This is a genomic window from Pseudomonas sp. MF09150, assembly GCF_059862355.1.
Genome location: NZ_JCBCUS010000003.1, coordinates 113238 through 170460 on the forward strand (window position 1 = coordinate 113238; position 57223 = coordinate 170460).

Below are 57223 nucleotides of genomic sequence, written 5' to 3' on the forward strand. Positions count from 1 at the left end.
AACTCGATGCTGGAAATCTTCCGCGTGGTCATGACCAACTGCGACGATCACCAGCACCTCGTGGTCGGCGGCGTCGAGCAAGTGCCCCTGGGCATCTGGCGCCATGTGCCCGAGCGTTGCGCGCACTGGCCCGAAGGCACCAGCCTCAGCTCGCTGCATAACGGCGCACCGCGCACAGGCGTGAAACGCATCGCCCACGCCGCCGACGGGCGCTTTGCGGTGACCGACAACTGGGGCGATACCCGGGAATACGCAGCGGTGCTGACCACTTGCCAGAGCTGGCTGCTGACCACCCAGATCGAATGCGACGAAACCCTGTTCTCGCAAAAGATGTGGATGGCCCTGGACCGCACGCGCTACATGCAGTCGTCGAAAACCTTCGTCATGGTCGACCGGCCATTCTGGAAGGACAAAGACCCGGAAACCGGGCGCGACCTGATGAGCATGACCCTCACCGACCGCCTGACCCGTGGCACTTATCTGTTCGATAACGGCGACGACAAGCCGGGGGTGATCTGCCTGTCCTACTCATGGATGAGCGACGCCCTGAAAATGCTCCCGCACCCGGTGGAAAAGCGCGTGAAGCTGGCCCTCGATGCCTTGAAAAAGATCTACCCGAAAGTCGACATCGCCGCGCGCATCATCGGCGATCCGATCACCGTGTCCTGGGAAGCCGACCCGCATTTCCTCGGTGCCTTCAAAGGCGCGCTGCCGGGCCACTACCGCTACAACCAACGGATGTACGCGCACTTCATGCAGGACGATATGCCCGCCGAACAACGCGGAATCTTTATCGCCGGCGACGATGTGTCCTGGACCCCGGCCTGGGTCGAAGGCGCGGTACAGACCTCCTTGAATGCGGTTTGGGGCATCATGAAGCACTTCGGCGGGCAGACCCACGCCGAAAACCCGGGCCCAGGCGATGTGTTCCACGAAATCGGCCCCATCGCCCTGGCCGAATAGTCGACACCCGCCCTCGCGGGCCGGCTTGCCAGCAGCATCGCTGCCAAGCCGGCCCCGCGGTTGATCAGGAGTAATCCCCATGCGCGTAGCGCTTTATCAGTGCCCGCCACTGCCCCTGGATGTAGCCGGCAACCTGCAACGCCTGCAAAACATCGCCATGGAAGCCAGCGACGCCGACCTGCTGGTGCTGCCCGAGATGTACCTCAGCGGCTACAACATCGGCCCCGAGGCGGTCGGCGCCCTGGCCGAAGCCCAGGACGGCCCCTCGGCCGAACATATCGCGGCCATCGCCCGGGCTGCGGGCACCGCGATTGTCTATGGCTATGCCGAGCGCGCCGAGGACGGGCAGATCTACAACGCCATCCAACTGATCGATGCCCAGGGCCAGCGCCTGTGCAACTACCGCAAGACCCACCTGTTCGGCGACCTCGACCGCTCGATGTTCAGCGCCGGGGCCGACCAGTTCCCGCTGGTGGAATTGAACGGCTGGAAACTCGGGTTCCTGATCTGCTACGACATCGAGTTCCCGGAAAACGCCCGGCGTCTGGCACTGGCCGGCGCCGAGCTGATCCTGGTGCCGACAGCGAACATGCGTCCCTACGAGTTCGTTGCCGAGGTGACCGTGCGTTCCCGGGCCTTTGAAAACCAGTGCTACGTGGCCTACGCCAACTACTGCGGCAGCGAGGACGAGATCCACTACTGCGGCCTGAGCAGCATCGCCGCTCCCGATGGCACCCTCTGCGCCAGGGCCGGGCTCGACGAAGCGTTGATCAGCGGCGTGCTGGACCGGCGATTGATGCTCGACTCCCGGGCGATCAATCGCTATTTCGTCGACCGCCGCCCCGAGCTTTACGACGACCTGAACAAGCGCTGATCCCGGGTTATCCGCTAGCATGAGCGCTTCTCTGTTCTGGAAGTGCTCATGCCCGCGCTGAACCACCCCCACCTGCCCCACACTGAAACCCTGGCCAACGGCCTGCGGGTTTCATTGCGCCATGCCCCCCATTTGAAACGCTGCGCGGCGAGCGTGCGGGTCAATGCCGGCAGCCACGATGTGCCTCCGGCCTGGCCTGGCCTGGCGCACTTTCTGGAACACCTGATGTTTCTCGGCACTGAGCGCTTTGCCGCGCAGCAGGGCCTGATGGCCTATGTCCAAGGCCATGGCGGACAGGTCAACGCCCAGACCCGCGAGCGCAGCACCGAGTACTTTTTCGAGTTGCCACCCGCCGCCTTTGCCGGCGGGCTGGAGCGTCTGTGCGACATGCTGGCCCACCCGCGCCTGGCCGAAGAAGATCAACTGCGCGAGCGCGAAGTGCTGCACGCGGAATTTATCGCCTGGTCCCGGGATGCCACGGCACAACGGCAGTTTTCGCTGTTCGACCGCCTGTCCCCGACCCACCCCTTACGCGCCTTCCATGCCGGCAATCGCTACAGCCTGCCGGTGCCACGCCCGGCCTTTCGCCAGGCCCTGGGCGAGTTCTACCAGACCTTCTACCAGGCCGGGCAAATGACCCTGAGCCTGGCCGGCCCGCAACCGCTGCAAGAGCTGCGGGCCCTGGCCGAACGTTGCGGCGGCGAGTTCGCCAAAGGCGCGCCCGTGCCCCAGGAGCTGCCGCCCGATTTGCAGGCCGACGGCCCCGGGCTTTATGCCCGGCAAGACGGCCGTCACCTGGACCTGCTGCTGTGCGCTGAGCAATTGCCCGAGGGTGCCGCAGACGCTCTGGAGGTGCTCTGTATCTGGCTGGCGTCGAGCAAGCCCGGGGGCCTGGTCGCCGAGTTGACAACACGCGGCCTGATCGATGGCCTCAAAGCCGCGCCGCTGTATCAATTTGCCGGGCAGGCCGTGGTGCATGTCGACATCGGCTTGACTCCCCAGGGCCTGGAACACGTGACGCTGATCCGCCAACAGGTGCAGGACTGGCTGGGCTTTTTTGCGACGCAGACCGACTGGCCGCCACTGAGCGCGGAATACGCGCGCCTGCAACAACGCCGGCAACAGGTCGCGGGCGCGCTGGAACTGGCACGGTTCGACAGCGAGCAGCGCCAGGGCGCATTGACCGGGCCAGGGCTGGCGGCTCTCCAAACACTGCTCCAGCAACTGCAACCCAAGGCGGGCGAGCCCCTGGCGATTGCCTGGCAACTGCCGCCTGCCAATCCGTTTCTGGCTACCGAAGTCGAGCCGCCACGCGCCGGCCTGATTCGCGGACAAACCAGCAAGCACCGCGGGCTGCGCACCTTTGCCCAGGACCGCAGTCGTGGCCGGCTCGAGCTGCCGGCGCTGAACTTCAGCCAGGCCCTGCCCGAAGATACCGGCGAGGCCGCGCTGTACCTGCGCTGGCGTCTGCACCAGGCGGCCCCGGCCGGGCTGCTGCCGGTGCTGGTGCGCAGCCTGCACAAGCTGCAAGTGGATGCGCGCCAGGCCGGGGTGGAGGTGACGCTGAACCCCAATGGCCAGAACTGGCTGCTGAAAATGACCGGCCACCCGCAACCGCTGCCGGCGATTCTGGCCCAGGTGCTCAAACAGCTGAGCCAGCCCGCTGCCGCCACGTGGCTGAGCAGCGAACCCGCCGCCGCGCCCCTGATCCCGATCCGTCAGTTGCTCAAGGCCCTGGCCGAGCCGCAGTGGGAATCCGCCGCGACCAATGATGCCGCGGCCCTGCAGTTACTGTGGGACGGCGCCCGCTGGGACGGGCTGGGCCTGGGCCTGCCCGAAGCGACGCAACACGCGTTGAAAAGAGCCCTGGGCAAGATGCCCGGTAGCCCCGACAGCGCCCTGGCAGACGTCACCCCCAGCGCGGCCGGCTACCTCTGGCAAACCGTCGACTGCGGCTCCAGCGAACACGCGCTGCTGCTATTTTGCCCAGCGCCGTCGACCCGCGTGGAAGACGAGGCCGCCTGGCGCCTGCTCGGCCAACTGTCCCAAGCGCCCTTCTATCAGCGCCTGCGGGTCGAGCTGCAACTGGGTTATGCGGTGTTCAGCGGCGTACGCCAGATCAACGGACACACCGGGTTGCTGTTTGGCGTGCAGTCGCCCGGAGCCCCGGTGCCTGAGATCCTCGAACACATTCGGCAGTTTCTGCAGCAACTGCCAACGCTGCTGGCTCAGCTTGACCCCGTGGAACTGGCCTCCCAACGCCAGAGTCTGGCGGCGCAATTCGACCCCGCCAGCCTCGGGCTGGCCCAAGCCGCCGAGCTGCTATGGCACAGCGCCCAGGCCGGCCATCCGTCGGATTATCTGCAGCAATTGCCGCCAGCCATCGAGGGGCTGTCGGCGGCCACTCTGCAGGACGCGGCCCTGCGTCTGAATCACGCCGAAGGCGGCTGGAGGTGCCTGGCCACCGGGGTTTGCCCGGGCGCACCGTGGCAGGGGCAGCGCTGATCATTACCGTGGCAGTAAAGGGCTTTCTTGCACAGGGGCAGGTCAGGACCGGGGACCATTGAGTAAGATAGCTCCCTAAGCATCTGAACATCTCCGGCCGGAGGTGGACTATATGTAATGCAGTCACCCGTCCCATCCACTTGAAGGAGCGCCTCCATGTCCTGGTCCAAACCTGCCTACACCGACCTGCGTATCGGCTTCGAAGTCACCATGTACTTCGCCAACCGCTGATTACTGTCCCCGGGCAACTGCCTCGCAGGAACCCCGGAAACAGAACCCGCAGTGCAACGCCTCGGCTCGCCGGGGCGTTTTTTTGTTGTGTCTTGCCCTGATGGAGCCACCATGTTTGTCCAGATTCTAGGTTCGGCCGCCGGTGGCGGTTTCCCGCAGTGGAACTGCAACTGCGTGAACTGCGCAGGCTTTCGCGATGGCAGCCTGCGGGCACAGGCGCGTACCCAATCGTCGATCGCGATTTCCGATGACGGCGTGAACTGGGTGCTGTGCAACGCCTCGCCGGATATCCGCGCTCAGCTCCAGGGCTTTGCCGCGATGCAGCCGGGCCGGGCCCTGCGCGATACCGGGGTCAGCGCGATCATCCTGATGGACAGCCAGATCGACCACACCACCGGCCTGCTCAGCCTGCGCGAAGGATGCCCGCACTCGGTCTGGTGCACCGACATGGTCCACGAAGACCTGAGCACCGGTTTCCCGCTGTTCACCATGCTCAAGCACTGGAACGGTGGGCTGGACTGGCACCCCATCGAACTCGGCCAGAGCTTCGGCATCCCGGCCTGCCCCCACCTGCGCTTCAGCCCGCTGCCGCTGCGCAGCGCCGCCCCGCCCTACTCGCCGCACCGCTTCGACCCGCACCCCGGCGACAACATCGGCCTGCTGGTCGAAGACCTGCGCACCGGCGGCACCTTGTTTTACGCACCGGGGCTGGGCCAGGTCGATGGCTCCCTGCTCAAGATCATGGCCAGCAGCGATTGCCTGCTGGTGGACGGCACCCTGTGGGACGACGATGAAATGCAGCGCCGTGGCGTCGGTACTCGCACCGGGCGGGAAATGGGCCACCTGGCGCAAAACGGCCCGGGCGGCATGCTCGAGGTGCTGGAGCAGTTGCCGAACCAGCGCAAGGTGCTGATCCACATTAACAACACCAACCCGATCCTCGACGAAGACTCCGCCGAACGTGCCGAATTGGTACGCCGAAAGGTGGAAGTGGCTTACGACGGAATGAGTATTGAGCTGTAGGGCGAATCGCGAGCAAGCTCGCTGTACGGGCTCTGCATCCACTGTGCAGGAGCGGGCCTGCGCGACCTTGCACCCGCAGCCCCCGGAGAACCGCAATGACTGACACCGCACTGTCCCCCGCCGAGTTCGAACAGGCCCTGCGGGCCAAGGGCGCCTATTACCACATCCACCACCCCTATCACGTGGCGATGTATGAAGGCCGGGCTACCCGCGAACAGATCCAGGGCTGGGTCGCCAACCGTTTCTATTACCAGGTCAATATCCCGCTCAAGGATGCCGCGATCCTGGCCAACTGTCCGGACCGGGAAATCCGCCGCGAGTGGATCCAGCGCCTGCTGGATCACGACGGTGCCCCCGGTGAAGACGGCGGCATCGAGGCCTGGCTGCGCCTGGGCCAGGCCGTGGGCCTTGACCCGGATCAACTGCGCTCCCAGGAACTGGTACTGCCCGGCGTGCGCTTCGCGGTGGATGCCTACGTCAACTTCGCCCGGCGCGCCAGTTGGCAGGAGGCGGCCAGCAGCTCGCTCACCGAACTGTTCGCGCCGCAGATCCACCAGTCGCGCCTGGACAGCTGGCCACAGCATTACCCATGGATCGACCCGGCCGGCTACCAGTACTTCCGCACCCGCCTGGGCCAGGCCCGGCGTGATGTCGAGCACGGCCTGGCCATCACCCTGCAGCACTACACCACCCTGCAGGGCCAGCAGCGCATGCTGGAAATTCTCCAGTTCAAACTGGACATCCTTTGGAGCATGCTCGACGCCATGAGCATGGCGTACGAGCTGCACCGCCCGCCTTATCACAGCGTCACCGAACAACGGGTCTGGCATAAGGGGATCACCCTATGAGTTTTGATCGCAGCAAGGTTCCGCACTGGCGACCCGGCTACCGCTTCCAGTACGAACCGGCGCAGAAAGGCCATGTGTTGCTGTACCCGGAAGGCATGATCAAGCTCAACGACAGTGCCGCGCTGATCGGTGGCCTGATCGACGCTGAGCGTGATGTGGCGGCGATCATTGCCGAACTCGACGCGCAGTTCCCCGGCGTGCCTGAGCTGGCGGACGATATCGAGCAATTCATGGAGGTCGCCCGTGCTCAGCACTGGATCGAACTTGCCTGATACCGCGCGCCTGCCGCCCAAACCCGAGGTCGGCCTGCCCTTGTGGCTGCTGGCCGAACTGACCTATCGCTGCCCACTGCAATGCCCCTATTGCTCCAACCCGCTGGATTTCGCCGAGCAGGGCAAGGAGCTGAGTACCGAGCAATGGCTCAAGGTCTTTCGTGAAGCCCGGGAAATGGGCGCCGCGCAGCTGGGGTTTTCCGGGGGCGAACCCCTGGTGCGCCAGGACCTGGCCGAGCTGATTGCCGAAGCGCGCAAACTGGGGTTTTACACCAACCTGATCACCTCCGGCATCGGCCTCACCGAGCAAAAAATCAGCGACTTCAAACAGGCCGGGCTCGACCACATCCAGATCAGCTTCCAGGCCAGCGACGAACAGGTGAACAACCTGCTGGCCGGCTCGAAAAAGGCCTTCGCACAAAAGCTGGAAATGGCTCGCGCGGTCAAGGCCCACGGCTACCCGATGGTGCTGAACTTCGTGACCCACCGGCACAACATCGACAAGATCGACCGCATCATCGAGCTGTGCATCGCCCTCGAAGCCGACTTCGTCGAGCTCGCGACCTGCCAGTTCTACGGTTGGGCGCAGTTGAACCGCGTCGGCCTGCTGCCCACCAAGGAGCAGCTGGTGCGCGCCGAACGGGTGACCAACGAGTACCGCGCCAGGCTCGAAGCCGAGGGGCATCCGTGCAAGCTGATTTTCGTCACCCCGGATTACTACGAAGAGCGCCCCAAGGCCTGCATGAACGGCTGGGGCAATATTTTCCTGACCGTCACCCCGGATGGCACCGCCCTGCCCTGCCATGGCGCGCGGCAGATGCCGGTGCAGTTCCCCAATGTGCGCGAGCACAGCATGCAGCACATCTGGTACGACTCGTTCGGCTTCAACCGTTTTCGCGGCTACGAGTGGATGCCCGAGCCTTGCCGCTCCTGCGACGAGAAGGAAAAAGACTTCGGTGGCTGCCGCTGCCAGGCGTTCATGCTCACCGGTGATGCCAGCAATGCAGATCCGGTGTGCAGTAAGTCGGCGCATCATGGGATGATCCTCCAGGCTCGCGAAGACGCCGAGCACGCCACCCAAACCATTGAACAACTGGCCTTCCGTAATGAACGAAACTCACGCCTCATCGCCAAGGGCTGAGCCCTTCAGCGCCGCCCAGGCAGTTGCCGCCGGGGTCGACTTCAGCGAATTGCGCCTCGGTGCCCAGGGCCTGTTCTGGAACGAATATCGCCCGGCCGACGCGGCCTGCCGAATCTGGCACTGGCAACACAACCAGGCCCGGTGCCTGACGCCCAAGGGTTTCAGCGTCAGCAGCCGGGTCTATGAATATGGCGGCGGTGCCTTCTGCCTGAGCGACGACGGGCTGGTGTTCGTCAATGACGCAGACCAGCAGCTGTACCGCCAGTCCGTTCAGGGAGAAATGCCCACTGCGCTGACCGCCGGGGAATGCCGCTACGGCGACCTGCAATTCGCCGCGGGCCAGGTCCTGGCGGTCGAGGAGCATCAGGACCGGCACCGGTTGGTGGCCATTGCCCTGGCAGATGGCAGTCGCCAGCTGCTGGCCGAAGGCGCGGACTTCTACGCCGCGCCCACCTTGAGCACCGACGGCCAGCGTCTGGCCTGGATCGAGTGGGATCGCCCCCATCAACCCTGGACCGCGACCCGGCTGATGGTCGCCGAGCGCCTGGCCAATGGCCTCTGGAGCGCACCGCGCTGCCTGGCGGGTAACGACACGCAAGAGGCCCTGCAACAACCACGCTTCGATGCCAGCGGTCGCCTGTATGCCCTGACCGATCGCGGCGGCTTCTGGCAACCCTGGGGCGAATCGGCGGATGGCTTGCAGCCGCTGCCCAGCGCCGCTGCCGATCATGCCCCGGCGCCCTGGCAACTGGGCGGTTGCAGCTGGCTGCCTCTGGGTGGCGAGGCATGGCTGGCGAGCTGGACCGAGGCCGGTTTCGGCCGCCTCGGCCTGCGCCGGCAGGACGGCACGCAACAGGACTTGAGCGGCAACTACAGCCGCTTTCGCAGCCTGGCGATGGACCAGCAGTTCATCTATTGCATCGCCGCCTCGCCGGTCAGCCCGTCGGCGGTGATCGCCATCGACCGTCACAGCCAGCAGGTGCAGGTGCTGGCTGGTGGCGTGTCGCCGCTGCCCGCAGAGCAGATCAGCCTGCCGCAGACCCTGAACTACCCGAGCGGCCAGGATCAGGCCCACGGGTTCTTCTACCCGGCCATGGACAACGCCGCCTCACCGCCGTTGGTGGTGTTCATTCACGGCGGCCCGACCTCGGCCTGCTACCCGATACTCGATCCACGCATCCAGTACTGGACCCAACGCGGGTTCGCCGTGGCCGACCTCAACTACCGAGGCAGTACCGGTTACGGCCGGGCCTATCGCCAGGCCCTGCACCTGCGTTGGGGTGAGGTGGATGTGCAGGATGCCTGCGCCGTGGTCGAGCATCTGGCCGAGCAAGGGCTGATCGACCGCAGCCGCGCCTTTATTCGCGGCGGCAGCGCGGGGGGCTATACCACCTTGTGCGCGCTGGCGTTCGCCGATGTGTTTCGCGCCGGCGCCAGCCTGTATGGCGTCAGCGATCCCCTGGGCCTGACCCGCACCACGCACAAGTTCGAGGGCGACTACCTTGACTGGCTGATTGGCGACCCGGAGCAGGACGCCGAGCGTTATCGCGCCCGCACACCGCTGCTGCACGCGGGCAATATCCGGGTGCCGGTAATTTTCTTCCAAGGCGAACTGGACGCAGTCGTGGTGCCCGAACAGACCCGCGACATGCTCAAGGCCCTGACGGACAACGGCATTGCGGCCCAGGCCCACTACTACCCGGACGAGCGCCACGGCTTTCGCAAGGCGAGCAACCAGGCTCATGCGTTGGAGCAGGAGTGGTTGTTTTATCGGAAGGTCATGCAAGGGTTGGACTGAATCAACCGCTCAGCCCGGCCGCCGCAACGCGGCAAGCCCGCCCCTGCCATCAGGGGCGGGCTGCGGCTTCAGCGCTTGGCGATGATGTACACCGCATGCACGATGCCCGGGATATAACCGCACAGGGTCAGCAGAATATTCAGCCAGAACGCGCCGCCGAAACCCACTTGCAGGAACACCCCCAGTGGCGGCAACAGAATGGCGATGATGATGCGGATAAAGTCCATGGGCAGCTCCATAAAGGCAATTGGCTCACACGAGCCTTACAGCTAATCGACCCGCGCCGCTCGACAGGGTTCAGTCGATTTGCCCTGGCCGCTCAGGCTGACGATCAGCCACAGGCCCTGCTCCACCTTGCCGCTTCAAGTTCCACAAAGGGTTTTGCAAAAGCCCGAGACAAAAAAACGCCCCGTGCGAAAAATCGGACACGGGGCGACGCGTTATTACCGCGAGACGGTTCAGGAATTCTGTCAACGCAAGGTCGGGTGCGGCCCTGAGAGGTAGTCCAGCAAACGGAACAGGGTTGGCGCCAAGCCACTGCAATGGGGAATGCCGGCGCGGATCGCCTGGTCATCCTCGACGGTATCCGGCCGGGCCTGGTGCTCGGCATTCAGCCAGGCCTTGGGCCGGGCCTGGAGCAGCGCCTCGATACTGTGCCAATCGCTCTGCATCAGGCACTGCAGGGCAATGGCCCGTTCCTGCCAGATAAACCCCTGGTTGGCGCAGGCCGCCGAGCGATACAGCGGCAACGCGCCCTTGGGCAGCTCGAAGCTCTCACCGTGCCAATGAAAGGCCATCAGCCGTTCCGGCAATGCCAGGCCCAGGGGCGAACCCTGGGCATGGGGGTATTTTTCCACCGGCCACCAGCCGATCTCCCGCGATGCGCTGGTGCGCACTTCAGCACCCAGCGCCTGGGCCAGCAGCTGGCCACCCAGGCCAATCCCTAACACCCGCTTGCCCGCGGACAGCGCCTTTCTGATCAAGCGTTTTTCGGCGCCCAGCCAGGGAATCTGTGGATCATCGTGAACGCTCATCGGCCCGCCCAGGGCGATCAGCAAATCGAAACTGTCGAGCCGCGGGATTCGCGCCTGGGCATAGAGATGGCAGATGTGCACGGCACTGGCACGTTCCAGCAGCCACTGGCTGATACGGCCCGGGCCGGCGGCCGGGGAATGTTGCAGAATCAGCACCCGCATCAGACAGCCACTCCCTTGCGGCACTGCAATTGCGCCGTGCGCACCCGAGAAAACGCACGCGCGAGGCGCAGCAGCATTTCATCGATGTTGGCTTTGCTCACCGTCAGCGCCGGGGTAAAGCGCAGGCAGTCAGGCTGGGGCGCGCTGAGCAGCAAGCCTTCGTGACGCGCGGCCTTGACCAGTGCCTGGGCCGAGTCGTCGGACAGGCTCAAGCCCCAGAACAGCCCGTGGCCATGCAGCGCGCCCTGGCCGTGACGATGGGCCAGGCGCGCCAGGCCTTCGCGCAGGTATTGGCCGGTGTCGCGAACCTGTTCGAGAAAACCGTGCTCCAGCACCGTGTCGAGGACCGCCAGCCCGGCAGCACTCATCAACGCGTTACCGTGATGGGTGCCGTCCAGTTCGCCCACCTCGAAACAGCAGGCCTTGCCCCGCGCCAGCAACGCCGCCAACGGCACGCCACCCCCCAGGCCCTTGCCGAGCACGGTGATGTCGGCGCGGACACCGTAGACCTGCTCCGCCAGCAGGGCTCCGCAGCGCCCGATGCCGGTCTGTACTTCATCGAGAATCAGCAGGATGCCCAGCTCGCGACACAGCCGCTCGACGCCCTTGAGGTAATGCTCGGTGGCGGGAATCACCCCGGCCTCGCCCTGAATCGGTTCCAGCATGATCGCCACGGTGTGTGCGTCCACCGCGGCATGCAGCGCCGGTAGATCATTAAACGGCACATGGCTGAAGCCTGGCAGCCGGGGTTCGAAGCGATTGCCCTGGTTCGGGCTGGCCGAGGCCGACATCGCCGCAAACCCGCGACCGTGACAACTGTTGCTGGCGGTGATGATTTGCGCCGCGCCGCCCCGATGCAGTTGGCCCCACTTGCGCGCCAGCTTGATCGCCGCCTCACAGGCCTCGCTGCCACTGCCCAAGAGGTACGCCTGGTCGCTACCGGTGCTCAGGCACAGGCGTTCGGCGAGCTTGAGCATGCTGCGGTTGTAAAACCCCGAGCCGGGGTTGATCAGCGATTGCGCCTGGGCGGCCAGCGCCGTGACCAGAGCAGATGGGCTGTGGCCCAGGCTGTTGGCGGCCGCGCCCTGGGTGAAGTCCAGGTAGGCGCGGTCTTCGTTGTCCCAGAGCCAGGAACCCTGCCCCCGTACAAACACCGGTTGAGGCCGCTGCACGCTGGGCATCAGGCGCTCGCTGCTGCGCTCGTCAGCGCTGGCCGGCAGGCAGAAATCAGTGGCCAGGTCGTCGAGGCTGGCGGGCTTGCGCCGCAGATTGAACAGATTCATGCACGCAGCCCTTCCAGCGGCAGGCCGAGCAACCGTGAAGACCAGTCTTCGACGCGGCCGGTGCGCATGCGCTTGATTGCGATATCGCGCCAGCGCGAAGCGAGCGCCGGGCAGTCCACCAGTTTTTTCAAGCCGGCATGCTCCAGAGGCTCCTGATAAAAACAACGCAGGGCCCAGGCCACGGTCAGGCCGGGATAGCTGCGCTGGATCAGCTCGAACGGCTGGTCGGCGCTGACGAACCCCGGCTTGAGCACCCGGTAGAACCAGCCGCAGCGACCATTGTCCTGGGCCTGTTGCGGCAGGCTCGGGATGCCCCAGCGGTGGCTCAGGCGATAGCAGGGGGAACGGGGCTGGCTGATCTGCAGCAAGGCGCCGCCCCAGCGAAACATGTCGCCCAGGCACACATGCTCTTCCGTCAGGCCGTGGGTGGAGAGGTTTTCGCCAAAGGCCGGGGCGCACCAGTCGATCTGTGGATAACGCTTGCGCCAATAGGCGTAGTGCTCGGCCGGGTAGTGATGCAGGGCACGCTCGGGGCCGGTATGAAAGCGCGGATCACCGTGCTCATCGCTGCCCAGGCCTTGCGGCCACAACCAGAGTCGATTTGCAACCGGGTGTTTATCCGTGTCGCTGATCAAACCCTGGCCGAGGTTTTTTGCCTTGCCTATGTAAACGCCCTCCACATAAACCGTATTCATCGCGCTCTCTGGCCCTGTAAGCCTTGTGAATAGGGGTTAGACTAGGCTTCTTGGCGGCACTCGGCCATTTCGATTTTCCAGCATTTTTGATAAGTAAAACTTATGGATTTCAAGCAACTGCGTTATTTCGTCGCGGTCTATGAAGAAGGCCATGTGGGCCGGGCCGCAGAACGCCTTTCCATCTCCCAGCCGGCGCTCTCGCAGCAGATCCGGCAGCTGGAACAGAACCTCGATGTCAGCCTGTTCGAGCGCAGCAGCAAGCGCCTGTTGCCGACCCTCGCTGCGCACACGTTGTATAACCATGCCCTGCCGCTGCTCGATGGCATGCAACGGGCACGCGAGGCCCTGGGCAACTTCCGCGGCCAGGCCTTGCGGACCCTGGCCATCGGCGTGTTGCAGACCGTGCACACCAGCCTGGTGCCGCAAATGCTTGAGCGGGTGCGCAAGGCACAGCCCCATCTGGTGGTGCAGATCTATGAATTGACCGGCCTGGAAATCGAACGCCGGCTGCTCAATGGTGCGCTGGACATCGGCATCAGCTACCTGCCGCCGCGCCAGGCCGGATTGCACGGCGTGTCACTGTACGAAGATGAGCTGACCCTGGTCATCCCCGCCGACCACCCGCTGCGCGAATTCAAGAAAGTGTCCATCAGCCAGGCGGCCGAGTTGCCGATGCTGCTGCTCGGCGAGGAATTTCAGGTGCGGCAGATCTGGCAGGCGCAACTGGCCAGCCTCGGGCGCCGCCCGCAAGTGCAGGCCGAGTTGAACAATATGGCGGGGATTCTCGATAGCCTGCCCCATACCCGCCTGGCAACGGTGTTGCCGGGGCGCTCACGCCAGGAACATGGCAATAAGGATTTGCTCTGGAAACCGCTGAGTGAACCCAGGGTGCCGTTGAAAGTGGGGCTGGTCTGTCGCGACGTGCAGCGTCAGCAAGGCACATTGGAGCTGCTGCGCAGCTTGCTGGAAGACGTGATGAATGGCCCGCAAGGACGATTGCCCGGGACCGCCCCCCTGGATGGGCTGGGCTGAAGAGCCCGGAACAAAAACCCGGGCAAAAGAAAACCCCGCCGAAGCGGGGTTTTGCAGACTGTTTCCCTGACATCCTTTTCACTCCGCCATCCTGGCAGAATCCTACGTGTCCATGTTTTGCTTTTGCGCTTCCTGCGCGACGTCCATGTGAAGTAGATTAGCTCTGGATCCAATCTGTCGATAGACGTAATCAGCAGCACGCAATGTAAGAGAATGCTTACATTGCGTCCTCAGCCTCAGAACTGCGCAGCGTCCAGCAGGAACAGCGATTCACTGCCCGCCTTGACCGACGCGCTCAACGAGTGAATCCGCGGCAACAGGCGAGCGAAGTAGAAGCGCGCGGTGCCCAGTTTGCTGGCGTAGAAGTCTTCCTGCCCTTCCTTGCCCAGTGCGGCCTTGGCCATCAACGCCCACATGTAGGCGTAGGCTGTGTAACCAAACGCTTGCAAATACTCGACCGAGGCCGCGCCGATTTCGTTGGGGTTGCTCTTCGCCCGATCCAGCAGCCAGGCCGTCAGGTCGTCGAGCACAGCCACGGCGTCATTCAACGGCTTAGTGAATTCCCCCAGGTCGCTGCTGGCGGTCGCAGTGAAATGGCGGATCTCGTCGGCAAACAACTGATAGAACGCACCGCCGTTGCCGACAATCTTGCGCCCTACCAAGTCCAGCGCCTGAATGCCGTTGGTACCTTCGTAAATCTGGGTGATGCGCACATCACGCACCAGCTGCTCCTGGCCCCACTCGCGAATGTAGCCGTGACCACCGAAAATCTGCTGCCCGTGCACCGTGGTTTCCAGGCCCAGATCGGTCAGAAACGCCTTGGCCACCGGGGTCAGCAAGGCCACCAGGTCTTCGGCGCGTTTGCGCGTGGCGGGCTCTTCGCTGAACTTGGCGGTGTCGAGTTGCATCGCCACATAGGTCGAGAACGCCCGGCCGCCTTCGTTCGAGGCTTTCATGGTCAACAGCATGCGGCGCACGTCCGGGTGGACGATGATCGGGTCGGCCACTTTGTCCTTGGCTTGCGGGCCGGTTGGCGAGCGGCTTTGCAGGCGATCGCGGGCGTACTCGACGGCGTTCTGGTAGGAGCGCTCACCCGAGGCCAGACCCTGGATACCAACCCCCAGGCGCTCGTAGTTCATCATGGTGAACATCGCCGCCAGGCCTTTGTTCGGCTCGCCCACGATGTAGCCGACCGCCTCGTCGAAGTTCATCACGCAGGTGGCCGAGGCCTGGATGCCCATCTTGTGTTCGATAGAACCGCAAGTCACCGGGTTGCGCGCACCCAGGCTGCCGTCGGCATTGACCATGAACTTGGGCACCAGGAACAACGAGATCCCCTTGGGCCCGGCCGGTGCGTCCGGCAGCTTGGCCAGCACCAGGTGGATGATGTTTTCGGTCAGGTCGTGCTCACCGCCGGTGATAAAGATCTTGGTCCCGCTGACCCTGTAGGAACCGTCCGCCTGAGGCTCGGCCTTGGTGCGGATAATGCCCAGGTCGGTGCCGGCATGGGGTTCGGTCAGGCACATGGACCCGGCCCAGACTCCGGCGTACATGTTCGGCAGGTAGGTCTCTTTCAGTTCTTCGCTGGCGTGGGCGTTGATCGACAGGCAAGCCCCGGCGGTCAGCATCGGGTACAAGCCAAACGACAGGCTGGCGGAGTTGACCATTTCCTCGACCTGGGCCGACACCGCCTTGGGCATGCCCATGCCGCCATAGGCCGGGTCGCCGCCGACGCCAACCCAGCCGCCCTCGGCATAGGTCTGGTAGGCCTGGGTGAACCCCTGGGGCGTGGTCACCGCGCCATTGCTCCAGTGGCAACCTTCTTCGTCAGCGCTGCGGCTCAGCGGGGCGATGCTCTTGCCAGTGACTTTGCCGGCTTCCTCAAGAATGGCCTCGACGGTTTGCGCATCGACCGTTTCGGCCAGCGCAGGCAGCTCGGCCCAGAGTTTGGCGACCTCGAAAACTTCATTGAGGACGAAGCGCATATCGCGCAGGGGCGCTTTGTAGTCAGCCATGGCAAACCTCGCAAGATCTAAACAAGAGGGCCGAAACAGGCCCCAATAACGAAAACCGAAGTGTAACCTAACAACTTTTGTGACACATAGGGTCAACTAGTGACCTTTTTGTTAATTTTAGTCACACAGGATTCCGGACATGATAAAGCCCGCACCAGGCGGGCTTTCAACGGCTTGATCGAACAGGTTAAAGCGCGAACAACTCCGCTGGCAGCTGCATCAGGCAGTCGCTGCCGGCTTCCACCGCCGCCCGATGAGTTGCAGTACGCGGCAGCAGACGCTTGAAGTAAAACTCACAGGTCGCGAGCTTGGCCGTGCAGTAATCCCGGTCACCCTCGCCGGCATCGAGCTGCGCCTGAGCCACCAGTGCCATGCGCAACCAGAGGTAGCCGAGAATGATGTAGCCGCTGTACATCAGGTAATCCAGGGCAGCGGCCCCCACTTCATCGGGATTCTTCAGCGCCGCCATGCCGACCTGGGTGGTCAGTGTGCCCCACTCCTGATTCAGGCCATTGAGCTGCGCGACATAGGCCTTGAGCTGCGGGTGCTCACCCTGGGCCTGGCAGAACTTGTGGACGATCCGGGTGAACCCCTGCAGCAGCTTGCCCTGGCTGCCAAGGACCTTGCGCCCCAGCAGGTCCAGGGCCTGGATGCCGTTGGTGCCTTCATAAATAGGGGCGATGCGGCAATCGCGCACCAGTTGCTCCATGCCCCATTCGCGGATAAACCCGTGGCCGCCAAACACCTGCATGCCGTGGTTGGTCACTTCCAGCCCGGTCTCGGTCATGAACGCCTTGCAGATCGGGGTGAGGAAGGCCAGGAGGTTTTCGGCATCCTGGCGCTGCTCCGGGTCCGCGCCGAGGTGGGCCACGTCCAGCAGTTGCGCGGTGAAATAGGTCAGCGCCCGGTTGCCTTCGTTGAAGGCCTTCATCGTCAGCAACATGCGCCGCACGTCCGGGTGGACGATGATCGGGTCCGCCGCCTTGTCCGGGGCCTTGGGCCCGGTCAGCGAGCGCATCTGCAGGCGGTCGTTGGCGTACTTGATCGCGCCCTGGAAGCTCGCCTCGCCCAGACACAAGCCCTGCATCCCGGTGCCCAGGCGCGCATGGTTCATCATGGTGAACATGCAGTTCAGGCCCTTGTTGGCCTCGCCGATCAGATAACCCCTGGCCCCATCGAAGTTGAGCACACAGGTGGCCGATGCCTTGATGCCCATCTTGTGCTCGATGGAGCCACAGCTGACCCCATTGCGCTCGCCCGCCTCGCCTTGGGCGTCAGGCACGAACTTGGGCACGATGAACAGCGAAATGCCCTTGGTCCCCGCCGGCGCATCCGGCAGCTTGGCTAGCACCAGGTGGATGATGTTGTCACTCAGGTCATGTTCGCCGGCGGAGATGAAAATCTTGCTCCCGGAGACCGCATAGCTGCCATCGGCCTGAGGCACGGCGCGGGTCTTGATGATGCCCAGGTCGGTGCCGCAATGGGCTTCGGTCAGGCACATGGTGCCGGTCCACTGACCGCTGGTGAGTTTGCTCAGGTAGGTGACTTTCTGCTCGCTGGAGCCATGGGCGTGGATCGCCGACATCGCACCGTGGGTCAGCCCCGGGTACATGCCCCAGGACGTATTGCTGGAACCGACCATCTCGCTGATGACCAGCCCCAGGGACTGCGGCAAGCCCTGGCCGCCGTAACTCGGATCCGCTGCCAGGCCGTGCCAGCCGCCTTCGACGTACTGCGCGAAGGCCTGCTTGAAGCCCTTGGGGGTGGTGACCACGCCATTTTCGAAGTGACAGCCCTCCTCGTCCCCGGAGCGGTTCAGCGGCGCGAGTACGTTCTCGCAGAACCTCGCCCCCTCTTCGAGGATCGCGTCGACCATGTCCGGGCTGGCGTCGGTCGCGCCCAGGGCCGCGTAGTTGGCGTGGAAGTCGAACACATGGTCGATCAGAAAGCGCATGTCGCGCAGCGGGGCTTTGTACTCAGGCATGGTCGTGTCTCCGGCAGCAGATAGCCCACGCTACTGCTGCCCACCAGGCCTGCCAATCACAGTCCAGACGCTGAATGCGCCATCATCACTCAACCCGCAGCGCTGTCCATGCGCACCGCGCCACGGCGGTTCTGGCCGAAGGCGATAACACAGTTACGACCGGCGCCCTTGGCGTTGTACAGGGCCTGGTCGGCGGACTTGAGCACCTCTTCCGGGGAGCGATGCTCCACCAGGCGTTCGGCCACACCAATGCTGACCGTCACCGACACACTGGAGGCTCCGGCGCCCGCTCGGCGCTGGCGGCCTTGGTGATCGTCCTGGGGCCGGCTGTCCTGGTTGCGCAACTGGATGTTGTAGCTGGCAATCGACTCACGGATCACCTCCAGGTGCGGCATGCATTCTTCCAGGGTCTTGCCGGCGAATACCAGAGCGAACTCCTCACCGCCATAGCGGTAGGCGCGCCCGCCGCCACTGATTTTCGACAGCTTGCTGGCCACCAGGCGCAGCACCTGGTCGCCGACATCGTGGCCGTGGGTGTCGTTGAATTTCTTGAAGTGGTCGACGTCACTCATCGCCAGCACATAGTTGCGACCCAGACGCTGCATGCGCTCGTTCAAGGCACGGCGCCCCGGCAGGCCAGTCAGCTCATCGCGGAACGCCATCTGGTACGCCTCATGGGCCACCGCGGCGGCGATCATCAACATCACCTGGCTGCACATGATGTTCAGGGTGAACGGCAGGATGAAAGTCTTGGGCAGCATCCAGAACAGCCCGAGCAAGCCCACCAGTTGCGCCGCGTGCAAGGGCCGTGGATTGCGCCAGTACTGCACCGCCAGCAACAGGAACGCTGCCAGGAACACGGGGTAGGACAGCTGGATCAGGCTCATCCAGGCGCCATGCAGCGCCGGCCAGCGGATTTCCGCCAGCCAGTTCAACAGCGCCTGTGGGTAACTTTGCTCAAAGCCCAGGGCCACGCTGCCAAACGCCAGCAGCACGGCAAACCGCGCCACCATGTCCTGGAACAGGTGGGTTCGTTCCTGCCAGGCGGCAAACAGCCCGAACAGCAGCGGCAGCAACAGGCACACCAAGTGAAAGACCACCGCAGCGTCCTCACGGACCTTGCCGTTGTCGCGGTAGTAGTCGGTCTGAGTATCGAGCAGAAAGTAGGCGATGTACACCGTGACCATCAGGAACAGCTCGCGCTGGCGCCGATAGACCGCGCAATAGGCGCCGCCGAGCAGCAGCACCAAGGTCGGCAGGACGTTGAACAGCGAGGTGAAGAAGACGTTGAGATCCTTGACGTAGGCAGCCGCGAGCCCCGCAAGCAACAGCAGCAAAGACGGTAAAAAGTGACTGAAACGTACAGCAGAAGAACGCGGCAAGGGTAAAGCTCCGACGCGGCTAATCAGTAGATGGCATTGTGCCTGCATTGCATGCAGTTAAGCACAATCAATGTGACAGACATCACATTGCCATCTCTTTAACGGCAGGCAAGACATTCTTCTTAGCGTTTTAGTCAGGAATTTTATTGGCAGATCGCCAGGCATAAAAAAGCCGCTTTCCCCGAAGGAAAAGCGGCCTTTGCATCGACGCCGGTAAGGCTTAGTAGCCCAGGCCGAAGTCTTCTTCTTTCATGTCCATCAGGTTGTTGGCGCCCGACAGCATGGTGGCCACGTGAGTGCGAGTACGCGGCAGGATGCGCTGGAAGTAGAAGCGCGCAGTCTGCAGCTTGGCGGTGTAGAACGCCTCTTCGCTGGTGCCGGCAGCCAGTTTCTCGGCAGCCAGGCGCGCCATGTCGGCCCAGAAGTAAGCCAGGCAGGCGTAACCGGAGTACATCAGGTAGTCCACCGAGGCGGCGCCCACTTCTTCACGGTCTTTCATCGCTGCCATACCGACCTTCATGGTCAGCTCGCCCCACTCTTTGTTCAGCGCAGCCAATGGTGCGACGAACTCTTTGACAGCTTCGTTGCCTTCGTTGGTCTGGCAGAACTTGTGGACGATCTTGGTGAAGCCCTTCAGCGCTTCGCCTTGAGTCATCAGCACTTTACGGCCCAGCAGGTCGAGGGCCTGGATGCCGGTGGTGCCTTCGTACAGCATGGAAATACGGCTGTCGCGAACGTTCTGCTCCATGCCCCACTCGGCGATGAAGCCGTGACCGCCATAGATCTGTACGCCGTGGTTGGCGGACTCGAAGCCGACTTCAGTCATGAAGGCTTTGGCGATGGGCGTCATGAACGCCAGCAGCGCGTCGGCTTTCTTCTTCTCTTCTTCGTCCACACCGTATTTGACGATATCGACCTGTTTGGCGGTGAAGTAGACCATCGCCCGGTTGCCTTCGGCGAACGCCTTCATGGTCAACAGCATACGGCGTACGTCAGGGTGCACGATGATCGGGTCAGCGGCCTTGTCCGGCGCTTTCGGGCCAGTCAGGGAGCGCATTTGCAGGCGATCGCGAGCGTATTTCAGGCCGCCCTGGAAACCGATCTCGGCATGGGCCAAGCCTTGCAGGGCGGTGCCCAGGCGCGCGGTGTTCATAAAGGTGAACATGCAGTTCAGGCCTTTGTTCGCCGGGCCGATCAGGAAACCGGTGGCCGCGTCGAAGTTCATCACGCAGGTGGCGTTACCGTGGATGCCCATCTTGTGTTCAAGGGAACCACAGCTCACGGCGTTGCGCGCACCAATCGAACCGTCGGCGTTCGGCAGGAACTTGGGAACGATAAACAGCGAGATGCCTTTGGTGCCCGCAGGGGCATCCGGCAGGCGGGCCAGGACGATATGGACGATGTTGTCGGCCATGTCGTGTTCACCGGCCGAGATGAAAATCTTGGTGCCGGAGACTTTGTAGGAACCGTCGGCCTGAGGTTCGGCCTTGGTGCGCAGCATGCCCAGGTCGGTGCCGCAGTGCGGTTCGGTCAGGCACATGGTGCCGGTCCATTCGCCGGAGACCAGCTTGGTCAGGTAAGCGTCTTGCTGCTCGGGCGTACCGTGCTCGGAGATGGTGTTCATCGCACCATGGGACAGGCCTGGGTACATGCCCCACGACCAGTTGGACTCGCCAACCATTTCACTCACGGCCAGACCCAGGGACTCCGGCAGGCCTTGGCCACCGTGCTCTACGTCATGCGCCAGACTTGGCCAGCCGCCTTCGACAAATTGTTTGTAGGCTTCTTTGAAGCCAGTCGGGGTTTTAACGCCGGACTCGCTCCAGGTGCAGCCTTCAATGTCACCCACGCGGTTCAGCGGAGCCAGCACCTGCTCACAAAACTTGGCGCCTTCTTCGAGAATGGCGTCAACCATGTCCGGAGTTGCGTCTGCGCACGCCGGAAGGCTCTGATAGTGCGCTTCGTAGCCGAGCAGTTCGTCACGAACGAAGCGAATATCACGCAAGGGGGCCTTGTAGTCAGGCATAGCGATAAACCTCTGCTGATGTAACCGGGAATGAACAACCGCGTGGATTTATTATGGCGGTCAAACAGTTGTTTGAAACATACGTTTACGCCTAATTCTTGTCAAGCACCGCGCAACCGCCATTCGTCATCACGCCGCTGAACGCCGCGCAGGCAAAGGCCCGCGGCGAATGCCACGAAAAATGTCAGGCCACGAATGAAGTAGCGACGCTGGCAGGCAGCGCTTGAGAAACAGGAAGGGAGAAGCGGCGCAGTCTGGCCCGCCCCTTCTGAAGGAGCAGGCCGGCGCGGGAATCAGGCGTAGGTATCGATCAACGTACCGAGCATTTCATCGCTGGCCTTGGCGATTTTCACACCCAGTTCGGCCTGCACCTTGCCCATGGACATCTCGACCATGCTCGATTCCAGATCCGACTGCTGGCTGCGGTCCACTGAACGCAAGCGATCAACCTGGACGTCGGAAGACTGGCTGGTGACGGAGCGCTCGATGGTGGTATTGGCAATCTGGCTGGCGGCCTGATCGACACGGTTCTGCCCGGTCTGAATGCTGCTCAGACCCGCGTAGAAAGCGGTATTCCCTGAAATTTCCATGGGAGGACTCGACCTGATTAAGGATGAACGACGCTCATTGAAGCAGACCCGTCAAAAAAACACCCGTCAAAAACACTAATGGCAATCTGCCTTGTCATAGGCAAAATCTAGTCCAGCAGGTCCAACTGCAAGTGTTCGGCCACCGCCTGGGCGCTGAGAGGCTTGAGCTTGGGCACTCGACCCAGGCACGGGGCCGGCAGGCGTTCAGCCAGGGTGGCGAGGTTTTCCTCCAGGCGGGAGGTCTTGGGATCGATGATATTGGCCACCCAGCCGGCCAGCTGCAGCCCGTCCCGGGCGATGGCTTCGGCGGTCAGCAGCGCATGACTGATGCAACCCAGCCGCACCCCCACCACCAGGATCACCGGCAGGTCCAGGGCCATGGCCAGGTCCGACAGATTGTCCTGGTCAGCCAGGGGCACACGCCAGCCGCCCGCGCCTTCGATCAGGGTAAAATCGGCGCCCCGGGCCAGGATCTGGCGCATGGGCAGCAGCAACGATTGCACCGTCAAGGCCACCCCCGCCTCGCGCGCCGCCAGATGGGGGGCGATGGCCGGTTCGAACGCCACCGGATTGACCTCGGCATAGTCCAGGGCCAGGGAGCACTCCGCCATCAGCGCCAGGGCGTCCGAATTGCGCAGGCCCTTGGCCGTCACTTCACAGCCGGACGCCACCGGCTTGCCGGCCGCCGTACTCAACCCCGCCAGACGCGCAGCATGCAGCAGCCCGGCGGCGATGGTGGTCTTGCCGACATCAGTATCGGTTCCGGTGATGAAATAGGCAGGGCTCATTGCGGCTTCTCCAACACGGCGTACACCGCCTGATAGGTCGCGGGCAGACCCTGAGGCTGACGAAAGCCCTCATAAGCGTCGATCAGGCCCATGATCCGGGCGCGTCCGGTCAAGCCGCCGGGGCGTCCGGGGTTCAGATTATGCGCGCCCAGGGCTTTCAACTCATGGGTCAGGCTGCGCACATCCGGATAATGCAGCACATGGGGCCGGGATTGCAGGCTCAAAATTCGCAGGCCACTGGCCGCGCACAGCTGTTGATAAGTGCCGAGCTCGCGGAACCGATTGACGTGCACCATGCCATCGACCTGCCGCCAGCTGTCACGCAGCTCCTGCAAGGTCCCGACACACAGACTGGCAAACGCCAGCACACCACCGGGGCGCAGCACCCGGTGCGCCTCTCGCAGTACCGAGGCGAAATCCGCACACCACTGCACCGCCAGGCTGGAGAACAGCAGATCGCAGCTGTCTGAACGCAACGGCAGGCGTTCGGCATCCCCGGCAATAAAATACTGCGCGCCCCCCAGGGGCCGTGCGTGATCGAGCATGCCTTCGGCGATATCCAGCGCCAGCCCCTGGGCCCCAGGGAAACGCTCGGCCAGGGCCCGAGTGAAATACCCGGTACCGCAGCCTATATCCAGCCAGCGGGCGAACGACCGCTCAGGCGGCAGGCGCCGCAGCAGCTCATGACCCACCGCCCGTTGCAGATCGGCGACGCTGTCGTAACTGGCTGCGGCACGGGAAAAGGACGCCGCGACCTGGCGCTTGTCCGGCAAGCCGCCGGGTAATGGAGGAAGGGACAGATCAGTCATCACCGGACTCATGCAAAAAGGCCTGGATCGCCCCCGCCACACCGTGGGGGTCTTCCAGAAGAAACGCGTGGCTGGCCTGTTCAATCAGGCCAATCTCGACATCGGGCAATAACGCCAGCAACTCGCTCGCAGCTTCTGCCGGCACCAGCGCGTCGAGCCCGGCAAACAGATGCAACTGCGGGCCACGAAACGCCTGTAACGCGTCCCGTGTATCCAGCTGCGCCAGCAACTCCAGCCCGGCCATCAACACCGCCGGCGGGGTATTCGGCGCACCACCCAGCAGCAGGCGCGACAGGCCGCGCGGGTCCTCGGCGCCCTGGGCACAGAGCAGGCCGAAACGCTTGAGGGTCAGTCGCGAGTCGGCGTTGCAGCCGGCCAGAAAGGCATCGAAGGTTTCCCCGGCCATGGCGCTCGTCCACTCGCCATGGGCCACAAAGCTCGGGTTGCTGGCCAAGGTCAGCAACCCGCAACAGCGATCGCCACGGCGCGCCGCCAGCTCACTGGCCAGCATCCCGCCCAGCGACCAGCCGCCGAGCCAGGCGTTGTCCGGCAAATCCGCGTCGAGTTCATCGAGCCAGTCCCCGAGGTCGCTGGACTCCAGCTCCGGCAAAGGCTCGATCTCGACCTTCAGGTGCTGGTCCAGGCCCTGCAACGCCGCCGCCAGCGGCTCCAGCGGGGAAATGCCCAGGCCCCAACCCGGCAGCAGAATCAGTCGATCACGCATGGCTTGGCTCCGGTCCCAGTTCGCTAAAACAATCAGCCAGTGCGTTTAACAATAGCTGGACCTGGGCTTCGCTGTGGGCTGCGGACAAGGTCACACGCAAGCGCGCACTGCCCGCAGGCACGGTTGGCGGGCGGATGGCCGTGACCATCAGGCCGCGTTCGCGGAGCATCTGCGACAGGCGAATGGCGCGCCCGCTGTCGCCAATCATGATCGGCTGGATCGGGGTAAAACTGTCCATCAACGCCAGGCCGATCTGCTCGGCGCCACGGCGGAACTGGCGGATCAGGCCATTGAGGTGCTCGCGCCGCCAATGCTCGCTGCGCAGCAGTTCCAGGCTTTTCAAGGTCGCGCAGGCCAGCGCCGGGGGTTGGCTGGTGGTGTAGATGTAGGGCCGGGCAAACTGGATCAGGCTTTCGATCAACTCTTCGCTGCCGGCGACAAAGGCCCCGGCCGTACCGAACGCCTTGCCCAGGGTGCCGACCAGCACCGGCACGTCGTCCTGGCTCAGGCCGAAGTGCTCGACAATCCCGCCGCCATTGGCCCCCAGCGGGCCGAAACCATGGGCGTCATCGACCATCAGCCAGGCGCCCTTGGCCCGGGTTTCACGGGCCAGCGCCGGCAGGTCGGCCAGGTCGCCGTCCATGCTAAACACGCCGTCGGTGACCACCAGGGTATTGCCGGTGGCTTTTTCCAGGCGCTTGGCCAGGCTGACCGCATCGTTGTGCAGATACCGATTGAAACGCGCCCCGGACAACAGGCCGGCATCCAGCAGGGACGCGTGGTTGAGACGGTCTTCCAGCACCGTGTCGCCCTGCCCCACCAGGGCCGTGACCGCCCCCAGGTTGGCCATGTAGCCGGTGGTGAATAACAGCGCTCGCGGGCGTCCGGTCAGGTCGGCCAGGGCTTCTTCCAGTGCGTGGTGCGGGCCGCTGTGGCCGATCACCAGGTGCGAGGCGCCACCGCCCACGCCCCAACGCGAAGCGCCGGCGCGCCAGGCTTCGATGACTTGCGGGTGGTTGGCCAGGCCCAGGTAGTCGTTGTTGCAGAACGCCAGCAACGGCTGGCCATCGACCACCACTTCAGGCCCCTGGGGGCTTTCCAGCAGGGGGCGTTGGCGATAGAGGTTTTCGGCACGGCGGGCAGCGAGGCGCGCGGCGAGATCAAAAGACATGCAGGCCTCGGTGATCAAAAGAGTGGCTGGAGCCGCTGCCCCGGGCTGCGACAGGTGAGCGGGACCTCGACGCATGCAAGGTCCTCACGCCCCGGTCCAAGGCCGCGGCTACAGACTGGGGGCAGTCAGAGCGCGGCGTTGTAGAACTGCTCGCTGCTCTTTTGCTCCACCAGCGCCTGCTCGATTGCCGCCTGGTGCACTTCATCGGCGTGCTCTTCACGGGCTTCGGGCAGGATCCCCAGGCGCGAGAACAGTTGCATGTCCTTGTCGGCCTGCGGGTTGGCGGTGGTCAGCAACTTGTCGCCATAGAAAATCGAGTTGGCGCCGGCGAAAAACGCCAGGGCCTGCATCTGCTCGTTCATCGCTTCACGTCCCGCAGACAAGCGCACGTGGGATTGCGGCATCAGGATGCGGGCCACGGCGAGCATGCGGATAAAGTCGAACGGGTCGATGTCCTCGGCGTTTTCCAGCGGCGTGCCGGCGACTTTCACCAGCATGTTGATCGGCACCGACTCCGGGTGCTCGGGCAGGTTGGCCAGTTGGATCAGCAGGTTGGCGCGGTCATCGAGGGACTCGCCCATGCCGAGGATGCCACCGGAGCAGATCTTCATCCCCGAATCACGCACGTAGGCCAGGGTTTGCAGGCGCTCGCTGTAGGTGCGGGTGGTGATGATGCTGCCGTAGAACTCCGGCGAGGTGTCGAGGTTGTGGTTGTAGTAGTCCAGGCCAGCCTTGGCCAGGGCTTCGGTCTGCTCCTGATCGAGGCGCCCCAGGGTCATGCAGGTCTCCAGCCCCATGGCCTTGACGCCCTGCACCATCTGCAGCACGTAGGGCATGTCTTTGGCCGAGGGGTGCTTCCAGGCCGCGCCCATGCAGAATCGGGTCGAACCAATGGCCTTGGCGCGAGCGGCCTCTTCAAGGACCTTCTGCACTTCCATCAGCTTTTCTTTTTCCAGCCCGGTGTTGTAGTGGCCGGACTGCGGACAATATTTGCAATCTTCCGGGCAGGCCCCGGTTTTGATCGACAGCAAGGTCGACACCTGGACCCGGTTGGCATCGAAATGCGCGCGGTGCACGGTCTGCGCCTGGAACAACAAGTCGTTGAACGGCTGAACGAACAGGGCTTTGACTTCAGCCAAAGACCAGTCATGACGCAAGGTGGCGGTGGTGCTGGCGCTCATGGGCGATTCCTTGATTATGCTTGGGGCAGACGACGGGGTAATCGGATACCCACAGCCGCGACACGGATGTTCGGCATATTTAAGGAAGCGCCATGCACTGTCAACCAGAATACGAAGGACCGGTTTACATCTGGTTAAATAACAACCAAACCTGTTTGCTCTGCGATGAACCCTGCGATAACCCGCAGCCCATTTGCGTCGAGTGCGAAGCCGAGCTGCCCTGGTTAGGCCCGCAATGCCGGATCTGCGCCCTGCCCTTGCCCCAGGCGGGCCTGACCTGCGGCGAGTGTCTGAGGCGGGTGCCGGCGTTTTCCCAGGTGGTAGCGCCCTGGAGCTACGGCTTCCCGGTCGACAGTTTGATCACCCGCTTCAAGCACGGGGCAAAGTGGCCGTTTGGCCGCCTGCTCGGCGAACTTCTCAGCCAATCCCTGCATCATCGTTTCAATGACGGCCTCCCGCGTCCGGAGCTGCTGTTACCGGTGCCCCTGGCCAGCCGGCGCCTGCGCGAACGCGGTTTCAACCAGGCGGCGCTGCTTGCCCAATGGCTGGGCCAGGGCCTGGGGATTGCCGTGGATGAAGGCATGCTGCTGCGGATGCAGGACACCCCGGCGCAGCAAGGCCTGGACGCCTACGCCCGGCGGCGCAACTTGCGTCGGGCCTTCAGCCTGGCGGACAAGACCCGGGTTGGCGGCCGTCACCTGGCCCTGGTGGATGACGTGCTCACCACCGGCGCCACTGCCGAAACCCTGGCCAGACTGCTGCTGGATGCCGGTGCGCACCGGGTCGACGTGTATTGCCTGGCCCGCACACCCAAACCCGGGGAGCCGGCCTGACTTGACTCTCGCCCCTCAAGCCGCACACTCAGCCTCCACCTCCAGCGTTCACAGTGCCCTGCCATGTCCTTGCCCACGTTGTTGACCCAGCACATCGTCCGCCGCCCGCAACGCATCGCCCTGTTGCAGCACATCGCCGAGCAAGGCTCGATCACCCGCGCGGCCAAAAGCGCCGGGCTCAGCTACAAGGCGGCCTGGGACGCCATCGATGAGTTGAATAACCTGGCACAAAAGCCCCTGGTGGAACGCAGCGTCGGCGGCAAGGGCGGGGGTGGCGCCAAGCTCTCGGCTGAAGGTGAACGGGTGTTGCGCCTGTACCTGCGCCTGCAAGCCTTGCAGGCCCAGGTGTTGGAAGCCGCCGAGGACGCCAGCGACCTCGACCTGCTGGGCCGCCTGATGCTGCGCACCAGCGCGCGCAACCAGCTGCACGGCAAGGTGGTGGCGATCGAGGGGCTCGGTCGCAATGACCTGATCAGCCTGGAACTGGCCCCAGGCCTGGTGATCCAGGCGCAGATCACCCACGACAGCACCCAGCGCCTGGAACTGCTGCCCGACACCGAAGTGGTGGCGCTGATCAAGGCCGGCTGGCTGGAGCTGCAAGCACTCGGCCAGCCCATTACCGCCGGGCACAACGGCCTGACCGGCAGCATCGAGCAGATCCTCGACGCCGAAGACGGCCCCTGGGAGGTTCGGATCAGCCTGCCCAACGGCCCGACCCTGTGCGCCCTGGTCGAGTCCTCGCAACTCAAGGCCCAAGGCCTCGCGGTGAACCAACCGGTCCAGGTTCAGTTTTCCCCCTCCAACGTCCTCCTCGGCACCCCGCTGTAGCCACTGCCGCCAGGCTGCGCTGGCCCTTGAAAACAACGCATTTCAACCGCAATGCCCCGGCGCCCGGACCGGCCAGCGCAGCCTGGCGGCAGTGGCTACGGGCGGGACATATGGCTGCAACATTTTTGTCATCAGGGCTGATTAAGGTGTCTGCAAAAATCGCAGGAAGCCTGACATGAGCCTATTAGAAGAAGACCAACCCACGGACCTGGAGCAAATCGTCGGCCTCAGCCGCCGTGGTTTCATCGGCGCCGGTGCGCTGTGCGGCGCGGCAGTGTTCCTGGGGGGCAGCCTGCTGAGCCGCAGTGCGCTGGCCGCCAGCATCAACGCCGGTTTCAGCCCGCTGCTGGGTTTTACCGGCATCGCCGCGGCCACCGCTGACAGCCTCAGCCTGCCACCGGGCTACACGGCGTCGGTGCTGATCAGCTGGGGTCAGCCGCTGCACAACAACGGCCCGGCCTTCGACCCCACAGGCAACGGCAGCGCCCAGGCCCAGGAGCTGCAATTCGGCGACAACAACGACGGCATGAGCCTGTTCGCCTTCCCCGGCGACGATCAGCGCGCGCTGATGGCGATCAACAACGAATACACCAACTACCGCTACCTCTATGCCCACGGCGGCATGCCGCAATCGGCCGAAGAAGTGCGCAAGGCCCAGGCCAGCGAAGGCGTGTCGGTGATCGAAGTGCAACGCAAGAACGGCCAATGGCAGTTCGTCCAGAGCTCGCGCTACAACCGACGCATCCACGGCAACACGCCGATCCGCCTGAGCGGTCCCGCCGCCGGTCATGCGCTGTTGAAGACCGCCGCCGATGCCCAGGGCAAGCACGTGCTCGGCACCTTCCAGAACTGTGCCAACGGCAAAACCCCGTGGGGCACCTACCTGACCTGTGAAGAGAACTTCACTGACTGCTTTGGCAGCAGCAACGCCGAACAGACGTTCGATGCCGCACAAAAACGCTACGGCGCGGTGGCCGCCAGCAAAGAGATCAACTGGCACCCCCACGATCCGCGCTTCGACCTGGCGCACAACCCCAATGAACTCAACCGCCATGGCTGGGTCGTGGAAATCGACCCGTTCGATCCGCAGTCGACCCCGGTCAAACGCACCGCCCTGGGCCGTTTCAAGCACGAGAACGCGGCCCTGGCCGAAACCGCTGATGGCCGCGCCGTGGTCTACATGGGCGACGACGAACGCGGCGAGTTCATCTACAAATTCATCAGCCGCGACAAGATCGACCACCGCAACCCCAAGGCCAACCGCGACCTGCTGGACCACGGCACGCTGTACGTGGCGCGCTTCGATGGCGGCGACAGCAATCCCGACCTTCCCAAGGGCCAGGGCCAATGGATCGAGCTGAGCCACGGCAAGAACGGGCTCGATGCCGCCAGCGGCTTTGCCGACCAGGGCCAGGTGCTGATCCATGCCCGCCTGGCCGCCAGCGTGGTCAAAGCCACGCGCATGGACCGGCCGGAATGGATAGTGGTCAGCCCCAAGGATGGCCAGGTCTATTGCACCCTGACCAACAACGTCAAACGCGGCGAAGACGGCCAGCCGGTGGGCGGCCCCAACCCGCGGGAGAAAAACGTCTATGGGCAGATCCTGCGCTGGCGCACCGACCGCGATGACCATGGCGCCATGAGCTTTGCCTGGGACTTGTTCGTGGTCGCCGGCAACCCTTCGGTGCACGGGGGGCAAGCCAAGGGCGGCTCATCGAACATCACCCCACAGAACATGTTCAACAGCCCCGACGGCCTGGGGTTCGACCAGGCCGGGCGCCTGTGGATCCTGACCGATGGCGATGTCAGCAACAGCGGCGACTTCGCCGGCATGGGCAACAATCAGATGCTCTGCGCGGACCCGGCCAGCGGCGAGATCCGCCGGTTCATGGTCGGCCCGGTAGGCTGCGAAGTCACCGGCATCAGCTTCTCACCCGACCAGAAAACCCTGTTTGTCGGGATCCAGCACCCGGGCGAAAACGGCGGCTCGACGTTCCCCGAGCACCTGCCCAACGGCAAGCCGCGTTCTTCGGTCATGGCCATCCGCCGTGAAGACGGCGGGATCGTCGGCACCTGACCCGCTCAGGCCGGGATGTCATCCACCGAGACATCCCGACCAAGCCTAAAGCCGCCACCTATCCGGGCCGGTGTGCGCTACCATGCGTGGCCTTACGCGGCAGCCTGCTGCGCGCAGGAGTGAGCATGTCGCACCCGTTTGAAACACTGACCCCGGATCTGGTCCTCGACGCCGTAGAAAGCATCGGTTTTCTCAGCGACGCCCGCGTTTTGGCGCTCAACAGCTATGAAAATCGCGTGTACCAGGTCGGCATCGAAGACGGCGAACCACTGATCGCCAAGTTCTACCGTCCCCAGCGCTGGACCAACGAAGCCATCCTCGAAGAACACCGCTTCACCTTCGAACTCGCCGAGTGCGACGTACCGGTAGTGGCGCCGATGATCCACAACGGCGCCAGCCTGTTCGAGCACGCGGGCTTTCGCTTTACCCTGTTCCCGCGCCGTGGCGGCCGGGCACCGGAGCCGGGCAACCTCGACCAGCTCTATCGACTGGGCCAGTTGCTCGGCCGTTTGCACGCGGTCGGCGCCACCAAGCCGTTCGAGCACCGTGAGGCGCTGGGGGTGAAAAACTTCGGCCACGACTCCCTGGCCACCCTGCTTGAAGGCAATTTCATACCCAAGGGCCTGCTGCCCGCCTACGAGTCAGTGGCGCGGGATCTGCTCAAGCGCGTGGAAGAGGTGTACAAGGCCACGCCGCACACCAACATCCGCATGCACGGCGATTGCCACCCCGGCAACATGATGTGCCGTGACGAGATGTTCCATATCGTCGACCTCGACGACTGCCGCATGGGGCCGGCCGTGCAAGACCTGTGGATGATGCTCGCGGGTGATCGTCAGGAATGTCTCGGGCAGTTGTCGGAATTGATGGATGGCTACAGCGAATTCCACGATTTCGACCCACGGGAACTGGCCCTGATCGAAGCCCTGCGCGCCCTGCGTCTGATGCACTACAGCGCCTGGCTCGCACGGCGCTGGGACGATCCGGCATTCCCCCACAGCTTTCCGTGGTTCGGCACCGAACGCTATTGGGGCGACCAGGTCCTGGCCCTGCGCGAGCAGCTGTCGGCACTCAATGAAGAGCCGCTGAAACTGTTCTGAGCCGCCGTTGCACGCCCGGCCCTGGCCCAGGGCCGGGACTGCTCGTCGCCGCTGCCGCAGGCTCGGGCCGCGTTCGGACGCAGTCCTTCACGAACACCGCCCATGCACCTGGCCCCCAGCGCACGACTGTTAACAAAGTCTCACGACAGTTTCAGACAAATCTCCTTACAATCGTCGCTTTGTTAGCTGCCTAAGCAAGGATTCTGCATGCAAGCCGCCAACCCGCGTCACGGGTACATTCTGGGCCTGAGTGCCTACATCATCTGGGGCCTGTTCCCCCTCTACTTCAAAGCCATTGCCAGCGTGCCCGCGGTTGAAATCATCATTCACCGGGTCCTGTGGTCGGCGTTGTTCGGCGCTTTGTTGCTGATGGTCTGGAAACACCCCGGCTGGTGGCGCGAGCTGCGGGAGAATCCTAAACGCCTGGCGATCCTGGCCTTGAGCGGCACCTTGATCGCCGCCAACTGGCTGACGTACGTCTGGTCGGTGAACAACGGCCGGATGCTGGAGGCCAGCCTGGGCTACTACATCAACCCCCTGGTGAATGTGCTGCTGGGCATGTTGATTCTTGGCGAGCGTCTGCGACGTCTGCAGTGGCTGGCCGTGGTGCTGGCGGCGGTGGGTGTGGCGCAACAGGTGTGGCAGGTGGGCAGCCTGCCCTGGGTGTCGCTGGTGCTGGCGCTGACCTTCGGTTTCTACGGGCTGATCCGTAAGCAGGCACCGGTCAAGGCATTGCCCGGGCTGGTGGTGGAAACCTGGATGCTGGTGCCGATTGCGGTGGCCTGGCTGCTGTTCAACCCGACGGCGAGCAGCGCCCAGCTCGAGTTCTGGGGCAGCTCCGAAGCCTGGTGGCTGGTGGCCGCAGGCCCGGTCACCCTGGTGCCGCTGGTGTGTTTCAACGCGGCTGCGCGGCATTTGCCTTACACCACCCTGGGCTTCTTGCAGTACCTGGCACCGACCCTGGTGCTGTTGCAGGCGGTGCTGCTGTTTGATGAACACCTGTCCTCCAGCACGCTGGTGGCGTTCATGTTCATCTGGGCGGGCCTGGCGGTGTACAGCGTGGATGCCTGGTTGAGTTTGCGGCGCCGCAGCTGATCAAAAAACGAACAACAGCTTGCAGGTCACGGCTCACGTGGCCTGCAAGCATCCTTCCCAAGGTTATCCACAGCATGATCCCCGGCGTTTGTGCACAAGCCCTTGAAAACTGATGATTTTTTGATCAAACCCTGGAGAGCCCCGGCCCCTTTGGGCTGGAGACCTGTCTCTACAGGTTATCCACAGGCGCATGCACCTTAAACTTGGATAACCGGCAGTGCCGGGCTCAGGTCTCGCTGCGCAGCACCAATTCGACCATCAGGTCATCGGCCAGGGTTTCCAGGCGCGCCTGCAGCACATCCAGGGACAAGGTCAGGGGCACCGCAAGGACTGCCTCGGCATGAAACAACGGCTCGCTGCTCATAGGCGCGGGGCGCACTTCAGTCACCAACCGTTCCAGGTTGACCCCCTGCTCGCTGAGCAGCCGGGTGATGTCGCGCACGATACCCGGCCGGTCGTTGCCCACCAACTCCATGGCGATCGGCTTCCAGGTGCAGGACTGCTCGATACCACTTTCAGCGATCAGCACGCGAATCCCGTGGCTCGACAAGCCCTGGAGTGCGTCCACCAGTTCGTCATAAGCTTCGGCCGGCACCCCGACGCGCAGGATCCCGGCGAACTGCCCCGCCATACGCGACATGCGGCTCTCCAGCCAGTTACCCCCGTGCTCGGCAATGCACTGGGCAATGCGCTCGACCTGTCCGGGCTTGTCCGGGGCGAATACGGTGAGTACGAGATGGTCCATGGCGCAGTCCTCTGATCATGACTTTTGTTATAGAAGCGCAAGTATAGGCAAGCCTCGCCGGCCCACCTGCGGCCAGTGAATCCCGCGACAGACCGCTCGGAAGGGGCACTGGCAGCCGAGGGCCAGGCGCAAAGACACAAATCGTGTACAACTATTTGAATTTATATGGAACAATCCGTGCGCTTTTTGAGAACATGACCGCCACTTGCGTGACCAAAGGAGCAACTTTAGTCGCGGAACGACGTATTTAGTCTAATTTTCACAAGCGCAATTGATCATGTAGTATGCCGCAGCGCGCACTACATAACGTTGGACCGATGTCTGCCAAGGCCCAGTCGCAACCCTCAAAAGCCCCGTCAGCAAGGCTCCGCCGTTGATTGGAAGCAGCCAGCCGCCCGCGATGGCATGTACTGGTAGAGGGGTTTGTGGTTTAAATGCCAGGGCTTCATTGTCAATTTGAAGAGCTGAAAAGCGAAATAGCTGAGCAGAGTGAGGCAAGCAATGACTGAACACGTTCAAGTGGGTGGCCTGCAGGTCGCCAAAGTCCTGTTCGACTTCGTGAACAACGAAGCCATTCCCGGTACCGGCCTCACCGCCGATTCGTTCTGGGCCGGCGCCGACAAGGTCATCCATGACCTGGCCCCGAAAAACCAAGCCCTACTCGCCAAACGCGACGATTTCCAAGCGCGTATCGATGCCTGGCACCAATCCCGTGCCGGTCAATCCCACGACGCTGTGGCCTACAAGGCCTTCCTGCAAGACATCGGTTACCTGCTGCCAGAAGCAGCGGACTTCCAGGCCACGACGCAAAACGTCGATGACGAGATCGCCCGCATGGCCGGTCCGCAGCTGGTGGTTCCGGTCATGAACGCCCGCTTCGCCCTCAACGCTTCCAACGCCCGCTGGGGCTCGTTGTACGACGCGCTGTACGGCACCGACGCCATCAGCGAAGCCGACGGCGCGGAAAAGGGCAAAGGCTACAACAAGGTTCGTGGCGACAAGGTCATCGCCTTCGCCCGCGCCTTCCTCGATGAATCAGCACCGCTGAGCGCGGGTTCCCATGTCGACGCCACGAGCTACAAGATCGTTGGCGGCAAGCTGGTGGTCGGCCTCAAGGGCGGCAGCAACAGTGGCCTGCGCGATGATGCCCAGTTGATCGGCTACCACGGCGACGCTGCGGCACCGACCGCGATCCTGCTCAAACACAACGGCCTGCACTTCGAAATCCAGATCGACGCCACCAGTCCCGTCGGCCAGACCGACGCCGCCGGCGTCAAAGACGTGCTGATGGAAGCCGCACTGACCACCATCATGGACTGCGAAGACTCGGTAGCTGCCGTCGACGCCGACGATAAGGTGGTGATCTACCGCAACTGGCTCGGCCTGATGAAAGGCGACCTGGCGGAAGAAGTGGCCAAGGGCGGCAAGTCCTTCACCCGCACCATGAACGCCGACCGCGAGTACACCGCCGTCGACGGCTCGACCCTGAAGCTGCACGGTCGCTCCCTGCTGTTCGTACGCAACGTGGGTCACTTGATGACCATCGACGCGATCCTCGACAAGCACGGCAACGAAGTGCCGGAAGGCATCCTCGACGGCCTGCTCACCAGCCTGGCGGCGGTGCACAACCTGAACGGCAACACCTCGCGCAGCAACAGCCGCACCGGCTCGGTCTACATCGTCAAACCGAAGATGCACGGTCCGGAAGAAGCGGCGTTCACCAACGAGCTGTTCGGCCGCATCGAAGACGTGCTGGCGTTGCCACGCAACACCCTGAAAGTCGGGATCATGGACGAGGAGCGCCGCACCACGGTCAACCTCAAGGCCTGCATCCAGGCGGCCAGCGAGCGCGTGGTGTTCATCAACACCGGCTTCCTCGACCGTACCGGCGACGAAATCCACACCTCCATGGAAGCCGGCGCCGTGGTGCGCAAGGCTGAGATGAAGGCCGCAAAATGGATCGGCGCCTACGAAAACTGGAACGTCGATATCGGCCTGAGCACCGGCCTGCAAGGTCGCGCGCAGATCGGCAAAGGCATGTGGGCCATGCCCGACCTGATGGCCGCGATGCTCGAACAGAAAATCGCCCACCCGCTGGCCGGCGCCAACACCGCCTGGGTTCCATCGCCCACCGCGGCGGCGCTGCATGCCCTGCACTACCACAAGGTCGACGTATTCGCCCGCCAGGCCGAGCTGGCCAAGCGCCCTCGCGCTTCGGTGGACGACATACTGACCATCCCCCTGGCCAGCAACACCAACTGGTCGGAGCAGGAAATCCGCAACGAACTTGACAACAACGCCCAGGGCATCCTCGGTTACGTGGTGCGCTGGATCGACCAGGGCGTGGGCTGCTCCAAAGTGCCGGACATCAACGACGTAGGCCTGATGGAAGACCGCGCGACCCTGCGCATTTCCAGCCAGCACATCGCCAACTGGCTGCGCCACGGCGTTGTCACCGAGGCCCAGGTGCTGGAAAGCCTCAAGCGCATGGCTCCGGTGGTTGACCGGCAGAACGCCGGCGACGCGCTGTACCGTCCTCTGGCGCCAGACTTCGACAGCAACATCGCCTTCCAGGCGGCGGTCGAACTGGTGATCGAAGGCACCAAGCAGCCAAACGGCTATACCGAGCCGGTGCTGCACCGTCGTCGTCGCGAGTTCAAGGCCAAGAACGGCCTGTAACAATGCGGCGCTAGCCCAATGAAAAAGCCCCGATCACTGATCGGGGCTTTTTTTTGCAACATGGGTGACGGCGTCTAGGGCCTGTACGAAAACTCGCCGAGCAAAGATCAGGCAAGACAAAAACAGACGAGGAACGGCCGGGGTCGCGTTCGACTGTAGGGACCTACATGAGCATTCCGATCGGACTCGCGCCCGAGCCTGTTTTTCAACGCAGCATGATCGAAGCGCAGGTAGTTTTCGTACAGAGCCTAGGGGACCACGCCCAGTTCGTGCTTGACCAGGCTCAGCAGCTTGTCGGTGTCGATGGGTTTGAGCAGGAAGTCGACCACGCTCAAATGCATGGCCGCAATGGCGTCGCGCACGTCGGCGTCGCCGGAAATGATGATGATCGGCAACGCCGCCCGTTCCGATTCGCGCACCTGGCGGATCAGCTCCAGGCCATTGCAAGGCGCCATGCGCAGGTCGGTGATCAGCAGTCCGATGGATTTATTCGAGTTCAACAGCTCCAGTGCCGCTTTGCCGCTGGCAGCGGTTACGCAACGGATGCCATCCAGTCCGAGGATTTCCGAAAGCAACTCGCGCGCATCTTTGTCGTCATCGGCAATCAATACACGCTGTGGCGGCAGGTCGGGCTCCAGCATGACTGCGCTTAGCGCCTCGCGCTCGGCGTCACTCAAAATATCGTGGTCGGACATAGGTTTCCTACATGTTCAAGTCAATCCCCTAGCACAGTGGTCAGACATCGCTAAGCAGGCCTTCAATGTGCACTTCGTCGGAAACTTTTCCAAGAGGTCTGTTGAGCACTTTTTTTGCGCTAACGACCCCGGGCTTAGACGAAATCCCCACGATTGAAGCCCTACCTAGACTTACGTCCAATGGGCACCCCGGGCACAGGGGCCGACCATGGCTGTTGATCCGACCACAACAAATCCAAAAAGACTGCGGTAATAGTTATGAGTAAAGCGGATGCCTTCACCCAGGCAGGGAAAACCGCGGTGTTGCAGAACATCCACGGCACCATGCAGTTCCTGCAACGGTTCCCGCCGTTCAACCAGATGGAAAACGCCCACCTGGCCTACCTGGTAGAACAATGCCAACTGCGCTTCTACGGGCCTGACGAGAGCATCATCAAGCCCGCCGACGGGCCGGTGGAACACTTCTACATCGTCAAACAGGGCCGAGTGGTCGGCGAACGTCCGCACACGGCCAAGGGCGGCACCGAGACCACCTTCGAGATCACCACCGGCGAATGCTTCCCGCTGGCCGCCCTGCTGGGCGAACGGGCCACGCGTACCGAACACCTGGCGGCCGAGGACACCTTCTGCCTGCAACTGAACAAGCCGTCCTTTATCAAGTTGTTTGCCCTGTCCTCGGTGTTTCGCGACTTCGCCTTGCGCGGGGTCAGCAGCCTGCTGGACCAGGTCAACCAGCAGGTCCAGCAAAAAGCCGTGGAAACCCTCGGCACCCAATACTCGCTCAACACCCGCCTGGGCGAGCTGGCCATGCGTCATCCCGTGACCTGCAGCACCGTCACCCCCCTGCGCGAAGCCGTGACCCTGATGCACGAGCAACAGGTCGGCAGCATCGTGGTGGTGGATGAGCACAAGGCGCCGATCGGTATTTTCACCCTGCGCGACCTGCGCCAGGTGGTAGCCGACGGCACCGATGATTTCACTCAGCCGATCGAACGGCACATGACCCACGGCCCGTTCTACCTGACGCCGGACCACAGCGCGTTCGACGCGGCCATCGCCATGACCGAGCGCCATATCGCCCACGTCTGCCTGGTCAAGGACCAGCGCCTGTGCGGCGTGGTCTCAGAGCGTGACCTGTTTTCCCTGCAACGGGTCGATCTGGTGCACCTGGCGCGTACCATCCGCAATGCCCCACGGGTCGAGAACCTGGTGGCGCTGCGCGGCGAGATCGGGCAACTGGTGGAACGCATGCTGGCCCACGGCGCGTCCTCGACCCAGATCACCCACATCATCACCCTGCTCAACGACCACACCGTGTGCCGGGTGATCGAACTGACCCTGGCCGACCGCGGCGATCCCGGCGTGCCCTTCAGTTGGCTGTGTTTCGGCAGCGAAGGCCGCCGTGAGCAGACCCTGCACACCGACCAGGACAACGGCATTCTGTTCGACGCCCGCGACGCGGCCCACGCTGCCGAGATCCGCGGCAAGCTGCTGCCCCTGGCCCAGCAGATCAATCAAAGCCTGGCGCAGTGCGGCTTTACCCTGTGCAAGGGCAATATCATGGCCGGCAACCCCGAGCTGTGCCTGTCCCGCGCCGAATGGGCCCGACGTTTTTCCGCCTTTATCCGCGAAGCCACCCCGGAAAACCTGCTGGCCTCCAGCATCTACTTCGACCTGCGGGTGGTCTGGGGCGATGAACAAGGCTGCGAGCAACTGCGACGCGGCATCCTCGACCAGGTGGCCGACAACCGGCTGTTCCAGCGCATGCTGGCGGAGAACGCCTTGCGTCAGCGGCCGCCGGTGGGGCGCTTCCGCGAATTTGTGCTGGCGAAAAAGAACGGCGAAAAGGCCACCCTCGACCTCAAGGTCCAGGGCCTGACCCCCTTCGTCGACGGCGCCCGCCTGCTGGCGCTGGCCAACGGCATCAGCGCCAACAACACCCTGGAGCGCCTGCGCCAACTGGTGGCCAGGGAAGTGATCGAGCCCCTGGACGGCGCGGCCTATGAAGAGGCCTACCACTTTATCCAGCAGACCCGCATGCAACAGCACCAGCGGCAAACCCGCGAGAACCTGCCCTACTCCAACCGCGTCGACCCGGACCGCCTCAACCACCTGGACCGGCGCATCCTGCGTGAATCCCTGCGCCAGGCCCAGCGCCTGCAAAGCAGCCTGGCCCTGCGGTATCAGCTATGAGCCTGTTCGCCTGGCTGCGCCCCGCCAGTGCCAGCCTCACCCCCGAACAACAGCAGCGCCGCGACCGCCTGCCGGCCCCGGCGCCATTGGGCGAATGCAGCCTGCGGCAACAGCGCTGGGTGGTGCTGGACCTGGAAACCAGCGGCCTGAACCTCAATCGCGACCAGGTGCTGTCGATCGGTGCGGTGGTGATCGAGGACGGCGCTATCGACTTCAGCCAGCAATTCGAGCGCACCTTACTGCGGGTCGACCACAAGCTCAGCCCCAGCGTGCTGATCCATGGCCTGGGGCCGAGCGCGATTGCCGCCGGTTGTGACCCGGCCCAGGCGTTGCTGGACTTTATGGAGTTTGTCGGCGACAGCCCGGTGCTGGCCTTCCACGCACCCTTCGACCAGCACATGCTCGGTCGGGCGCTGAAAGACAGCCTGGGTTATCGCCTGCAACACAGCTTTATGGATATCGCCGATCTGGCACCGCTGCTGTGCCCTCAAGCCAATATCCGCGAAGCCGGGCTGGATGACTGGATCGACTGGTTCAAGCTGCAAGTGGGCGAACGCCACCATGCCGCCGCCGACGCTCTGGCCACCGCAGAACTGGCGCTGATCCTGTTCAGCCGTGCCCGCCAGCAGCAGATCCACAGCCCGCTGAACCTGCAACAGCGCCTCAACCAGTGGAAGCGCCGTCAGCAGGCGCCTTCTTTCTAACCGGCGGATCTTCGGTGCCGGTCAGGGCAGCGCAGCCTCGCAGGCTCGGCAGCGGCTCCACACCTGGCGGCACCAAGCAACGCCCGCACTCGGCTAAACCCGGCGTCCCTGATGGCCATAACCACAGGTTCCACCCGACAGGCGCCCATTGCGCGGCCGTTGCGCCCCTGCGACAATCGCGAATAATTCTCGTTAGTTTAAACTTCTCGATTGGTGATGCCCGTTGTCGTCAGCCCAAAGCCCCCACAATGAGCTCGTTGGCGCGTTATATCGCGATCATCGCGGCTGGCTGCTGGCTTGGCTGCGACGCAACGTGGCCTGTCCGCAACGGGCCGAAGACCTGAGCCAGGACACCTTCGTCCGCCTGCTGGGCCGCGACGAACTGAACACGCCGCGCGAGCCACGGGCCTTTCTCGTCGCCATCGCCAAGGGCCTGCTGTTCGACTATTTTCGCCGTGCCGCCCTGGAGCAGGCGTACCTCACCGAACTGATGCTGATCCCGGAAGCCGAGCACCCCTCGCCGGAAGAACAGCAGATGATCCTCGAAGACCTCAAGGCCATCGACCGCCTGCTCGGCAAGCTGTCGAGCAAGGCCCGCGCCGCGTTCCTCTATAACCGCCTGGATGGCCTGAGCCACGCCCAGATTGCCGAGCGCCTCGGAGTCTCGGTGCCGCGCGTGCGCCAGTACCTGGCCCAGGGCATCCGTCAGTGCTACGTCGCGCTGTACGGTGAGCCGGTATGAACCCCATCAGCTCCAAGCCGGTTTCGTCCCAGGTGCTGGACGCGGCGATTGCCTGGCAGTTGTCGCTCGATTCCGGCAACGCCGTGGAGCGCGAGGAGTTCGCCAAATGGCACGCCGCCCATGAAGAACATGCCCGGGCCTGGCGCCAGCTGGGCATGCTCGACCAGCGCTTCAGCGTGGCCTCGGGCCCGGCCCGGGTGGCCCTGCTGCAATCGCGCGAAGGGATCCGCCGGCGGGTGCGCAAGCTCGGCAGCGGCCTGGCCAGCGTTGCGCTGATGATCGGCCTGGCGCTGTTCGCCGGGGAACGCTACCTGCCGCTCAACTATTGGCTGGCCGACCAGCGCACGGCCACCGGCGAGCAGCGCACCCTGCACCTGAGCGACGGCACCGTGATCAACCTCAATACCCACAGTGCGCTGGATGTGCGCTTTGACGACAAGCAACGGCGCATCGTGTTGCAGGAAGGCGAGATCCTGATCGAAACCGGCCACGGCGACGCCCGCCCGTTCATTGTCGAAACCGATGACGGACACATGCGCGCCCTCGGCACGCGGTTCCTGGTCAAGCGCGAGGACCAGGGCACCCGCCTGAGCGTGCTGCAGTCCGCCGTCGCCGCTCGTCCGCAGGCGAGCCCCAACGAACAGATCCTCAAGGAAGGCCAGCAGGTACTGATGCGCCGTGACGGGCTCGGCCCGCTCCAGGCCTTGAACGCCGGCGCCGACGCCTGGACCCGCGGCATGCTGGTGGTGGACAACGCACGGCTCGAAGACCTGATCGGCGAACTCGGTCGCTACCGCCGCGGCCACCTGGGCGTGGCCCCGGAAGTCGCCGACCTGCGTATTACCGGCAGCTTCCCGCTGCACAACACCGACCTGGCGCTGACCGCGCTACTGCCGACCCTGCCGGTGCAGATCGAACGGCATACGGCGTGGTGGGTAACGGTGGCTGCCAAGGCCGACGCCAAGCCCTGAAACCCAGCGGTCGGCATTGCCGCCGTGGCCGGCAGGCCTGCGCTGCCCCTCTGCCACACAGGCGCTGGCCAGGTGCAACGGGCGCGATCGAAGCTCGCCTTTATCTAAATCAAAATTATTTTCAGTCAGCCCTATCACTTTTTGCATCTCGTCCGGCACATAGGCAATTGCGAACTATTTCCATTCAGGAGCCGCCGTATGTACCGCTCGCTAGACACCTTGTTGCGCCCCAGCCTGTTGGCCGTGGCCATTGCCCTCTGCACCCCGCTGGCCAGCACTGCGTTGTTGGCCGCCGAGCAGGCGTCCAGCGTGCGTACCTACAACCTGCCGGCCGCGCCCCTGGCCAGCACCCTGAACCAGATCGCCAGCCAGGCTGGCCTGGCCCTGAGCCTGAACCCATCCCTGGCCGCCGGCAAAACCTCGGCCCCGGTCAAGGGCCCGTTCGACGCCCCCGGCGCCCTGCGCGAAGCCCTGCGCGGCACCGGCCTGCAACTGGAGCAAAGCGGCGCCGGCACCTACAGCCTGGCGCCGATCCCGGAGGGCGTGGTGGCGTTGCCGGAAACCAGTATTACCGGTCAGGAAGGTTACGAGAGCGCTTGGGGCCCAGCCGCCGGATATGTCGCCACTCGCACGGCATCCGGGACCAAGACCGATACCCCCATCGTCGAAGCACCGCGCTCGATGTCGGTCGTCACCCGTGAACAATTGGACGAGCGCCAAGTGCTCAACCTCAACGATGCCCTGCGCTACACCGCCGGTGTTCAGAGCAGCGGCTATGGCTCTGACTCGCGTGCCGACTGGTTGCGGATACGCGGTTTCGACCCCACTCAGTTCCTTGATGGCCTGCCACTTCCCAAGGGTTCGTTCTCCAACCCCAAGGTCGAACCCTGGAACCTTGAGCGCATCACCGTGCTGCGCGGCCCGGCTTCATCGGTTTACGGTCAGACGCCACCCGGCGGCATGCTCGACATGATCAGCCGCCGCCCACAGGCTGAAAGCGCCCATCAGCTCGAAGCTCAGGTCGGCAGCAACGAACACAAACAGATCAACTTCGACAGCACCGGCAAGATTGATGACGAAGGCCGCTTCCTGTATCGCGTCAGCGGTGTCGTGCGAGACAGCAACGCGCCGGTCGACCATATCCCGGACAAGCGCTACAACATCGCTCCCAGCCTGACCTGGAACATCGATGAAGACACCAGTCTGACCTTTATCTCCCAGTACACCCGCGACGACACCGGTATCACCGGGCAATTTTTGCCGCTGCAGGGCACCAAACTCGCTTCACCCGCCGGCGCCAGCATTTCCCACCACAAAAACCTCGGCGAACCGGGTTGGGACTTTTACGACCGCACTTACTACGCCCTGGGGTATGCCTTCGAACATCGCCTGGATGATGTGTGGCAGTTCCGGCAGAACCTGCGCTACACCAAGAGCGACCTGTCGTTCCAGGCGGTGAACGTTGCGACCTTCAATACCGTCGACGCCGATGGCAACGTCAACCGTGAGTCCGGCATCGTCAACGAAGACATCAGCCAGTTCGCCGTCGACAACAATTTCCAGGCAGACTTCAACACCGGTGAAATCAGCCACACCCTGTTGCTGGGCCTGGATCACCAGCGCTCGAACACCAACTACCAGTGGCTTTATGGCGGCTCGTACCTCTATGACGCCAGCGGCAACGTGATTGGCAACAATGTGCCACCGATCAATGTGATCAACCCGGTGCATGGCCAAGACATGTCCAATGTCAGCTACTTCGCGCTTCAGGATTTCAGCCAGAAAACCTACCAAACCGGCCTGTACGTCCAGGACCAGATGGCCCTGGACAAATGGCGCCTGACCCTCGGCGGTCGTGAAGACTGGGTACACACCGGCACCACCTTCCATAACAAGGACGATGCAACGAGCACCCAGCGCGACAAGGCCTTTACCGGCAATGCCGGGCTCAGCTATGTCTTCGACAATGGCGTGACCCCTTACATCTCCTACACCGAGTCGTTCCAGCCAAGCACGGGCGCGGCCGTCGATGCCGTCCAATCGTTCAAGCCGACGGTAGGTCGCCAGTACGAGGTGGGGGTGAAGTACCAGCCCGTGGGTAGCAAGAGCCTGCTGACCGCCGCGGTTTACGACCTGCGCCAGGAAAACTCCAAGGTCACCCAGGGCAGCCTGACCCGCCAGGTCGGCGAAGTGCAGGTGCGCGGCCTGGAGCTGGAAGCCACGACCGAAGTCACCGACAACCTCAAACTGATCGGTTCCTACAGCTACACCGACACCAAGATCCTCAAGGGCTTGCCGACCGAAGAAGGTAATCGCATGGCCCTGATTCCGCGCAACCAGGCCACCCTGTGGAGCGACTACACCTGGCATGCAGGCGCGCTCGACGGCTTTGGTGTCGGCGCTGGCGTGCGCTATGTGGGCGATACCTATGGCAACACCACCAATACCCCGGTTGCCCATGTCGGTTCCTATACCGTTTATGACGCGGCCGTGCATTACGACATGGGGCGCCTGGACAACAGCATGAAAGGGCTCACGGTTGCCGTAGAAGCCAAGAACCTGCTCAACAAGGATTACTTGTCCAACTGCGATGGTTACTGGTGCTACTACGGCGACGAACGCAACGTTGTCGCCAGCGTGAATTACAAATTCTAAAAACGGGAAAACCGTGACTAAAGGGCCGCCTCAACCGCGGCCCTTTTGCCTTTGGAGCCGTGATGAAAAGCCAAACCATCCGCCGCTGGTCCTTTATCCACACCTGGACCAGCCTGATCTGTACTGTATTTCTGCTGATGCTGGCCCTGACCGGCCTGCCGCTGATTTTCCACCACGAGATCGATCATCTGCTGGGTGACTCGCCGCAGTTGCGGGAAATGCCCGCCGAGACCCCGCACCTGGACCTGCAGCAACTGGTGCGCGCCGCCGAGGCCCATCGGCCAGGCGAGGTGATGCAGTACTTCGGCTGGGATGAAGACGATCCCAACGGCGTGGTGACGATCATGGCCAAGACCGCCGGCACCGAGCCGAACTCGTCCCACACCTTCATGCTCGACGCCCGCACCGGCGAGGCCGTGGCAATGCCCTCGGCCAATGGCGGGCTGATGATGGTCATGCTGCGCCTGCACGTGGACCTGTTCGCCGGCCTGCCGGGCAAGCTGCTGCTGGCGTTCATGGGCCTGCTGTTCGTGCTGGCGATCATTTCCGGCACCGTGCTGTACCTGCCCTTCATGCGCCGGCTGAAGTTCGCCAGCGTACGCCACGACAAATCCACCCGCCTGCGCTGGCTCGACCTGCATAACCTGATCGGCGTGGTGACCCTGACCTGGGCCCTGGTGGTGGGCGTGACCGGAGTGATCAGCGCCTGCGCCGACCTGATCATCGCCGCCTGGCGCAACGACAGCCTGAGCGCGATGATCGCCCCTTACCGCGACGCGCCACCGCTGACGCAACTGGCCCCGGCCAGCCGTCTGCTGGATATTGCCGCGCAGGCCGCGCCGGGCATGCGCCCGGACTTTATCGCCTTCCCCGGCACGCGCTTTTCCAGCGAGCACCATTACGCGGTGTTCATGAAGGGCAGCAGCCACCTGACCTCGCACCTGCTGACCCCGGTGCTGATCGACGCCGCGACCCTGCAGGTCACTGCCGTGGCCGAACGGCCGTGGTACATGGACGCCATGGGCATGTCCCAGCCGCTGCACTTTGGCGACTATGGCGGCATGCCGATGAAGGTCCTGTGGGCGGTGCTGGATGGGCTGACCATTATCGTCCTGGGCAGCGGCGTGTACCTGTGGCTCGTGCGCCGGCGCAACAGCCGCGTCTTGAACAGCACGCAAAAGGTGGCGCCATGAAGCCCCGGCAGAGCAATTTCTGGAAGGTCTTCAGTGCCCCGCTGCTGATCGGCCTGCTCAGTGCCGTCGGACTCTTCGCCGCCCTGCTGGGCGATGGCGCCTGGGACAGCCTGAGCTGGCTCGGCCTTGGGCTGCCGGCCCTGATCGCCCTGCGCGGATTGCTCGTACCCCGCTAAATCCCCCTCCACGATCCCGCTCTATACCCAGGCGCCCTGCAGTGGCGCCCGGGCCAATTGCGGCCTTCGTTGTACGACGACAGTCCCGCCACAACCCACTGCATCTCGTCAGCCCAGAATAAAAACCCCATTGACAGCCCGTTAAAGGGCTCTTATAACGGAATCCAGTTGTACGACGACACACAACGTAACAATTTGTCGACCCATAAAAATAATTCAAAGAGTGTCCAGCCAATCATGACCCGACTCCGTCTTTCGCCCGCACCGCCCGCCTGTTTCCTGCTGCACGCCGCCCATTCGCCACCGTGATGCCCCTGCGCGCGCCCTTTGGCGCCGCCAACCGGCAACACCCATAAATCCAAGGAAATGATGGTGAAGCGATGAAAATCAAAGGCATCCGCTGGTGGATGGTCGGCCTGGTCACGGCTGGCCTGATGGTCAATTACCTGGCCCGCAATACCCTGTCGGTGGCCGCACCGACCCTGATGAGCGAGATGAACATCTCCACCGAGCAGTACTCGCACATCGTCGTTGCCTGGCAGGTCTGCTACGCCCTGATGCAACCGGTGGCCGGCTACATCATCGATGCCATCGGCACCAAACTGGGCTTCGCGATATTTGCCGTGGCCTGGTCCGTGGCCTGCGCGGCGGCGGCGCTGGCCTCGGGCTGGCAAGGCCTGGCGGTGGTTCGTGGCCTGCTCGGCCTGACCGAAGCGGCCGGGCTGCCGGCAGCGGTCAAGGCTTCCACCGAATGGTTTCCAGCCAAGGAGCGCTCGGTGGCCATCGGCTGGTTCAACATCGGCTCGTCGATCGGCGCGCTGCTGGCCCCTCCTTTGGTGGTCTGGGCGATTCTCAACAGTGGCTGGGAGCTGGCGTTCCTGATCGTCGGCGCCATGGGCATCATCTGGAGCTTCCTGTGGCTGGTGCTGTACAAACACCCACGGGACCAGAAGCTGCTGAGCGAGCGTGAGCGCGACTACATCCTCAGTGGCCAGGAAGAGCACTTCAAGGATCCAAATCCGAAAAAAGGCAGCTGGAAAAAGATCATCGGCAACCGCAACTTCTACGCCATCGCCGGCGCGCGCATGTTGTCGGAACCGGCCTGGCAGACCTTCAACGCCTGGATCCCGCTGTACCTGATGACCGAGCGCCACATGAACATCAAGGAAATCGCGATGTTCGCCTGGCTGCCGTTCCTCGCCGCAGACCTGGGTTGCGTGCTGGGGGGATACCTGAGCCCGTTCTTCCACCGCTACTGCAAGGTGTCGCTGTTCACCTCGCGCAAGATGGTGCTGTTCTTTGGCGCCTCGTGCATGATCGGCCCGGCCTGCATCGGCCTCGTGGCAAGCCCCTACACCGCGATTGCCCTGCTGTGCGTCGGCGGCTTCGCCCACCAGACCCTGTCCGGGGCGTTGTATGCCATTACCTCGGATTCGTTCGGCAAGAATGAAGTGGCCACCGCCACCGGCATGGGCGGGATGTTCGGTTACCTGGGCGCTGCGGCATTCACCCTGGTGTTTGGCGTGATGGTGACCAAGATCGGCTACAGCCCGCTGTTCGTGGTGCTGGCGATTTTCGACATCATCGCCGCCCTGGTCGTGTGGAACGTCGCTCGCGAACTCAAGCCCACCCCGGCCTCACCCGCCAACAGCAACACCCCGGGCGCCCAATTGAAACCCGCGCTCTGAGTGACCCCCTATAGCCGCTGCCGAGCCTCGCGAGGCTGGGCAGCGGCTACAGGGCCGGGTTGGCGGAGGTGGTGGAGGTGACGGGATGGTATTTGGGGAAGCGGCGCAGGACATAGGCGATGCGGGCCAGGTCGATCAGGATCACCGGCACAAACCACAGGTTCTCCGACACTGCGCCAGAGGCCACCAGCAACGTGAAACCGCTCAGCAACAACAACGGCAGATGACACAGGGCCAGCGCCCGATGCAGCCTGGCACTCACGCCCTTGCGTGCCCTGAGGCAAAACACGCCAAAGCCTGCCACCAGCCATAAGGCCGCCGGAAGCACCAGCATCCAGCCAATGTAGGCAAACATCACCACGAACTCCGGTTCTCCCTCACCCTTGCGCCGAAACTCGCTGTCGAGTGCGATAACCACCGCCAGCCCGTACAGCGCCAGCAAGGCCAACGTCAGCACCGTGTGCTTGAAATACAACCTGCGCATCCTGCATTCCCTGGTTTGAAAGAGTGTCCGGCCGGCACGATACAGATCAATCGCCCGGCCCTGTAGCGCTGTTTACCGATGGCGGCCGGCGCCTTCGCTCAAGCCTTCGGCCCCGGTGCCGATTGCCCCGGCGGTGCAGGCCACGCCGCAGCGACCGGAGCGTCCAGCAACACCCACTGGCGGCGGCTACCCGCCGGCCGTCGCAGAGGCGGTAATTGCTCCAAAGGGAACAACCCGGCAATGCGCTGTGCCAACGCCTCTCCCTCTGCCTGATCTTCACGCAACCCCAATGATCTACACATGAACCGTCTCCAGATCGAACTCCAGTGGCTTGGCTGCACGGGTCTGGGCAATGCCATACCAGTCCAGCTTGCGGGTCAGCACCATGAACACACCCAGCAGCCCGAACAGCAGCAGCGAGCCCATCAACAGTGCGTAGTCTTCAGCGCTCAGCAAGCCAAAGAGCAGGCCGTACAGGGCCGCCAGGCCGACCGCGAACGCTGAACCGTGACGCCAGCTGTGCAAAACGTGGCTGACGTAAAAGCCGATCAGCAACACGCAGGCGCCGGCCGACAGCAGGTACGCCAGGGTGAACCCGAGGTGCTCCGACAGCGACAGCAGCAACAGGTAGAAGAAGGCCAGCGCCACCCCCACCAGGGCGTATTGGATCGGGTGCACCGCCAGGCTCTTGAGCACTTCGAACAGGAAGAACCCGGCAAAGGTCAGGCCGATGAACAGCAACGCGTATTTGATCGCCCGGTCGCTCTTGAGGTACTGGTCCACCGGGTCGATAAAGCTCACGCCGAAGTTGCGGCTGTTGAAATCACCGCACTGCTCGCTCATGGCCACGCAGCGATCCATGGCCTGCTGCAGGTTGGTGGAGAAGAACGAGGTCTGCCAGGTGGCGGAAAAACCCTGCTCGGTGATTTCACGCTGGGCCGGCAGGTAGTTGCCGATAAAGCTCGGATGCGGCCAGTTGGCCATCAACTGCACCTTGCTGGTCTTGCCCACCGGCACCACCGACAACTGCCCGGTGCCTTGCAGGCGCAGTTCGAAACCGAAATCCAGCTGGGTGGGTTTCTTCACGTCCAGCGGCGGCAACATCACGTGCACGCCCTCGTCCAGCCAGCTGACATAGGTGCCTGGGGCAAAGTCCAGGGTCTGGCCGTTGAGTTCCAGTTTCAGGGCATTTTCAATACCGCGGATGTCGCTGATGCCCACCGCCAGGAAGGCCCGGTCGAACTGATAGTCGGCAAAGTCTTCGCTGATGCCGTACTGCGCGGGAATGGCAAATTGGCCGCTGAGGTGGGTGTTGGCGTGAAACAGCCGGGCCTCGTAGATCCCCCGGGCGCGCAGTTCGGTCTGCGCCTGGCCATTGAGCTCGAAGTGCTCGGGCAGGAAAAACAACCGGCCCTGTTTCTCGACAATGTATTCAGAGCGCTTTTTGGTTTTTTCATCGACCCGCCAGGTACGGACCTTCTTGCGGTAGTCGACCACCATCACCGGGCCGGTCACCCGTTGGCTACCACTGGAGCTGCGGGCGATCTCGTCGAGCACGCCGTCGCGCAATTGCTGACGGTCGTCGATCAGGCCGTTGATCATCAGCAAGGGGATCAGCAGTAGCAGGATCAACAGGGCAATCGCCCCCAGTTTTACGGTCAAGCTGCGGTTCATGGATTCTCTCCCGATTCGTATGAGAGAGAGTCTGGGCCGCCCATATGGGGGCTTTATGAGGGCAATGTGGAGACTGTGTGGAGATTTTCGTACCCCTGTGCCGCTGCCGAGCCCGCGAGGCTGCGACTACAGGGCACGGTAGTTATCGAGGGAGGTGGAGGGTGACTTGCACGCCGCCGGGAACGTTGCCGATGGTCATGCGGCCACCGTGCAGTTGCACCACTTCTTCGACGAAGTTCAGCCCCAGGCCAGTGCTTTTGCGCCCACTGTCCGGGCGTGGCAGGGAGTAGAAGCGCTCGCAGAGGCGGGCCAGGGCATACTCCGGAATCGCCTCGGCCTGGTTGAACAGGCTGAACTCGACCTGCGCACCCAGTTGCTTGGCAAAGAACCGCAGCACGCCCTGGGCCGGGGTGAAGTCCAGGGCGTTTTCCAGCAGATTGCCAATGGCCTGGCGCAACAGGAACGGCTCACCGATCAGGGTCAGATTCGGGTCGATGCGCTGTTCGATCTGCAATTGCTTGCGCTCGATCCGCGCGCTCTGGCTTTGCAGCAACTCATCGATCAGGGTCGCCAACGGCACCTCGACTCGCTCTTCCAGCCCCTGGCGCTGTTCGACCTGGGCCAGGTCCAGCAGGCGTTCGATCAACTGCTGCATGCGTGCGCTTTCACTGCCGATGTTGCCGACAAAGCGCTGCTGCTGCTCCACCGGCATCTCGCCCTGCAGCAACTCCGCGGCGCCACGAATCGCCGCCAGCGGGCTTTTCAATTCGTGGGTCAGGGTATGCACATAACGTTCGACGTAGGCCTTGCCCTCAAGCTGGGTGCGCATGTGCTCCACCGCCGTGGCCAGTTGCTCCAGCTCACCACCACGGTAATGCGGCAACGCGGCGCGCCGGCCTTCGCTGACCGCCTGGGCATAGGCGGTCAGGCGGCGCAACGCCGCGCTGAGCCACCAGGACAGCAACGCGCCGAACAGCAGGCCCAGGGCAATCAGGCCGATGCCGTACCACACCAGACGGCGTTCGGTGCGGTCGACATAAGGCTGCAACGAGCTGTTGGGTTTGGCCACGGTGACCACGCCGATGATCTTGCCCTTGTCACGGATCGGCGCGCCCACGTGCATGACCGACGAGTTCGGATCATCGGCCACCGCCCGCGACGAACGCGCACCGTACTGGCCGCGCAAGGTCAGGTACACGTCGTTCCAGCGCGAATAATCCTGGCCCACCGCGACTCCGCTGGAGTCCAGCACCACCTTGCCCTGGTCGTCGGTGACATAGATGCGGTGGTTGACCTGGTTCTTCGGCAGGCCCCAGATACTGGCCGCCGGCTGCCGCTCGCCGTAGGCCTCGAGCAGTTGCGGCCAGCGGTTTTCATTGAGGGTGCCGGCCTTGAAGTCATCGCGCAGGATCTCGGCCATCAGGTTGGCGGTGTCCACCAGGGTTTCTTCGGTGGATTGGCGCACCCCGGGACGGATTTCCTCCATCACGGTGCTGAGCACAAAGTAGCTGGTCAGGCCGATAAACAGCGCATAGACCAGAAAGATCCGGATGCCGAGGGACATCAGCTATGACTCGGGCTGTAGCTGTAACCCAGGCCGCGGTGGGTCTGGATCGGCTCGGCGGTGGCGGCCACCAGGCGCAATTTGGCGCGCACACTCTTGATATGACTGTCGATGCTGCGCTCGTAACCGGCGTCCGCCGCCACCCCCAGGGCATCGAGCAACTGTTCGCGACTGAAGACCCGCTCCGGCTGCTCCAGCAGGCACTGCAACAGGCGAAACTCGTGACGGGTCAGGCTCAGGGGCTGGTTGCGGTAGCTGATCTGCACCCGCTCGGCGTCCACCACAAACAGCGCCGAAGCCGGTTCAGCAATGGCCCGCGGCCCCATGCGCTTGAGAATTGCCTTGACCCGCGCCGCCACCTCGCGCGGGCTGAACGGCTTGACCACGTAATCGTCAGCGCCGATTTCCAGGCCCACCACCCGGTCGATTTCACCGTCGCGGGCGCTGAGAAACATCACCGGCACCTCGCTGAAGCGCCGCAGTTGCTTGCAGGTTTCAAAGCCGCTGATATCGGGCAGGCCGATGTCGAGAATGATCAGGTCCGCCGGCGTCGCCCGCTGATGTTCCAGCGCCGCCTGCCCCAGGCTCAGCCAGGTGGTGCTGAAACCTTCGCCTTGCAGGGCGAAAATCAGCGTATCGGCTATCGCCGCTTCGTCTTCGACAATCAGGATATGGGGCATGGCGTCCGGGCACAGGAGTTGAATGCCCGAACGGTGCCGGATGCCTCAGGCCGCGTCAATCAGATGCAGCAGCCATCAGCAGTCAGGTTTGTCTGCGGTGTAGCGCCGGGCCGGGTTCACCGCCGCGCCAAATTCACGCAGGGCCTTGGCGCCGATCAGCAACGGGTAGTTGAAGCTGCTGCGGTCGGTCAGGTTGACCTCCACCGTGCGCTTGACGTTGCCCAGGCACATTTCCAGGTCGACCACCGGACGCTTGGCGGACTGCGGCTCGTCCTTCTCGTCATCTTCGTCGGAGCGACTCTTGATCTTGCTGATCCGCGCCACCTTGTGTTCGTAGACCTTGTTATCGGCGTCCTTGGTGGCCAGGCGAAAGCGCACCCAGTCCTCGCCGTCACGGGTGAAGGTCTCGATGTCCTTGGCCGACAGCGAGGCGGTCAGGGCCCCGGTGTCCATCTTGGCCTTGAGGGTTTCACCGATTTCCGGCAAGCGAATGTTTTCGTAGCGCCCGTAGAGGGTCGGCTCGGCGGCCATGACCGGCAGGGCCAGGAGGGACAAAAGAGCAAGGACGGCTTTCACGTGGTGGGGTTCCTTGAAGAGTGGGCAGCGGGATTTTAGACCCTTGCCGCTGAATTCGTTCGCCAGCGCCACCGTGTTAGCGGCGCAGCGAATGAAAAGCATACCCGGCCTTGGGTGAAACATTCGTCAGCACACTGGGATTTGGCCTGTTCGCCGAAGCTGCTTATCATGGCGCGCCAAAATGATTTCAAGAGTGCCTTATGCGCCGCCTGCTCACCGGCTGTTTCGTCACCCTGCTGCTGTTGCTCAACACCCTGGTCCTGTTCGGCCCGCTGATGGTGTTTGCCCTGCTCAAGCTGGTCCTGCCGGGGCGCCTGCGCGATTACGCATCCTGGGCGGTGATGTGGATCGCCGAAACCTGGGCCGAGATCGACAAGATGATTTTCGCCCTGTGCATCCCCACCCGGTGGGATATTCGCGGCGGCGAGGGGCTGCGGGTCGACACCTCCTACCTGGTGATCAGCAATCACCAGTCCTGGGTCGATATTCCGGCGCTGATCCAGACCCTCAACCGGCGTACGCCGTTCTTCAAGTTCTTCCTCAAGAAGGAACTGATCTGGGTCCCGTTCCTGGGCCTGGCCTGGTGGGCGCTGGACTACCCCTTCATGAAGCGCTACAGCAAGGCCTTCCTGGCCAAACACCCGCAGTTGCAAGGCAAGGACCTGGACATCACCCGCGCCGCCTGCGAGCTGTTCAAGCGCCAGCCGGTGACCGTGGTCAACTACCTGGAAGGCACCCGTTTCACCCCGGCCAAGCGCGCGCAGCAACAGTCACCTTTCACCCATTTGCTCAAGCCCAAGGCCGGCGGCGTGGCCTTTGTGCTGGCGGCGATGGGTGAACAGCTGGATGCGATTCTGGATGTGACCGTGGTCTATCCACAGCCGACGATTCCGGGCTTCTGGGACCTGATCAGCGGCGCGGTGCCCAAGGTCATCATCGACATCCGCACCCGCGAGCTGGACCCGGCGTTGTGGCAGGGCGACTACGAAAACGATCCGGCCTTCCGCCAGCAGATCCAGAACTGGGTCAACCAGCTCTGGACCGAGAAGGATCAGCGCATCGCCCAATTGCGCGCCGAGGGCAACTGATCAGCTGCCAGTGCCCCAGATGCCGCTCAGGCTTTGCAGCAACGAACCACCGACGCCCTGCTGCCCCAGGTATTGCAGGATCAACGGCGCAAACTGGCCGATCATGCCGCTGTCCATGCCCAGGGCGCCGAAGGTGTTGTTCAGGTCGTTGGTGTTTTTCACATTGCCCAGCAGCCCGTACAGGGCCGGGGATTTGGCCGAATCACCGAGCAAGCCACCCAAACCGCCAAGCCCGCCGAGGGCATTGTTGCCAGTCAGTTGATCAAGGCCGGGCACGCTTTTCGCCAATTGCGCGTAATCGGTGGAGCTGAGCCGGTTTTTTGCCAGGCCGAGCATGGCTCCGGCGCCGCCCACTGCCTGCTCCGGCGACACGTTCAATTGCGAACCCAGGGTATCGAGCAAGCCGGCCGCTTGCGGGGTGGTGGCCGCCTCGCCGGCCTTGTTGCCCTGGGCGCCGGCAATGGCTCCGGCCACATCACCCAGGTTGAACCCCGCAAACACCGGGCTCGCAGCCAGGGTCATCAGCGAAGCCAGTAGCAAACCGCGTGAAATCTTCATCGAGCCAACCTCAGTGAACGCTGCGCCATCCTCAAGAGTGGGATGGAAAACAGTTTTTTGACTGAATTCCCGAAGTAATGTTCCGAACGCTGGTCGGCGCGAGACGGGAACAGCGCTCCTGAAAAAAAACCAACGGGGTGCATCCGCCAGCTGCTTGCCCACGTATATCCAAGGGCCTGGAGGACACCCTGATGAATGGAACAACCGCCCACCCTGGACTAACCTCAAGCCACCTTCGCGGCCCGTCGCCTTGGGCTCACCCCTGGACTGCCTGGAGAACGGTTATTTCCACTGTCGATACCGATCAGCTCAGACAGCTGCTGGCCCAGTGTTCACTGGGTGACCGGCACGCCTTCGAAACCCTGTACCGCAGCGTCGCGCCGCGACTGCACGGGGTAGCCCTGCGCTTCATGGGCCGCCGCGACCTGGCGGAAGAGGTGTTGCAGGAAAGCTTCGTGCGCATCTGGAACAACGCCTCGCGCTACCAGGCGCACCTGTCCGCGCCGCTGACCTGGATGATCAACATCACTCGCAATCAGGCCATCGACCAGTTGCGCAAACACCGCGAACGCCCCCTGGGCGCACTGGAAGAACAACAGCTGGAGGATCAAAGCCTATCGGCCCACGAGCAACTGGACCGCGCCCGCGATGCCAGCGCCTTGAACCGCTGCCTGGCGACCCTGGAAAGCATGCAGCGCCAGTCCATCAGCGTGGCCTACTTCCAGGGCCTGTCGTGCTCGGAATTGGCCGAACACCTGGCCGCGCCCCTGGGCTCGGTCAAGTCGTGGATTCGTCGCGGCATGGAGCGCCTGCGCAGGTGCCTTGAATCATGAATTACCAGACCCCCGCCCTGCGCCGCGCCCTCGCCGCCGACTACAGCATCGGCCTGATGCAGGGCGCGGCCCGACGCCGCTTCGAGCAATGGCTGCTGGATGACGCGGCCTTGCGCGCCGAAGTGGCGCAATGGCAGGAACACCTCGCCAGCCTGACCCACACACTCCCGGAGCAGGAAGTGCCGGAGCGAGTGTGGCAGGCGATCCAGGCCCGCATCGAACCGCAACGCCTGCACGTGCCGCCCAAGCAATCCCTGTGGATGCGCCTGCGCCTGGCAGTCGCTGCCTGTGCGGTGCTGGCCTCGCTGTATATCGGTTTCATCTACCAGAGCGACAGCGTGCGCTACAGCGCCACCCTGCTCAGCGCCAGCCAGCAACCGGCGTTGCAGATCCAGGCCCATGGCCAATACCTGCAGGTCGACCCCCTGGCCCTGGCCACCGTCGGCCTGGATCGCAGCCTGGAGCTGTGGGCCATACCGGCCGACGGCAAACCCATCTCCCTGGGCGTGGTGCCGGTGGGTGGCAAGGGCCGGATCAACCTGAGCCAGGCCCAACGCGATCTGCTGGGCACCCCCATCGCCCTGGCCGTCAGCCTCGAACCCCACGGCGGCTCGCCCACCGGGCAACCGACCGGGCCGGTGTTGTATCAGGGGCCATTGGTGGCGTTGTGAGCCTCAGTGGTGGGCATGAAAAATCAGTCCCGAGATGGCGTTCGAACCCAAGCTGATTGAAAATGCCGCGCAAACCCCTTGGCCTCAGACCGGCCAAGGGGTGCTGGTGTGAAGGACTCACCCTTTTTCGGCGTTATAAGCGAAGCACAATGAAACGTTTTCTGTATGTTTGCGGCCTGCTGGGCCTGGCAACACTGGTTGGCATCTGGAGAATGGGCACTCCGGTCGATGAGGCGGTCTGCAGCGCCGAATCAACCACCTCCGGCCCCTTGGGCACGGTTATCAGCCAATACGCCGACGCCACGGGTGGGGCCGATTGGAGAGACAACGGCAGCCCCTTCACCGTTCTCGAACTACCCGCCGCCCACGCCCTCGCACGCGAACCCCGGCAGCACTACTGCGAAGCCCTGAGCCTTCTGCAAAACCCCCAGCGCACGCCCACCGAAAAGGTGCACACCGTGATGGTGATGCTTGGCCTGCCTATCGATTATTACCTCGGCTTTATGGATCGCAGTCATGAGCTGTATCAGCGTGGGCTTATCGATGCCTCGGTGCTGGGCTTCGTCATGACCCCGAGGGGTACCGCACTCAACTACTGGTGGCTGCCGCAATGGCGATCGCGCTATCAACGCGATGCCCTCGGGTTATATAGCCAGGCGCAGATTGAAGACGTGCTATCCGGTTCGCATTGGTTTGACTACCCGGGGCGGGGGTTTTGAGCGGTTCAGATTGAAGCTGTTTTTCCACCCATCAGCCGCTCGACAGGCGCTGGGGCTGCAAAATGACATCCATACACCTGACACGCCACGGCACCCGATGGGTGCCAGCGCAGGCTACCGGTCGGCTGGGGGGCGGAGAAAAAAAAGGGCGACCCGTGGGTCGCCCTGTTTGTTGCGGCTGGAATTAAGCAGCGCTGAAGAGTTTGTGCGGGTCGATGACGAATTTCTTCGGTACGCCGGCATCGAATTCGCCGTAGCCGCGAGGGGCGTCGTCGAGGCTGATGACTTCGACCCCGACAATGTCGGCGATTTTGATCCGGTCCCACATGATGGCTTGCATCAATTGGCGGTTGTACTTCATCACCGGGGTCTGACCGGTGTGGAAGCTGTGGGATTTGGCCCAGCCCAGGCCGAAGCGAATGCTCAGGCTGCCCATTTTGGCTGCGGCGTCCACCGCACCCGGGTCTTCGGTCACGTACAGGCCGGGAATCCCGATCTTGCCCGCCACCCGCACCACGCCCATCAACGAGTTGAGCACGGTGGCCGGGGCCTCGTGCTTGACCCCGTCATGCCCATGACCACGGGCTTCGAAGCCCACGGCGTCCACCGCGCAATCGACTTCCGGCTCGCCGAGCAAGGCCGCGATCTGTTCGTGCAGCGGGGTGTCCTTGGACAGGTCGGCGATTTCAAAACCCTGGGCCTTGGCGTGGGCCAGGCGGATCGGGTTCACGTCACCAATGATCACCACCGCCGCCCCCAGCAAGCGGGCAGACGCCGCAGCCGCCAGGCCGACCGGGCCGGCACCGGCCACATACACCGTACTGCCAGGCCCTACGCCCGCCGTCACGGCACCGTGGTAACCGGTGGGCAGAATGTCGGAGAGGCAGGTCAGGTCGCGGATTTTCTCCATGGCCTTGTCGCGGTCCGGCAGCTTCAGCAGGTTGAAGTCGGCGTAAGGCACCAGCACATATTCAGCCTGGCCGCCGGTCCAGTCGCCCATGTCGACATAGCCATAGGCACCGCCAGGGCGGGCCGGGTTGACGCTCAAGCAAACCCCGGTGTGCTGCTCCTTGCAGGAACGGCAGCGACCGCATGCCACGTTGAACGGCACCGACACCAGATCGCCGAGCTTCAGGTTCTCGACGTCGCTGCCCTTCTCGATCACTTCGCCGGTAATTTCATGCCCCAGAACCAGGCCGGTCTGGGCGGTGGTACGGCCGCGCACCATGTGTTGGTCGGAGCCGCAGATGTTGGTGGAAACCACGCGCAGGATGACGCCGTGCTCAATCTTCCTGCCACGGGGGTCCTGCATTTTGGGATAGTCGATTTTCTGTACTTCGACCTTGCCGTTGCCGAGATACACGACGCCACGATTACCAGACATGCAAGTCACCTCTGTAGTTGTTGTTGTGAAGAGATTTGAAGCAGCTTCAAGCGGCAAGCTACAAGCCGCAAGAAGTGTGCATACCGC

At 63.4% G+C, this 57223-nt stretch carries 50 protein-coding genes and 1 pseudogene (1 of these 51 running past the window's edge); 28 read left to right on the plus strand and 23 right to left on the minus strand.

Going from position 1 to position 57223, the window contains the following annotated elements; all coding sequences use genetic code 11:
* The 9 genes from AC19YX_RS13390 to AC19YX_RS13430 form a co-directional block, all read left to right on the plus strand.
* Positions 1 to 963: the 3' portion of a flavin monoamine oxidase family protein gene (locus tag AC19YX_RS13390; RefSeq protein ID WP_201128296.1), read on the plus strand. 720 nt of this gene lie to the left of the window's left edge; the window shows 963 of its 1683 coding nt (coding positions 721-1683); the start codon falls outside the window, past its left edge; the stop codon is at positions 961 to 963.
* Positions 964 to 1042: 79 nt separating this feature from the next.
* Entirely contained in the window at positions 1043 to 1837 is a 795-nt protein-coding gene (locus AC19YX_RS13395) for a carbon-nitrogen hydrolase family protein (RefSeq protein WP_500606438.1), read from the plus strand.
* A gap of 48 nt (positions 1838 to 1885) precedes the next feature.
* Positions 1886 to 4342 (plus strand): pyrroloquinoline quinone biosynthesis protein PqqF, encoded by a 2457-nt coding sequence (gene pqqF / locus AC19YX_RS13400; protein WP_500606439.1) that lies wholly within the window; start codon positions 1886 to 1888, stop codon positions 4340 to 4342.
* A gap of 156 nt (positions 4343 to 4498) precedes the next feature.
* Entirely contained in the window at positions 4499 to 4573 is a 75-nt protein-coding gene (gene pqqA, locus AC19YX_RS13405) for a pyrroloquinoline quinone precursor peptide PqqA (protein ID WP_020295432.1), read from the plus strand.
* Between the two features lie 111 nt (positions 4574 to 4684).
* A complete protein-coding gene (gene pqqB / locus AC19YX_RS13410) occupies positions 4685 to 5596 on the plus strand; it encodes a pyrroloquinoline quinone biosynthesis protein PqqB (RefSeq protein ID WP_078472844.1) in 912 nt (303 codons plus the stop codon).
* A gap of 95 nt (positions 5597 to 5691) precedes the next feature.
* Entirely contained in the window at positions 5692 to 6444 is a 753-nt protein-coding gene (gene pqqC, locus AC19YX_RS13415; RefSeq protein WP_020295430.1) for a pyrroloquinoline-quinone synthase PqqC, read from the plus strand.
* Positions 6441 to 6716 carry a pyrroloquinoline quinone biosynthesis peptide chaperone PqqD gene (gene pqqD, locus AC19YX_RS13420; protein ID WP_020295429.1) on the plus strand — a complete coding sequence of 92 codons (276 nt, stop codon included), beginning with the start codon at positions 6441 to 6443 and terminating at the stop codon, positions 6714 to 6716. The genes pqqC and pqqD overlap by 4 nt, the downstream gene beginning before the upstream one ends.
* The gene (gene pqqE / locus AC19YX_RS13425) at positions 6688 to 7857 is read left to right on the plus strand and encodes a pyrroloquinoline quinone biosynthesis protein PqqE (protein ID WP_078472843.1); all 1170 of its coding nucleotides are present in this window, start codon (positions 6688 to 6690) and stop codon (positions 7855 to 7857) included. The genes pqqD and pqqE overlap by 29 nt, the downstream gene beginning before the upstream one ends.
* On the plus strand, positions 7823 to 9655 hold the full coding sequence (locus AC19YX_RS13430) for a prolyl oligopeptidase family serine peptidase (protein WP_500606440.1): 1833 nt from the start codon (positions 7823 to 7825) through the stop codon (positions 9653 to 9655). The genes pqqE and AC19YX_RS13430 overlap by 35 nt, the downstream gene beginning before the upstream one ends.
* A 68-nt stretch (positions 9656 to 9723) precedes the next feature.
* Here the strand turns inward: AC19YX_RS13430 and AC19YX_RS13435 are convergent, their stop codons facing one another.
* The 4 genes from AC19YX_RS13435 to AC19YX_RS13450 all read right to left on the minus strand — a co-directional run bounded on the left by AC19YX_RS13435 (position 9724) and on the right by AC19YX_RS13450 (position 12829).
* On the minus strand, positions 9724 to 9882 hold the full coding sequence (locus AC19YX_RS13435) for a YqaE/Pmp3 family membrane protein (protein ID WP_003228885.1): 159 nt from the start codon (positions 9880 to 9882) through the stop codon (positions 9724 to 9726).
* Between the two features lie 243 nt (positions 9883 to 10125).
* Positions 10126 to 10851 (minus strand): type 1 glutamine amidotransferase, encoded by a 726-nt coding sequence (locus tag AC19YX_RS13440; protein ID WP_500606441.1) that lies wholly within the window; start codon positions 10849 to 10851, stop codon positions 10126 to 10128.
* Positions 10851 to 12134 carry an aspartate aminotransferase family protein gene (locus AC19YX_RS13445; protein WP_078472838.1) on the minus strand — a complete coding sequence of 428 codons (1284 nt, stop codon included), beginning with the start codon at positions 12132 to 12134 and terminating at the stop codon, positions 10851 to 10853. Before AC19YX_RS13445 ends, AC19YX_RS13440 begins: the two co-directional genes overlap by 1 nt.
* Complete coding sequence (locus tag AC19YX_RS13450; RefSeq protein WP_078472837.1) at positions 12131 to 12829, minus strand: MOSC domain-containing protein; 699 nt, start codon at positions 12827 to 12829, stop codon at positions 12131 to 12133. Before AC19YX_RS13450 ends, AC19YX_RS13445 begins: the two co-directional genes overlap by 4 nt.
* A gap of 102 nt (positions 12830 to 12931) precedes the next feature.
* Between AC19YX_RS13450 and AC19YX_RS13455 the strand changes: the two genes are divergently transcribed.
* Positions 12932 to 13861 (plus strand): LysR family transcriptional regulator, encoded by a 930-nt coding sequence (locus AC19YX_RS13455; RefSeq protein ID WP_078472836.1) that lies wholly within the window; start codon positions 12932 to 12934, stop codon positions 13859 to 13861.
* A 236-nt stretch (positions 13862 to 14097) separates the two neighbouring features.
* On the opposite strand, the gene AC19YX_RS13460 is transcribed toward AC19YX_RS13455, so the two are convergent.
* The 10 genes from AC19YX_RS13460 to bioB all read right to left on the minus strand — a co-directional run bounded on the left by AC19YX_RS13460 (position 14098) and on the right by bioB (position 26531).
* Positions 14098 to 15876, minus strand: a complete 1779-nt coding sequence (locus tag AC19YX_RS13460) for an acyl-CoA dehydrogenase C-terminal domain-containing protein (RefSeq protein WP_201128307.1) — start codon at positions 15874 to 15876, stop codon at positions 14098 to 14100.
* 187 nt (positions 15877 to 16063) lie between these two features.
* Positions 16064 to 17860, minus strand: coding sequence for an acyl-CoA dehydrogenase C-terminal domain-containing protein (locus tag AC19YX_RS13465; RefSeq protein ID WP_500606442.1), 1797 nt, complete (start codon positions 17858 to 17860; stop codon positions 16064 to 16066).
* A gap of 89 nt (positions 17861 to 17949) precedes the next feature.
* Positions 17950 to 19242: a GGDEF domain-containing protein gene (locus AC19YX_RS13470; protein WP_043228644.1), complete on the minus strand. Its 1293-nt coding sequence runs from the start codon at positions 19240 to 19242 to the stop codon at positions 17950 to 17952.
* Between the two features lie 220 nt (positions 19243 to 19462).
* Complete coding sequence (locus tag AC19YX_RS13475) at positions 19463 to 21268, minus strand: phenylacyl-CoA dehydrogenase (protein ID WP_020295417.1); 1806 nt, start codon at positions 21266 to 21268, stop codon at positions 19463 to 19465.
* Positions 21269 to 21561: 293 nt separating this feature from the next.
* Positions 21562 to 21858, minus strand: a complete 297-nt coding sequence (locus AC19YX_RS13480; RefSeq protein ID WP_020295416.1) for a hypothetical protein — start codon at positions 21856 to 21858, stop codon at positions 21562 to 21564.
* Positions 21859 to 21965: 107 nt separating this feature from the next.
* Positions 21966 to 22646: a dethiobiotin synthase gene (gene bioD / locus AC19YX_RS13485; protein WP_078472831.1), complete on the minus strand. Its 681-nt coding sequence runs from the start codon at positions 22644 to 22646 to the stop codon at positions 21966 to 21968.
* Positions 22643 to 23455, minus strand: coding sequence for a malonyl-ACP O-methyltransferase BioC (gene bioC, locus AC19YX_RS13490; RefSeq protein ID WP_500606443.1), 813 nt, complete (start codon positions 23453 to 23455; stop codon positions 22643 to 22645). Before bioC ends, bioD begins: the two co-directional genes overlap by 4 nt.
* A complete protein-coding gene (locus AC19YX_RS13495; RefSeq protein ID WP_078472829.1) occupies positions 23448 to 24179 on the minus strand; it encodes an alpha/beta fold hydrolase in 732 nt (243 codons plus the stop codon). The genes bioC and AC19YX_RS13495 overlap by 8 nt, the downstream gene beginning before the upstream one ends.
* On the minus strand, positions 24172 to 25350 hold the full coding sequence (gene bioF / locus AC19YX_RS13500) for an 8-amino-7-oxononanoate synthase (RefSeq protein ID WP_078472828.1): 1179 nt from the start codon (positions 25348 to 25350) through the stop codon (positions 24172 to 24174). Before bioF ends, AC19YX_RS13495 begins: the two co-directional genes overlap by 8 nt.
* 125 nt (positions 25351 to 25475) lie before the next feature.
* Positions 25476 to 26531 (minus strand): biotin synthase BioB, encoded by a 1056-nt coding sequence (gene bioB, locus AC19YX_RS13505; protein WP_078472827.1) that lies wholly within the window; start codon positions 26529 to 26531, stop codon positions 25476 to 25478.
* A 92-nt stretch (positions 26532 to 26623) separates the two neighbouring features.
* On the opposite strand from bioB, the gene AC19YX_RS13510 reads away from it, so the two are divergent.
* From AC19YX_RS13510 to rarD, 5 genes are all read left to right on the plus strand, one after another.
* Positions 26624 to 27364, plus strand: a complete 741-nt coding sequence (locus AC19YX_RS13510; RefSeq protein WP_500606444.1) for a ComFC family protein — start codon at positions 26624 to 26626, stop codon at positions 27362 to 27364.
* 63 nt (positions 27365 to 27427) lie between these two features.
* Positions 27428 to 28192, plus strand: a complete 765-nt coding sequence (locus tag AC19YX_RS13515) for a TOBE domain-containing protein (RefSeq protein WP_078472825.1) — start codon at positions 27428 to 27430, stop codon at positions 28190 to 28192.
* A gap of 175 nt (positions 28193 to 28367) precedes the next feature.
* Positions 28368 to 30269 (plus strand): PhoX family protein, encoded by a 1902-nt coding sequence (locus tag AC19YX_RS13520; protein ID WP_500606445.1) that lies wholly within the window; start codon positions 28368 to 28370, stop codon positions 30267 to 30269.
* 125 nt (positions 30270 to 30394) lie between these two features.
* Positions 30395 to 31369, plus strand: coding sequence for a serine/threonine protein kinase (locus tag AC19YX_RS13525; RefSeq protein WP_500606446.1), 975 nt, complete (start codon positions 30395 to 30397; stop codon positions 31367 to 31369).
* 207 nt (positions 31370 to 31576) lie between these two features.
* Entirely contained in the window at positions 31577 to 32464 is an 888-nt protein-coding gene (gene rarD, locus AC19YX_RS13530) for an EamA family transporter RarD (RefSeq protein ID WP_201128316.1), read from the plus strand.
* Between the two features lie 226 nt (positions 32465 to 32690).
* Here rarD and AC19YX_RS13535 read toward each other — a convergent pair whose 3' ends face one another.
* The gene (locus AC19YX_RS13535) at positions 32691 to 33209 is read right to left on the minus strand and encodes a glycine cleavage system transcriptional repressor (protein WP_078472821.1); all 519 of its coding nucleotides are present in this window, start codon (positions 33207 to 33209) and stop codon (positions 32691 to 32693) included.
* A gap of 501 nt (positions 33210 to 33710) precedes the next feature.
* Here AC19YX_RS13535 and AC19YX_RS13540 point away from each other — a divergent pair.
* Positions 33711 to 35888: a malate synthase G gene (locus tag AC19YX_RS13540; protein ID WP_201128317.1), complete on the plus strand. Its 2178-nt coding sequence runs from the start codon at positions 33711 to 33713 to the stop codon at positions 35886 to 35888.
* Positions 35889 to 36136: 248 nt separating this feature from the next.
* On the opposite strand, the gene AC19YX_RS13545 is transcribed toward AC19YX_RS13540, so the two are convergent.
* Complete coding sequence (locus tag AC19YX_RS13545; protein ID WP_201128318.1) at positions 36137 to 36583, minus strand: response regulator; 447 nt, start codon at positions 36581 to 36583, stop codon at positions 36137 to 36139.
* Positions 36584 to 36841: 258 nt separating this feature from the next.
* Between AC19YX_RS13545 and AC19YX_RS13550 the strand changes: the two genes are divergently transcribed.
* The 8 genes from AC19YX_RS13550 to AC19YX_RS13585 all read left to right on the plus strand — a co-directional run bounded on the left by AC19YX_RS13550 (position 36842) and on the right by AC19YX_RS13585 (position 46905).
* Complete coding sequence (locus tag AC19YX_RS13550; protein WP_500606447.1) at positions 36842 to 38776, plus strand: putative nucleotidyltransferase substrate binding domain-containing protein; 1935 nt, start codon at positions 36842 to 36844, stop codon at positions 38774 to 38776.
* Entirely contained in the window at positions 38773 to 39480 is a 708-nt protein-coding gene (locus AC19YX_RS13555) for a 3'-5' exonuclease (protein WP_500606448.1), read from the plus strand. The genes AC19YX_RS13550 and AC19YX_RS13555 overlap by 4 nt, the downstream gene beginning before the upstream one ends.
* A gap of 223 nt (positions 39481 to 39703) precedes the next feature.
* On the plus strand, positions 39704 to 40222 hold the full coding sequence (locus AC19YX_RS13560) for an RNA polymerase sigma factor (RefSeq protein ID WP_500606449.1): 519 nt from the start codon (positions 39704 to 39706) through the stop codon (positions 40220 to 40222).
* On the plus strand, positions 40219 to 41193 hold the full coding sequence (locus AC19YX_RS13565) for a FecR domain-containing protein (RefSeq protein ID WP_500606450.1): 975 nt from the start codon (positions 40219 to 40221) through the stop codon (positions 41191 to 41193). Before AC19YX_RS13560 ends, AC19YX_RS13565 begins: the two co-directional genes overlap by 4 nt.
* A gap of 198 nt (positions 41194 to 41391) precedes the next feature.
* Entirely contained in the window at positions 41392 to 43848 is a 2457-nt protein-coding gene (locus tag AC19YX_RS13570; RefSeq protein WP_500606451.1) for a TonB-dependent siderophore receptor, read from the plus strand.
* Between the two features lie 62 nt (positions 43849 to 43910).
* Positions 43911 to 45041, plus strand: coding sequence for a PepSY-associated TM helix domain-containing protein (locus AC19YX_RS13575; protein WP_201128325.1), 1131 nt, complete (start codon positions 43911 to 43913; stop codon positions 45039 to 45041).
* Positions 45038 to 45217: a hypothetical protein gene (locus AC19YX_RS13580; RefSeq protein WP_078472812.1), complete on the plus strand. Its 180-nt coding sequence runs from the start codon at positions 45038 to 45040 to the stop codon at positions 45215 to 45217. The genes AC19YX_RS13575 and AC19YX_RS13580 overlap by 4 nt, the downstream gene beginning before the upstream one ends.
* Positions 45218 to 45597: 380 nt before the next feature.
* Positions 45598 to 46905 carry an MFS transporter gene (locus tag AC19YX_RS13585; protein ID WP_500606452.1) on the plus strand — a complete coding sequence of 436 codons (1308 nt, stop codon included), beginning with the start codon at positions 45598 to 45600 and terminating at the stop codon, positions 46903 to 46905.
* A 46-nt stretch (positions 46906 to 46951) separates the two neighbouring features.
* Here the strand turns inward: AC19YX_RS13585 and AC19YX_RS13590 are convergent.
* The 5 genes and pseudogenes from AC19YX_RS13590 to rloA2 form a co-directional block, all read right to left on the minus strand.
* Positions 46952 to 47443: pseudogene (locus AC19YX_RS13590) on the minus strand (hypothetical protein); the annotation flags it as partial.
* 240 nt (positions 47444 to 47683) lie between these two features.
* A complete protein-coding gene (creD, locus tag AC19YX_RS13595; RefSeq protein ID WP_078472809.1) occupies positions 47684 to 49063 on the minus strand; it encodes a cell envelope integrity protein CreD in 1380 nt (459 codons plus the stop codon).
* Positions 49064 to 49205: 142 nt separating this feature from the next.
* A complete protein-coding gene (gene creC, locus AC19YX_RS13600; RefSeq protein ID WP_078472808.1) occupies positions 49206 to 50627 on the minus strand; it encodes a two-component system sensor histidine kinase CreC in 1422 nt (473 codons plus the stop codon).
* Complete coding sequence (creB, locus tag AC19YX_RS13605) at positions 50627 to 51307, minus strand: two-component system response regulator CreB (RefSeq protein ID WP_078472807.1); 681 nt, start codon at positions 51305 to 51307, stop codon at positions 50627 to 50629. Before creB ends, creC begins: the two co-directional genes overlap by 1 nt.
* Positions 51308 to 51382: 75 nt before the next feature.
* Entirely contained in the window at positions 51383 to 51883 is a 501-nt protein-coding gene (gene rloA2, locus AC19YX_RS13610; RefSeq protein ID WP_020295390.1) for a retropepsin-like aspartic peptidase RloA2, read from the minus strand.
* Positions 51884 to 52083: 200 nt separating this feature from the next.
* Between rloA2 and yihG the strand changes: the two genes are divergently transcribed.
* Positions 52084 to 52971, plus strand: coding sequence for a 1-acylglycerol-3-phosphate O-acyltransferase, YihG family (gene yihG / locus AC19YX_RS13615; protein WP_500606453.1), 888 nt, complete (start codon positions 52084 to 52086; stop codon positions 52969 to 52971).
* Here yihG and AC19YX_RS13620 read toward each other — a convergent pair whose 3' ends face one another.
* On the minus strand, positions 52972 to 53529 hold the full coding sequence (locus AC19YX_RS13620) for a DUF2780 domain-containing protein (RefSeq protein WP_500606454.1): 558 nt from the start codon (positions 53527 to 53529) through the stop codon (positions 52972 to 52974).
* Between the two features lie 191 nt (positions 53530 to 53720).
* On the opposite strand from AC19YX_RS13620, the gene AC19YX_RS13625 reads away from it, so the two are divergent.
* The 3 genes from AC19YX_RS13625 to AC19YX_RS13635 all read left to right on the plus strand — a co-directional run bounded on the left by AC19YX_RS13625 (position 53721) and on the right by AC19YX_RS13635 (position 55752).
* Entirely contained in the window at positions 53721 to 54362 is a 642-nt protein-coding gene (locus AC19YX_RS13625; protein ID WP_201128331.1) for a sigma-70 family RNA polymerase sigma factor, read from the plus strand.
* A complete protein-coding gene (locus AC19YX_RS13630; protein WP_500606455.1) occupies positions 54359 to 55033 on the plus strand; it encodes an anti-sigma factor in 675 nt (224 codons plus the stop codon). The genes AC19YX_RS13625 and AC19YX_RS13630 overlap by 4 nt, the downstream gene beginning before the upstream one ends.
* Positions 55034 to 55182: 149 nt before the next feature.
* Positions 55183 to 55752: a hypothetical protein gene (locus tag AC19YX_RS13635; protein ID WP_500606456.1), complete on the plus strand. Its 570-nt coding sequence runs from the start codon at positions 55183 to 55185 to the stop codon at positions 55750 to 55752.
* A gap of 184 nt (positions 55753 to 55936) precedes the next feature.
* Here the strand turns inward: AC19YX_RS13635 and fdhA are convergent, their stop codons facing one another.
* A complete protein-coding gene (gene fdhA / locus AC19YX_RS13640) occupies positions 55937 to 57136 on the minus strand; it encodes a formaldehyde dehydrogenase, glutathione-independent (RefSeq protein WP_020295384.1) in 1200 nt (399 codons plus the stop codon).
* Between the last annotated feature and the right edge of the window lie 87 nt (positions 57137 to 57223).

Coding starts and splice junctions, on each gene's coding strand:
- AC19YX_RS13625 (WP_201128331.1), top strand. CDS start 53,721: ATGAATGGAACAACCGCCCACCCTGGACTAACCTCAAGCCACCTTCGC.
- AC19YX_RS13430 (WP_500606440.1), top strand. CDS start 7,823: ATGAACGAAACTCACGCCTCATCGCCAAGGGCTGAGCCCTTCAGCGCC.
- creD (WP_078472809.1), bottom strand. CDS start 49,063: ATGAACCGCAGCTTGACCGTAAAACTGGGGGCGATTGCCCTGTTGATC.
- AC19YX_RS13435 (WP_003228885.1), bottom strand. CDS start 9,882: ATGGACTTTATCCGCATCATCATCGCCATTCTGTTGCCGCCACTGGGG.
- AC19YX_RS13580 (WP_078472812.1), top strand. CDS start 45,038: ATGAAGCCCCGGCAGAGCAATTTCTGGAAGGTCTTCAGTGCCCCGCTG.
- AC19YX_RS13545 (WP_201128318.1), bottom strand. CDS start 36,583: ATGTCCGACCACGATATTTTGAGTGACGCCGAGCGCGAGGCGCTAAGC.
- AC19YX_RS13450 (WP_078472837.1), bottom strand. CDS start 12,829: ATGAATACGGTTTATGTGGAGGGCGTTTACATAGGCAAGGCAAAAAAC.
- AC19YX_RS13465 (WP_500606442.1), bottom strand. CDS start 17,860: ATGCCTGAGTACAAAGCCCCGCTGCGCGACATGCGCTTTCTGATCGAC.
- AC19YX_RS13460 (WP_201128307.1), bottom strand. CDS start 15,876: ATGGCTGACTACAAAGCGCCCCTGCGCGATATGCGCTTCGTCCTCAAT.
- AC19YX_RS13515 (WP_078472825.1), top strand. CDS start 27,428: ATGTCCTTGCCCACGTTGTTGACCCAGCACATCGTCCGCCGCCCGCAA.
- bioF (WP_078472828.1), bottom strand. CDS start 25,350: ATGTCTTTTGATCTCGCCGCGCGCCTCGCTGCCCGCCGTGCCGAAAAC.
- AC19YX_RS13635 (WP_500606456.1), top strand. CDS start 55,183: ATGAAACGTTTTCTGTATGTTTGCGGCCTGCTGGGCCTGGCAACACTG.
- creB (WP_078472807.1), bottom strand. CDS start 51,307: ATGCCCCATATCCTGATTGTCGAAGACGAAGCGGCGATAGCCGATACG.
- pqqC (WP_020295430.1), top strand. CDS start 5,692: ATGACTGACACCGCACTGTCCCCCGCCGAGTTCGAACAGGCCCTGCGG.
- pqqF (WP_500606439.1), top strand. CDS start 1,886: ATGCCCGCGCTGAACCACCCCCACCTGCCCCACACTGAAACCCTGGCC.
- bioC (WP_500606443.1), bottom strand. CDS start 23,455: ATGACTGATCTGTCCCTTCCTCCATTACCCGGCGGCTTGCCGGACAAG.
- AC19YX_RS13395 (WP_500606438.1), top strand. CDS start 1,043: ATGCGCGTAGCGCTTTATCAGTGCCCGCCACTGCCCCTGGATGTAGCC.
- bioD (WP_078472831.1), bottom strand. CDS start 22,646: ATGAGCCCTGCCTATTTCATCACCGGAACCGATACTGATGTCGGCAAG.
- AC19YX_RS13575 (WP_201128325.1), top strand. CDS start 43,911: ATGAAAAGCCAAACCATCCGCCGCTGGTCCTTTATCCACACCTGGACC.
- AC19YX_RS13630 (WP_500606455.1), top strand. CDS start 54,359: ATGAATTACCAGACCCCCGCCCTGCGCCGCGCCCTCGCCGCCGACTAC.
- AC19YX_RS13445 (WP_078472838.1), bottom strand. CDS start 12,134: ATGAATCTGTTCAATCTGCGGCGCAAGCCCGCCAGCCTCGACGACCTG.
- AC19YX_RS13620 (WP_500606454.1), bottom strand. CDS start 53,529: ATGAAGATTTCACGCGGTTTGCTACTGGCTTCGCTGATGACCCTGGCT.
- AC19YX_RS13535 (WP_078472821.1), bottom strand. CDS start 33,209: ATGGACCATCTCGTACTCACCGTATTCGCCCCGGACAAGCCCGGACAG.
- AC19YX_RS13440 (WP_500606441.1), bottom strand. CDS start 10,851: ATGCGGGTGCTGATTCTGCAACATTCCCCGGCCGCCGGCCCGGGCCGT.
- AC19YX_RS13520 (WP_500606445.1), top strand. CDS start 28,368: ATGAGCCTATTAGAAGAAGACCAACCCACGGACCTGGAGCAAATCGTC.
- AC19YX_RS13495 (WP_078472829.1), bottom strand. CDS start 24,179: ATGCGTGATCGACTGATTCTGCTGCCGGGTTGGGGCCTGGGCATTTCC.
- AC19YX_RS13570 (WP_500606451.1), top strand. CDS start 41,392: ATGTACCGCTCGCTAGACACCTTGTTGCGCCCCAGCCTGTTGGCCGTG.
- AC19YX_RS13565 (WP_500606450.1), top strand. CDS start 40,219: ATGAACCCCATCAGCTCCAAGCCGGTTTCGTCCCAGGTGCTGGACGCG.
- yihG (WP_500606453.1), top strand. CDS start 52,084: ATGCGCCGCCTGCTCACCGGCTGTTTCGTCACCCTGCTGCTGTTGCTC.
- AC19YX_RS13510 (WP_500606444.1), top strand. CDS start 26,624: ATGCACTGTCAACCAGAATACGAAGGACCGGTTTACATCTGGTTAAAT.
- AC19YX_RS13550 (WP_500606447.1), top strand. CDS start 36,842: ATGAGTAAAGCGGATGCCTTCACCCAGGCAGGGAAAACCGCGGTGTTG.
- AC19YX_RS13525 (WP_500606446.1), top strand. CDS start 30,395: ATGTCGCACCCGTTTGAAACACTGACCCCGGATCTGGTCCTCGACGCC.
- AC19YX_RS13540 (WP_201128317.1), top strand. CDS start 33,711: ATGACTGAACACGTTCAAGTGGGTGGCCTGCAGGTCGCCAAAGTCCTG.
- AC19YX_RS13555 (WP_500606448.1), top strand. CDS start 38,773: ATGAGCCTGTTCGCCTGGCTGCGCCCCGCCAGTGCCAGCCTCACCCCC.
- pqqB (WP_078472844.1), top strand. CDS start 4,685: ATGTTTGTCCAGATTCTAGGTTCGGCCGCCGGTGGCGGTTTCCCGCAG.
- rarD (WP_201128316.1), top strand. CDS start 31,577: ATGCAAGCCGCCAACCCGCGTCACGGGTACATTCTGGGCCTGAGTGCC.
- AC19YX_RS13480 (WP_020295416.1), bottom strand. CDS start 21,858: ATGGAAATTTCAGGGAATACCGCTTTCTACGCGGGTCTGAGCAGCATT.
- pqqD (WP_020295429.1), top strand. CDS start 6,441: ATGAGTTTTGATCGCAGCAAGGTTCCGCACTGGCGACCCGGCTACCGC.
- AC19YX_RS13585 (WP_500606452.1), top strand. CDS start 45,598: ATGAAAATCAAAGGCATCCGCTGGTGGATGGTCGGCCTGGTCACGGCT.
- AC19YX_RS13455 (WP_078472836.1), top strand. CDS start 12,932: ATGGATTTCAAGCAACTGCGTTATTTCGTCGCGGTCTATGAAGAAGGC.
- AC19YX_RS13475 (WP_020295417.1), bottom strand. CDS start 21,268: ATGCCTGACTACAAGGCCCCCTTGCGTGATATTCGCTTCGTTCGTGAC.
- fdhA (WP_020295384.1), bottom strand. CDS start 57,136: ATGTCTGGTAATCGTGGCGTCGTGTATCTCGGCAACGGCAAGGTCGAA.
- creC (WP_078472808.1), bottom strand. CDS start 50,627: ATGTCCCTCGGCATCCGGATCTTTCTGGTCTATGCGCTGTTTATCGGC.
- bioB (WP_078472827.1), bottom strand. CDS start 26,531: ATGAGCGCCAGCACCACCGCCACCTTGCGTCATGACTGGTCTTTGGCT.